Raw genomic sequence first — 55,557 nt, 5'->3', positions numbered from 1 at the left:
AGCAGTCCGGGCCGCGCGTCGACCCCGAGCTGTGGCGCGAGCGCGTGGAAGCGACGATCCGTCACCGCATGGCCGAGTCCGGCGGCCACGACTCCCCGCACCGGGCGGGCGACGACCCCTACCTGGACGACTTCGTCGCCGCGCTGCGCGGCCTCGTCGGCAAGGTCATCCGTTACGAGTCCCGCTTCCGCGCCGACGCGCTGCTGCCGCCCGACGGTCATGTCCGCTCCGTCGCGGCCTGGGACATCGGGCGCGCCTCGAAGATGGCCCGCTGGGGCCGCGGCGCACGGTACGCGACCCATGCGGAGCTGGAGGCGGCGATCGAGCGCACGAGCCACGCGGCCAGGTCGTCGGCGTACGCCTCGTGGGAGGAGTTCTCCGCCGGCTACGTCCTGGGCCGCTGCCTCCACTTCGACGAGGAGCAGTTCGGCGACTGGTACACGACGGTGCTCCAGGCCCATCGCGAACTGGTGTCCGATCCGGACAGCCCGTGGCTGACGGTGCCGTTCGCCTGACCGGCACCGGCCTGAGGGGCGCCGATCCGACCGGCATCTCTCAGCCACCTCATAGGCGCGTGTCAGCCACCCCTCCGGCACCCCTGCCCCCTGTGCTCACCTGAGCACCGCGCATCACAATCTGGTCTCGCTGCCCCTTCAGGGTCTTGCCACACGTCCGTGTAATCGATTCCAATCCTCCGTGTAATCGATTCCACAAGGAGGTGGACCGGCGATGGCGAGCATCAAGGACGTCGCGGCCGAGGCCGGCGTATCCGTCGCCACGGTCTCGCGCGTCCTGAACAGTCACCCCTCGGTCAGCCCGGCCGCCCGCGCCCGCGTCATCGCCGCGGTGGAGAGCCTCGGCTACCGCCCGAACGCCGTCGCCCGCTCCCTGCGCACCGACCAGACCCGCACCCTCGGCCTGGTCATCAGCGACGTGCTGAACCCGTACTTCACGGCCCTGGCCCGTTCCGTCGAGGAGGCGGCCCGCGCGCTCGGCTACAGCGTGATCATCGGCAACGCCGACGAGCGGCCCGAGCTGCAGGACCACCACGTACGCACGCTCCTGGACCGCAGGATCGACGGACTCCTGGTCTCCCCCACCGACGGCGGCTCCCCGCTGATGCTCGACACCGCGCGCTCCAGCACCCCGATGGTCTTCGTGGACCGCTGGATCCCGGGCGTGGACGTCCCCGTCGTCCGCGCCGACGGCCGCGAGGCCGTCCGTGACCTGGTCGCCCATCTGCACGCCATCGGCCACCGCAGGCTCGCGATCATCGCGGGGCCCGCCGCCACCACGACGGGCAGCGAGCGCGTCGAGGCCTTCCGCGAGGCGCTCGGCGCGTACGGGCTTCCGCTGCCCGACGACCACATCGGGCAGGGCGACTTCCAGGCCGACAGCGGGCGCCGGGCCACCGAGCGGTTCCTGGCGCTGCCCGAGCCGCCCCAGGTCATCTTCGCCGCGGACAACCTGATGGCCCTCGGCGCGCTCGACGCGATCCGCGCCCGCGGACTTCGCGTGCCGCACGACATCGCGCTCGCCGCCTTCGACGACATCCCGTGGTTCGTGCACACCGATCCGCCGATCACCGCCATCGCGCAGCCGACCGGAGAGCTGGGCCGCGCCGCGGTGCAGGCCCTGGTCGACCGGATCGAGGGCAGGCACCCGAGGTCCGTGACCCTGCCCGCCCGTCTCGTCGTACGCCGCTCCTGCGGCGCGTCCCCCACCGAGCAGAGGAGCAACACGTGAGCGACACGGACGAGTTGCCGCACCGCGCCGACGGCGGCCCCGGCGAGTTGCTGAGGATCGAAGGGATACGCAAGACCTTCCCCGGCGTCGTCGCGCTCGACTCGGTCGACTTCGACCTGCGCCGCGGCGAGGTGCATGTCCTGCTCGGCGAGAACGGCGCGGGCAAGAGCACGCTCATCAAGATGCTCTCCGGTGCCTACCGCCCCGACAGCGGCCGCATTCTCGTGGACGGCAAGGAAGCCCGCATCCACGGGGCGCAGGACGCCGAGCGGCTCGGCATCGCCACGATCTACCAGGAGTTCAACCTCGTACCCGACCTCACGGTCGCCGAGAACATCTTCCTGGGCCGGCAGCCGCGCCGCTTCGGCATGATCGACCGCAAGGCGATGGAGTCGGCAGCCGAGGAGCTCCTGAAGCGGGTCGGCGTCCAGGTGTCGCCGCGCGCCAAGGTGCGTGAACTGGGCATCGCCCGGCTCCAGATGGTCGAGATCGCCAAGGCGCTCAGCCTGCAGGCCCGGGTGCTGATCATGGATGAGCCGACGGCCGTCCTGACGAGCGAGGAGGTCGACAAACTCTTCGCGATCGTGCGGCAGTTGCGGGCGGACGGCGTCGGCGTCGTCTTCATCACCCACCACCTGGAGGAGATCGCGGCGCTCGGCGACCGCGTGACCGTCCTGCGCGACGGCCGCAGCGTCGACCAGGTGCCCGCCTCGACCCCCGAGGACGAGCTCGTGCGCCTGATGGTGGGGCGCAGCATCGAGCAGCAGTATCCGCGTGAACGCCCGGACACCGGGGGCGCGTTGCTCTCCGTGCGGGGCCTCACCCGCGACGGCGTCTTCCACGACGTGAGCTTCGAGGTGCGGGCCGGTGAGGTCGTCGGCCTCGCGGGGCTCGTCGGCGCGGGACGGACCGAGGTGGCGCGTGCCGTCTTCGGCGCGGATCCGTACGACGCGGGCTCCGTCGACGTACGCGGTGAGCGGCTGCCCCGGCATGACGTGATCGCCGCGATGGGCGCGGGCATCGGCCTCGTACCGGAGGACCGCAAGGGCCAGGGGCTCCTGCTCGACGCCTCCGTGCAGGAGAACCTCGGTCTGGTGACGCTGCGTTCGGCGACCCGTTCCGGGCTCGTGGACCTCAAGGGGCAGCGCGTCGCGGCGGCCCGGATCGCCGAGCAGCTCGGCGTGCGGATGGCCGGGCTCGGCCAGCACGTGCGCACGCTGTCCGGCGGCAACCAGCAGAAGGTCGTCATCGGCAAATGGCTGCTGGCCGACATCAAGGTCCTGATCCTCGACGAGCCGACCCGCGGCATCGACGTGGGCGCGAAGGTCGAGATCTACCAGCTCATCAACGAACTGACGGCCTCCGGGCACGCGGTCCTGATGATCTCCAGCGATCTGCCCGAGGTCCTCGGCATGAGCGACCGCGTGCTCGTCATGGCGCAGGGCCGCATCGCGGGCGAACTCGCGGCGGACGAGGCGACGCAGGACGCGGTGATGGCGCTCGCCGTCAGCACCGCGGCGACAGAAACACCGGCAGGACACACACCGGCAGCAGACGCACCGGCAGCGGACGAGAGCGGAACAACCGAAGGGAAGGCCTCCCGTGGCCACTGAAACGCTGAAGAGCAACGCGGGTGGCGCCACCGGTCTGCGCCGCGTGCTGCTCGACAACGGCGCGCTGAGCGCCCTGGTGGTCCTCCTGGTGGCGATGTCGCTGCTGTCCGGGGACTTCCTCACCACCCAGAACCTGCTCAACGTGGGTGTGCAGGCCGCCGTCACCGCGATCCTCGCGTTCGGCGTCACGTTCGTCATCGTCTCGGCGGGCATCGACCTGTCGGTCGGTTCGGTGGCCGCGCTCTCGGCCACCGTCCTTGCCTGGACGGCGACTTCGCAGGGCCTTCCGGTCTGGCTCGCGATCATTCTCGCCGTCGGGACCGGCATAGCGTGCGGTTTCGTGAACGGCCTGCTCGTCTCGTACGGCAAGCTCCCGCCGTTCATCGCGACGCTGGCGATGCTGTCGGTGGCCCGCGGTCTCTCCCTCGTCATCTCGCAGGGCAGCCCGATCCCGTTCCCCGACTCGGTCTCCAACCTGGGTGACACCATCGGCGGCTGGCTGCCGGTCCCGGTCATCGTGATGATCGCGATGGGGCTGGTCACCGCCCTCATCCTGGGCCGTACGTACATCGGCCGTTCCATGTACGCGATCGGCGGCAACGAAGAAGCGGCCCGCCTCTCCGGGCTTCGCGTGAAGCGGCAGAAGCTCGTCATCTACGGCCTGTCCGGCCTCTTCGCCGCCGTCGCGGGCATCGTCCTCGCCTCGCGTCTGGTGTCCGCGCAGCCGCAGGCCGCGCAGGGTTACGAGCTGGACGCGATCGCCGCGGTCGTCATCGGCGGCGCGAGCCTGGCGGGCGGGGTCGGCAAGGCGTCCGGCACCCTGATCGGCGCGCTGATCCTGGCGGTCCTGCGCAACGGCCTCAACCTCCTCTCCGTGTCCGCCTTCTGGCAGCAGGTCGTGATCGGCGTCGTCATCGCGCTCGCGGTCCTCCTGGACACCCTGCGCCGCAAGGCCGGGGCGACCCCGGGAGCGTCGACGGGTGCGGCGGCCGGCGGCGGGAAGAAGGGGCCGCAGGTGCTGAAGATCGGCATCGCGGCCGTGCTGGTGGCGGCCGTCATCGGCGCCGTCTCCTTCTTCAACAACGGCTCGTCCGGCACGACGACGAAGGTCGGCATGTCGCTCTCCACCCTCAACAACCCCTTCTTCGTCCAGATGAAGGAGGGCGCGCAGGCGGAGGCCAAGAAGGCGGGCATCGACCTGACCGTGACCGACGCGCAGAACGACGCCTCGCAGCAGACCAACCAACTGCAGAACTTCACCGGCGAGGGCATGAAGTCGATCATCGTCAACCCGGTCGACTCCGACGCGGTGGGTCCGGCGGTGCGCGGCGCCAACAAGTCGGACATCCCGGTGATCGCCGCCGACCGCGGGGTGAACAAGGCGAAGGCGGCGACGCTCGTCGCCTCCGACAACGTCGCGGGCGGCAAGCTCGCGGCGAAGACCCTCGCGGAGAAGCTGGGCGGCAAGGGCAAGATCGTCACCCTGCAGGGCGTCGCGGGCACGTCGGCGAGCCGCGAGCGGGGCAAGGGCTTCGCCGAGGGCATCAAGGAGTACCCCGGCATCAAGGTCGTCGCCTCCCAGCCCGCGGACTTCGACCGCACCAAGGGCCTGGACGTCATGACGAACCTCATGCAGTCCAACCCCGGCATCGACGGCGTCTTCGCCGAGAACGACGAGATGGCCCTCGGCGCCGCCAAGGCGCTCGGCAACAAGGCGGGCACGTCGGTCTCGGTGGTCGGCTTCGACGGAACTCCCGACGGTCTCAAGGCCGTTGAGGGCGGCTCGCTGTACGCGTCCGTGGCGCAGCAGCCGAAGGAGCTGGGCAGGATCGCCGTGCGCAACGCGGTGAAGGCGCTGCGCGGCAAGGACGTCGAGTCGACGGTGAAGGTCCCGGTGAAGGTGGTCACGAAGAAGAACGTGGCCGACTTCTCCTGACCGCACCTCCGCACCCCCGTCGCCGTCTCCCCGTACGAGCAGGAGTTGGACCCGCAGATGCACGACCACGATGACGCCACGTACGACCTCCTGGTGGTCGGGTCGGCCAACGCCGACCTGGTGATCGGCGTCGAGCGCCGCCCCGCCCCCGGCGAGACGGTCCTCGGCTCCGACCTCGCCACGCATCCCGGTGGCAAGGGGGCCAACCAGTCGGTCGCGGCGGCCCGCCTCGGCGCGCGCACCGCCCTGCTCGCACGGGTCGGCGACGACGCGCACGGCAGGCTGCTGCTCGACTCGCAGCGCGCGGCGGGCGCGGACACGGTCGGCGTCCTGGTCGGCGGGGCGCCCACGGGCGTCGCGCTGATCACCGTCGACCCGTCCGGCGACAACAGCATCGTGGTCTCGCCGGGCGCCAACGCCCGGCTGACGCCCGAGGACATCCGCGCGGCGGGCAGCCTGCTCGCCGCGTCGCGGGTGGTCTCGACGCAGTTGGAGATCCCCGTCGAGTCGGTGACGGAACTCGTGCGCACCCTGCCGGACGCCGCGCGCTTCGTCCTGAACCCCTCGCCGCCCGCCCCGCTGCCGCCCGAAGTCCTCGCGGCGTGCGATCCGTTGGTGGTGAACGAGCACGAGGCGCGTTACATCCTGGGCGGGACTTCCTCGGACCGTCCCGAGGACTGGGCGCGCGAGCTCCTCGCCCTGGGCCCGCGCTCGGTGGTGATCACCCTGGGTGCGGACGGAGCCCTTGCGGCGGACGGCGGCGGCGCCCCCGTCACGGTGCCGAGCCCGAAGGTGGACGCGGTGGACACGACCGGCGCGGGCGACGCGTTCACGGCGGCGCTGGCCTGGCGCCTCGGCCTGGGCGAAGACCTCCCGACGGCGGCGGCGTACGCGGCGCGTGTGGGGGCCGCCTCGGTCACCCGGCGCGGCGCGCAGGAGTCGTACCCGACGGCGGACGAGGTCGCGGCCCATGATGGGGTCGCGGCCCATGAGGGGAGTGCCTCCGCATGAAGAAGGCCGGCATACTCAACCGCCATCTCTCCGGCGCCCTGGCCGAGTTGGGGCACGGGGACACGGTCCTCATCTGCGACGCGGGCATGCCCGTTCCGCCGGGGCCCCGGGTCGTCGACCTGGCCTTCCGGGCAGGCGTCCCGTCCTTCGCCGAGGTCCTCGACGGGCTGCTCGCCGAGCTGGTGACGGAGGGCGGTACGGCGGCGACCGAGGTCCAGGAGGCGAACCCGGCGACGGCCCGGCTCCTGTCGGCCCGCGTCACGCCCCTCACCCTGGTCCCGCACGAGGAACTGAAGCGCCGCACGGCCACGGCCCGCCTGGTGGTACGCACCGGTGAGGCGACTCCGTACGCGAATGTGCTGCTGCGGTGCGGGGTGTTCTTCTAGCCCACGGGTCGCCGCTCCCTCAGCCGCGCGCCGGCACAGTGCGCCCTCAGCTCCGCACCGCCACAGTGCCCCCCCCTCAGCCCCGCACCGCCACGGACCCGGATTTCGCCCCCGCCCCGCCGGGAAAGCTGAGCGTCCGGTACACCGTCACCCCGCCCGCCAGCTCCGCGCAGGCCTGTGCCGCCGCGCTGACGCGCTGGGTGTAGGAGGGGTCGGCGGTGTCGAGGAGGATGCCGAGGGTGGTGCCGCTGTGCGCGACGGCGACACCCAGGCCGCCGACCTCCCGGCAGATCTCCCGCATAGGCTCCAACGACCATTTGTGCCGCAGGAGTTGATTCATCTGGGCGCTGCGGGTCGCGACCCTGCCGACCTCCGCCAGGTCACGGCGGCGGACGGCGCACGCGAGCCGGTCGAGAAGCCGCGCGTACTCGTGGTGGTCGGCCGAGGTGAACGGCTTGGGGATGCGGTTGAAGTCCACCGTGTCGACCGAGCCGCCCTCGTCGATCCCCACCACGGCCATGACCGGCAGCGAACCGAGGATGCCACGCAGACGCACGGTGCGGTGATGGAAGGCGACGATCGCCGGGTAGAGCACCCCGTCCGTGGGCTCGATGTCCGCGAGCAGCCGCTCGATCCGCGCCGGCGGCATCTCGACGCCCAGCGCCTGTCCGACCGCCCGTGCGGTCGCGACGAGGTCGGCCGATGAGCTCGCCAGGCCCTTGCCCTCGGGGATGACGCTGTTGACGTGGAGGGTTCCCCCGCTCGGCACACCCGTCTGCCGCTCCGCCAACTCGCCGATGGTACGGGCCAGTTGGAGCGCCTTGGTCTTGCCGCCCGGCCGGACCACCACCTCCCCGAAGCCGGGCTCCGGCCGGAACGTGGCCATCGTCCACCGGGCGACGGGCAGCGTCACCAGGAAGTCCCCGTCCTCCTCCGGCAGCACGCCCTGAAGCAGCTCACCGAAGGTCCCGAAGGCGGTACCCACACCGATTCCGGCCGATCTCACACCCGCCGCGCGGGGCCGTGGCCCGACCTCCTGGGACAGCTTCACGGGTCTCCTCTCGTCGTCCGGCATCCCCTGCGGATCCACAGGCTGCCACAGCCCTAACCGTCTTGACAATCATTTTCATCTAGTGTGATGCTCTCGGCTCAGCGACCGAACACAGGGGGCAGAGGGCAGACATGCACGACCACATAGCCGAGGCAGTGAAGAAACCCGATCTCATAGCCCTTGCACCGGACTTGGTCTGTCTGCGGTTCGAGACGATGAAGATCTATTCGGCTCTCGGAGCGGTCCGTCACCTTCTTGATTCCGGTGCCGTGAAACCCGGCGACACCCTCATCGACAGTTCCAGCGGCATCTACGCGCACGCCCTCGCACTCGCCTGCCACCGCTACGGAATGAAATGCCACATCGTGGGTTCCACGACCGTGGACCACACGCTGCGCGTCCAGCTGGACATTCTCGGCGCCACGCTGGAACAGGTGCGGCCGTCGAAGAACCTCCGGCTCGACCAGGAGCTGAGAGTGCGGCGCATCGCCGAGATACTCGAGGCGAACCCCTCGTACCACTGGATGCGGCAATACCACGACAGCATTCATTACCTCGGCTACCGCGACGTCGCCGGGACGATCGACGCCGAGGTGCCCGCGGGGCCGCTCGCCCTGGTGGGCGGGGTCGGTTCGGGAGCCTCCACCGGCGCCATCGCCGGGTATCTGCGGGACGCGGGACGCGACGTGTCGCTGGTGGGCGTGCAGCCTTTCGGCAGCGTCACCTTCGGCTCGGAGCACGTGGCGGACCCCGACATGATCATCGCCGGGATCGGCAGCGCCATCGAATTCGAGAACGTCCGGCACTCGGCGTACGACCGCGTGCACTGGGTGAATTTCGACTGCGCGGTCTCCGGCGCGGTGTCACTTCTCAGGAACAGCGGCATCTTCGCCGGCCTGTCCACCGGGGCCGCCTATCTGACCGCTCTCTGGGAACAGCGTCGCGACGATTCCCGTACGTACGTCTTCATCGCGGCGGACACGGGCCACCGCTATGTCGAGAGCGCCTACGCGAAACACGCGCAGGCGCCGGACATCGACACCTTGAAGCCCCACGAGATCACCTCGCTCGACGAGCTGAGGCACCCGTGGTCGACCACTTCCTGGCCCGACCTTCCCTGACGGCATTCACCACCGCATTCACCAACACGTTCATTGCCGCATCGCCACCACGTTCGCTGCCGCGTTCATCACCACATTCATCGCCCCATTCACCACCACACGGAGAGAACTCCCCATGTCACACCCCGATCCGCGCACGCCGCAGAACGTCGCGGAGCTCATCGATGCCGTCCTGGCGGGCGAGTACGGACCCCACCCCAAGGACCTCTCCGTCACCAGCGCCTTCTGGCTGTACAACACCACCCGCCTCGCGGGCAGCCAAGTGACGTACCACAACCACTACTTGCTGCTCCGGGTCGGCACGGCGTTCGGCGCCTGCTCCTTCGAGGCCGGTGAACTCGCCCCGGACTTCTGCGAGAACGCATCGGGACACAGCCTGGACAAGCTGCTGCGCGCCGAGTCCACGCCCGTCCGCATCGCCGCGCTCGACGCCTACCTCGCACAGGTCAGCCCGCACCGGGACGCCGCCGACGCCGAGCGGGTCATGCTGCCCACCGGCACCCCGGAGGTCCGGGCGAAGGCCCGCGACGCGGCCGTCGCCGGGCTCCTCGACATCGAGCCGGGCGCGAAGGTGGCGCTCATCGGCGTGGTCAATCCGCTGGTCGCGGCGATACGCGAGCGGGGCGGCGTCTGCCTGCCCTGCGATCTCAACCTCCGTACGACCCAGTGGGGCGACCGGATCACCGACGACATGACGGAGGTGCTCAAGGAGGCCGACGCCGTGGTCGCCACCGGCATGACGCTGAGCAACGGCACCTTCGACCTGATCCTCGCGCACTGCCGCGAGCACGGCGTGCCGCTGGTGGTGTACGCGCAGAGCGGCAGCGCCGTGGCCCGCGCCTTCCTGCCCGCCGGGGTCACCGGGCTCTCCGCCGAACCCTTCGCCTTCTCGCAGTTCAGCGCGGACGAGACGCCGCTCTACCGCTACCAGGAGGCGGCGTGAGCGTCGACTCCACGTCCACGGGCTCCGACACGGCTCCCCCGCGCGCCACCGCCGCCGCCGCCGAGGAAGCGCTGCCCGGTGACCTGCGGATGGCCCGCACGCTGTGGCCCGTCCTGGTCGCGTCCGCGGTCGGCCTGCTGCCGTTCACCGTCTTCAGCACGTATCTGGTGCCGATGGCCGAGGACGCCGACAGCAGCGTCGCCACGCTGGGCGGGCTGCGCGGACTCGGCGGCCTCGCGGCCCTGTTGGTGGGTACTGCGCTCGCCCCGCTGATCGACCGGGTGCGCAAGGAGTGGGCGGCGGCGGGCGGCCTCGCCGCGCTCGGCGTGTCCGCCGCCCTCGGCGCGAGCGGGGACTTCATCCTGCTCGCCGTGTTCTGCCTGCTTGTCGGCGCGAGTACGTCGGTACTGAACCCGGCGCTGACCGCGGCCGCCGCCGACCGCTTCGGCTCCGGGAAGGCGGCCGGACGCGCGGCGACGCTGGTGACGGCGACCCAGTCGATGACCGCGATGCTGGCGGCGCCGGTGATCGCGCTGCCCGCGCTGTTCTGGGGCTGGCAGGGCGATCTGTTCGCGGTGACCGGGGTGTCGCTGCTGCTCGCCGCGGTCTTCTTCGTGCGGGGCAGGAACAAGCCGGTGGAGGAGAGGGACGCGACCCAACGCCTGGGATACGTCGCTTCGTTCAAGGCGCTCGGGGCCATCCCCGGGGTCGTGCCGCTGCTACTCATCGCTCTGCTGCGCACCGCCGTCTTCATGGGTTACCTGTCCTACCTGGCGGCCTACTACGACGACCGGTTCCAGCTCGACCCCGGGCTCTTCGCATTCGTGTGGACGCTCAGCGGCGCGTCGTTCTTCGTGAGCAACCTCCTCACGGGGCGGATCACGAACTCCGAGGAGCCGCGGATCGGCACCGAGCGGATGCTGGCCGTCGGCCTGGTCGCCGCGCTCGTCTCGGTCGTGGGCTTCTACTTCACGCACTGGCTGCCGCTCGCCCTCGCCATGACGTCCCTGCACGCCGCGAGCCACGCCGTCGTGGCCGCCTGCGTGGTCAGCCTCCTCGTCCGCCGCTGCGGCACGCAACGCGGAGCGGCCCTGAGCGTGAACGCCGCGGGGATGAGCCTCGGCGTCTTCGTGGGCGCCGGTCTCGGCGGGCTCGGCCTGGGCCTGGCGGGTTACCCGGGCATCGCCGCGGCCTTCGGCGCGCTGGTGGTCGTGGCGTTGGTGGCCGCGGTGCTCGTGCTGAGGGCCGGACCGGTGGACGAGGAGCCCGCCCCCTGACTCAAGGCCGGCCCCCTCTCTCCACCGCGCTCCATCCCGACGCACTTACACGCCTACGCACCCACCTGAAAGGCCCGACCGCCATGCCCCCGCCCGCGCTCTCCCCCACGGCAGCCACTGCCATGGCGTCCGACGCGCCCCCTCCGGACACCCCGGTGAGAGGTGCGCGGAACCGGCTCGCCTCCCGCGCGGGCCTCGCGGTGACCTGCGCCGTGCTCCTGCTCGCCCTTCTCGTCTCCGTCGTCGTGGCCATCGGCCTCGGCTCCGCCGTCGTCCCGCCGGGCGACACCGCCCGGCTGCTGTGGGCGGCGCTGAGCGGCGGGAGCATTGACGCGGGCGAGGTGACGACGTATCAGATCATTTGGCAGATCCGCACACCTCGCGTGCTCCTGGCGGCACTTGTGGGGGCGGGGCTCAGCGCGGTCGGCGTCGCCATCCAGGCGCTGGTGCGCAACGCGCTCGCCGATCCGTTCGTCCTGGGTGTCTCGTCGGGCGCCTCGGTCGGCGCGGTCGGCGTCACGGTGACCGGCGGGCTCGCGGCCCTCGGCATCTACGCGGTGTCGGCGGGGGCGTTCATCGGAGCGCTCGTCGCCTCCCTCCTCGTGTACGTCGCCTCGGCGAGCCGTGGTGGCGGGCTCTCGCCGCTGCGGCTCGTCCTGACGGGCGTGGCCATGGCGCTCGGCTTCCAGGCCGTGATGAGCGTGATCATCTACTTCGCGCCGGACAGCGAGGCGACCAGCATGGTCCTCTACTGGACGATGGGCAGCTTCGGCGCCGCGAGCTGGGGGGCCCTGCCCGTCGTGGCCGCCTGCGTCCTGCTCGGCCTCGCCGTGCTCCACCGGTACAGCAGGGCCCTTGACGTCCTGGCGCTCGGCGACGAGACGGCGACGAGCCTGGGCGTCAGCCCCGACCGGCACCGCAAGGGCCTGCTCCTGCTCGCCTCGCTGATCACCGGGGTGATGGTCGCCGTCAGCGGCGCGATCAGTTTCGTCGGCCTGGTGATGCCCCACCTCGTGCGCATGGTGGTCGGCGCCACCCACGCACGGGTGCTCGCCGTCGCACCGCTGGTCGGGGCGGTGTTCATGGTCTGGGTCGACCTGGTGTCGCGGACGCTCGTGGCGCCGCGCGAGCTGCCGCTCGGGGTCATCACGGCGCTGGTCGGAGTGCCGGTGTTCGTCGCGCTGATGCGGCGCAAGGCCTATATGTTCGGGGGGCGTTGAGATGGAACTCGCACTCGACGGCCTGTCCGTGACGATCGACGGCAAGCTCCTCGTCCGGGATCTGTCCCTGGAGGTGGGCAGCGGCCAGATCGTGGGCCTGGTCGGCCCGAACGGCAGCGGCAAGTCCACCGCGCTCAAGTGCGTCTACCGCGCGCTGCGTCCGAGCTCCGGCGTGGTCCGGGTGGGCTCCGACGACCTCTTGCGCCTCTCGCCGCGCCGGAGCGCGCGGATCGTCGCCGCCATGGCCCAGGACGGCGCGGTGGACCTGGACTTCACGGTGGAGGAGGTCGTCGCCCTGGGGCGCGCGCCCCATCTGCGCGGCAACCAGGCACTCGGCGGGCGCGAACGCGAGCTGTGCGCGCGGACCATGGCCCGGCTCGACCTCACCCGCCTCGCCGACCGCGGCGTCCTCACCCTGTCGGGCGGCGAACGTCAACGCGTGCTCCTTGCGCGGGCGTTGGTGCAGGAGCCGCGGATCCTGGTCCTCGACGAGCCGACCAACCACCTCGACGTGCGCCACCAGATCGAGCTGCTCTCGCTCCTGAAGGGCTCGGGCCTGACCGTCCTCGTGGTCCTGCACGACCTCAACCTCGCGGCGGCCGCGTGCGACCGCATCGGCGTGCTGTCACAAGGTGCGCTGGTCGCCGCGGGAACGCCGGAAGAGGTGCTCACCACGGGCCTCGTCGACGAGGTGTTCGGCGTCAAGGCCAGCGTCATCAGCCACCCCCTGACCGGCGACCCACAGCTTCTCTACGCACTGAGCCCGTCCACTCCTCTCTGAAAGGCGCCACGCCGTCATGCCCAGAACACGTACCCGCACCGCCGCCGGATCCTCGCTCGCGCTCGCCCTGCTGCTCAGTGGCTGCGGCGCGGAGGTCGACTCGGACTCCAAGGCCGCGGGCGAGTCCAAGAAGGTCACCGTCAAGCGCTGCGGTGAGCCGGTCACGTACAAGACTCCGCGGCGCGCGGTGGTCTACGAAGGCGGCAGCGCCGACAAGATGTTCAGTCTCGGCCTGACGAAGCACGTCCACGGCTATGTCATGCCGCCGGCCAACCCGCCGGTGAGCGAGTCCCCTTGGGCTTCCCAGTACGCCAAGGTGAAGATGCTCAGCGACGACCTGCTCAACAAGGAACTCGTCGTGGAGGCCAAGTCGGACTTCGTCGTCGCGGGCTGGAACTCGGGCTTCAGCGACCAGCGCGGCATCACCCCGAAGATCCTGGACAAGCTCGGCATCCAGAGCTTCATGCACACGGAGAGCTGCTTCAACTACCCCGAGTACCCGGAGAAGGTGACCCCGTTCAAGGCCCTGTACTCGGACCTGGACCGTCTGGGCAGGATCTTCGAGGTCGAGCGGAAGGCGGACGAGGTCGTGGATCGCCTCAAGAAGCGCGTGGCCGCCGTCGAGTCCAAGGCCCCCAAGGGCGAACGCACCCCCGTCTTCCTCTACGACTCCGGCACGGACCAGCCCTTCACCGCGGGCAGCCAGGTCCCGCCCAACGACATCATCAAGTCGGCCGGCGCCGAGAACATCTTCGACGGGCTCGACGAGCGCTGGACCCAGGTGAACTGGGAGGCCGTCGCCAAGGCCGAGCCCGAGGTCATCATCATCTTCGACTACGGCGACATGCCCGCCAAGAAGAAGATCGACTTCCTGAAGAAGTCCCCGCACACCAAGGAACTGCCCGCCGTGAAGAAGAACAACTTCTTCGTCCTGGACTACAACGAGGGCATCAGCGGACCGCGCAACATCGACGGCCTGGAGAAGTTCGGGAAGTACGTGCGGGAACTGAAGCGCTGACGCGACCCGCGCCGCACCCCGACCGCCATCAACCGCACCCCCACCCTCACTCTCGCCCAGGCCCTCACCCTCACTGGGCCTGGTCGAGGGAGCCCGTCAGCCGTGCGAGGAGACCCTGGAGGGTGCGGATCTCCTCGACGGTCATCCCGGTCGAGGCGAGGATCCGGCGCGGCACGGGCAGCGCCCGCTCGCGCAGGCCGTCCCCGGACTCCGTGAGCTGAACGGTGACGGAACGCTCGTCGGCGGCGCTGCGCTCGCGCCGCACGAGTCCCGCGGTCTCCAGCCGCTTGAGGAGCGGCGAGAGCGTGCCGGAGTCGAGGCGCAGCCGCTCGCCGATGGCCTTGACGGGCTGCGGTCCGTGTTCCCAGATCACCAGCATGACCAGGTACTGGGGATACGTGAGGCCCAGGTCCTTGAGGGCATCGCGGTAGACGCCGCCGAAGGCGCGCGAGGCGGCGTGCAGCGAGAAGCAGACCTGGTGATCGAGGCGGAGCAGCTCGGCGTCGGGCACGCCGGGCAGCTCGGCCCCGGGCAGCTCTGCACCGACCACGCCGGGCAGCTCGGCATCGGACTCCTCGGGCAGATCGCCTCCGGGCGGGGGCGGTGCGGCGGCGGTCGGCGATGACGTCATGGGTCAAGCGTACCTCGCGCACGCCATTCAGTTGTGCACAACTAAATCGTGTGCAACCATAACGGCAGAGCGAACGAGCCCCGTTCCTCTCGATCCGTTCTCGATCTGTTGTTCGACCAGGGAAGAGGCACCCCATGAACGCGCTGTACACCGCCGTCGCCACCGCGAATGGCCGCGAGGGCCGCGCCGTCAGCTCCGACGGCCAGATCGACCTCGCGCTCGCCATGCCCCCGGCCCTCGGCGGCAACGGACAGGGCACCAACCCCGAGCAGCTCTTCGCCGCCGGGTACGCGGCCTGTTTCGCCAGCGCCATGGGGGCGGTCGCCCGTGAGATGAAGGTCGACACGAAGGACGTCTCGGTGACCGCCGAGGTCTCCATCGGCAAGGACGACGCGGGCTTCGGCCTTGCGGTCGTGATGCGCGTGGAGCTGCCGGACCACCTGGCGGGCGAGACCGGGCAGCAGCTGGTCGAGGCCACGCACGCGTACTGCCCGTACTCCAAGGCCACCCGCGGCAACATCGAGGTCGAGCTCGTCATCGAGTAGGCGTTCAAAGGCGGCGCCCGGCGGCAGGTACCGTAGGAGGACCGATCTCATGGGCCTCCTGGTGGGCTGCGTGAACCCCAGGAGGCCCCAGCATGACGACGAACCGCGGACGCAAGGACGTGATCCGGAACCGGATGACGTCGACCGGCGAGTCGTACAACGTCGCCGCCCGCAACCTCAAGGCCATGAAGGACATGGGCGCCACCCGCGAAGCCGTCGTCACGCAGCGCTGGCAGCCCGCCGAGACCCTGGACGTGCCGTGCCCCTGCGGCGGCACCTGCGAGCCGGGCGAGAAGTGCGACCGCTGCCACGCCCGCCACCGCCACGTGGCCCGCTACCCCGGCAGCCGCACCGAGGTCGAGACCTGGGCGGATCGCTACGACTGCATGGGCTGCGCCTCCTCGTACACCATCCTCGTCGTCCTGCCGGGCCGCCCCTGGGGCATCGCCGAGACGGTGGTCCAGGGCGCGGACGCCGAGCCGGTGATCAAGGCCCGCGTGTTCCCGGGCGTGAAGCATCCGCTGCTGCGTCCGGAGACGCCCGAAGAGGACTGAGCCCGGCGGCCGCGCCGCGGCGGGACGGGGGCCGTCCGATATCCGAAACTGGCTGACCGGCTTCTGACCGGTTTCCCCTCTTGACGCTGCCCCGTCCCACCTTCAACATCAGGCAACGCACCACGCGCCCCACCTCTGCTCAGTACAGCTCCAGCGCCCTGCGGCATCCGCGTCGCAGGGCGTCAGTACGTTCCGTCCCCCTCGCTGTTCGGAATTCGGAGCCCCACATGAAGATCTCCAGACCCGCCATACCCAGCGCCCTGAGACGGGCCACCGCGGGCGTCGCCACGCTCGCCGCCGCCGGACTGCTCGCCGCCACCGCGCCGACGGCACTCGCGGCCCCCTCCCCGACGCTCGCGGCCCCCGACATCCCGCTCGCCAACGTCAAGGCGCACCTCTCCCAGTTCCAGTCCATCGCCACGGCCAACGGCGGCAACCGCGCCCATGGCCGCCCCGGCTACAAGGCCTCCATCGACTACGCGAAGGCCAAGCTGGACGCGGCCGGATTCACCACCACCGTGCAGCAGTTCACGTCGAGCGGAGCCACCGGCTACAACCTCATCGCGGACTGGCCGGGCGGCGACCCGAACAAGGTCCTGATGGCGGGCGCCCACCTCGACAGCGTCAGCTCCGGCCCCGGCATCAACGACAACGGCTCGGGCTCGGCCGGTGTCCTGGAGACCGCGCTCGCCGTCTCGCGCGCGCAGCTCCAGCCGACCAAGCACCTGCGGTTCGCCTGGTGGGGCGCGGAGGAGCTGGGTCTGGTCGGGTCGAAGTACTACGTCAACAACCTTCCCGCCACCGAGCGTTCGAAGGTCTCCGGCTATCTCAACTTCGACATGATCGGCTCTCCGAACCCGGGCTACTTCGTCTACGACGACGACCCGGTCATCGAGAAGACCTTCAAGGACTACTACACGGGCCTGAACGTCCCCACCGAGATAGAGACCGAGGGCGACGGCCGCTCCGACCACGCCAGCTTCAAGAACGTGGGCATCCCGGTCGGCGGCCTCTTCACCGGCGCGAGCCGTACGAAGTCCAGCGCCCAGGCCCAGAAGTGGGGCGGCACGGCGGGCCAGGCCTTCGACCGCTGCTACCACTCGTCGTGCGACACCACGGCGAACATCAACGACACCGCCCTGGACCGCAACAGCGACGCCATCGCCCACGCCGTCTGGACCCTCGGCACGGAGGCCCCCGTCCCGCCGGGCGACTCGTACGAGAACACCGCTGACGTCACCATCCCGGACAACGGCGCGGCCGTGACCTCGACGGTGAACGTGACCGGCCGCACCGGCAACGCCCCGGCCACCCTCAGGGCGGACGTCGACATCCGGCACACCTGGCGCGGCGACGTGGTCGTCGACCTGCTCGCCCCCGACGGCACGGCGTACCGCCTGAAGAACTCCAGCGGCAACGACTCGGCCGACAACGTCATCGCGACGTACACGGTCAACGCGTCGAGCGAGACGGCGAACGGCGCCTGGAAGCTGCGCGTACAGGACGTGGCGGCGCAGGACACCGGCTACATCAACAGCTGGAAGCTGACGTTCTGAGGCGTCTGCGACCGGACACGCGTCGGGGCCCAGCAGCGTTCTTCCGCTGCCGGGCCCCGATGGCGTGAAGCGCCGCTCAGCCCTCCGTGGGCGCCAGCGTCAGCGAGATCGAGTTGATGCAGTACCGCTGGTCCGTCGGCGTCGCGTAGCCCTCGCCCTCGAATACGTGGCCGAGGTGCGAGCCGCAGCGTGCGCAGCGGACCTCCGTGCGGACCATGCCGTGCGAGGAGTCCTGGAGGAGTTCGACCGCGTCCGTGTCCTTGGGGTCGAAGAAGCTCGGCCAGCCGCAGTGCGACTCGAACTTCTCCTCCGAGGTGAACAGCTCCGCGCCGCAGGCGCGACAGGAGTAGACACCCTTGGTCTTGGTGTCGGTGTACTCACCCACGAACGCGGGCTCGGTGCCCGCCTGACGCAGCACCGCGTACTCCGAGGGGCTGAGCTCCGCGCGCCACTGCTCGTCCGGCTTCTCGACGTCGTACGACATGAGACTGAACCCCTTACTTCGAAAGCTCTGCCAAGATCTGCGGGCCGATGTCCGTGACGTCGCCCGCTCCCATGGTGAGAACGAGATCGCCGGGCCTCGTCATTCCCGCGATGACGGCGGCGGCGTCGGCCTTGTCGTGCACGGGCCGCACGTCGGCGCCGGCCTCGACCGCCGCGTCGATGATCAGGGCGCTGGTGATGCCCGGGATCGGGTCCTCGCGCGCGGGGTAGATGTCGAGGACCACGGAGGCGTCCGCGAGGGCGAGGGCCTGGCCCATCTCCTTGCCGAGCTCCTGCGTGCGGGAGAAGAGGTGGGGCTGGAAGAGGACGAGGATGCGCGAGTCGCCCGCGGAGGAGCGCATCGCCTCCAGGTCGGCCGTCATCTCCGTGGGGTGGTGCGCGTACGAGTCGATGACCTGGACGCCCGCGGCCTCGCCCTTGAGCTGCAGACGGCGCTTGACGCCGGTGTACGAGCCGATGGCCGACGCGAGATTGTGCGCCGGGATACCGAGGGCGATGCCCGCGGCGAGGGCGGCCACCGCGTTGTGGGCGTAGTGGCGGCCGGGGACCGAGACCGTGAACGTCAGGAACTTGCCGTTCAGGACGACCGTGACCTCGCTGGTCAGGCCGCGCGGGGTGATCTTGTGGATGCGCAGGTCGGCGCCCTCGGACTCGCCGTACGTGACGACCTTCAGGTCGCCCGCGTCGCGCACGCGCTTCGTCAGCTCCGCCGCGCCCGACTGGTCCGCGGCGATCACCAGGGTGCCGCCGGGGACGATCTTGCCCGCGAAGGTCTCGAAGGACTCGTAGATCTCGTCCATCGACGCGTAGTTGGCGTGGTGGTCGAGCTCCACGTTCAGGACGATGGCGACCTCGGGCGCGTACTTGTGGAAGCTGCGGTCGCTCTCGTCCGCCTCGGCCACGAAGATGTCGCCGTCGCCGTGCAGCGCGTTCGAACCCGGCGCGTCCAGGTCGCCGCCGATCGCGTACGACGGGTCGAGGCCGAGGGTGGAGAGGGTGACGGCGAGCATCGACGTCGTCGTGGTCTTGCCGTGCGTGCCGGCCACCGCGATCGGACGCAGGCCCTCCATGAGGGAGGCGAGCGCGTCCGAGCGGTGGACGACCGGAATGCCCAGCTCCGTGGCGCGGGCCAGCTCGGGGTTGTCGGCTCGGATCGCGGAGGAGACGACCACGCAGGTCGCGTCGGACGCGAGGTGCGCGGCGTCGTGGCCGATGTGGACCGTGGCGCCCAGGGTCCGCAGGGCCTCGGCCGTGGCCGACTCCCGTGCGTCGCTGCCGGCGACCTTGGCGCCGCGCTGGGCCAGGATCTTGGCGATGCCCGACATTCCGGCGCCGCCGATGCCGATGAAGTGCGGTCGGTCCATGGCGGTGGGCAGGCCGGGTGCCATACGTGTGTCTCCCCAAGATCCAAGAGTTACGGCAGCTGAGCTGCTGAGCAGGGCCCAGACTATTGCCTCGGGCGGACACCGGGCACACCTGAGCCCCGCCGGACGCCGCCGGGCTCAGTCCTTCGCGTGCGAGAACAGCTTCAGGACCGGTACGCCCACCTTGTGCCGCGCCCGCGAGGCCCAGTCCCGGTGGAAGAACTCCTCCACGTAGTGCGGGTCGGTCAGCACGATGACCTCGTCCGCGTTCGCCTCGTCGACCAGCTGCTTGAGCGCGTCGAGGGGGTGGTTCTCGATCAGCTGCCCCGATGCCTCACAGCCCGCCGCGCGCAGCGCCGTCAGCGAGACCTCAAGGGCCTTCTGCGCGGGAGCCGTGGCGTCCTGGCCCTCGGGTACGTCGCCTTCCTTCGCCGCCTCGTCGAGCTCCCCCAGAGCCACGTCGTCGATGGCCCGGAGCAGGCGGTCCGCCTGATCGCCGCGGGGCTGGAGCAGCACCCGGAAGCTGACCGTCTCGTCGCCGTGCAAGGTGGTGACGAACTCCACGTCGGCGGACGTCAGGGCCTTCTCGATCATCAATACGCTTGTGAACACGACAGGCGCCCTTCTCATCCGTGGGCTGCCGAGTGTGTGTCTCGACAGCCCCTGCGGAAACCATCCTGCCCCGTGGCCGCACGGGGTCTGCGACTTTTAGTGTGCCCAACGGAAGCGAAACGGAACGGCCGATTCCGCTGATTGTCAGGTTCGACGGTATCGGGTGAAGAGGAACCCGGCCTCCTCCAGTACGGAAGCCAGTGCGAATCGATCCGGCACCGCCAACGCCGACCCCCAGGCGATCCGCTGCGCGTCCCCCGCGGTGAGCATCGGGGAGACCGTCAGACAGAGCTCGTCCAGGGCTCCCGCCGCCACGAACTGGCCGAGCAGCCGGGGCCCGCCCTCCGTGAGCAGCCGGGTCAGTCCCCGCTCGGCCAGTGCGGGCGCGACCCGCTCCGGCTCGACCGCGGAGCCCTCCCCCGCGACCACCACCACGGCGCCCGCCTTCTCGGCCGCGGCGACCCGGTCGGCGGGGGCCGCGGCACCGGTCACCACGAGCGTGGGCACCAGCGGCGAGGTGAAAAGCGGAAGGCTGAAATCCAGGTCGAGGCTCGCGCTGACGACGGCGATCGCGGGCGCCACCGACTGTCCGGCGGCCGCCCTGCGCTCCGCGAAGGCCTCACGCGCGCGTGCCGGGCGGTAACCCTCTTGGCGGACCGTTTCAGCGCCGACGACCACGACATCGGCGACCGCACGCAGAGTGCCGAAGATCCGCATGTCCGTGTCGTTCGAGATGGGGTGCGAGCGGCCGTCGTGCTGGGCCGCCCCGTCCAGCGTGGAGACCATGTTGGCGCGCAGCCAGGAGGTCGCGTCCGGGGGGTAGGCGTACGCGTCGGCCAGCTCCCCCAGCCCCCACTCTCGTACTGATGTTTCGTCTGTCTGGTCGGTCACAGGGAACAGGCGTCGCATGTCCAGCAGTCTTGCACGGCGCTTAGGGTTAGGAACCGTGTCGTCCTCCACCGCCGCCTCCGGGCAGAGCCCCATAGCCGAAGCGGCTCCCCTGTCGCTGTGCGCCCGCGAGCCCCATGTCCCCGCCGACCGCCTGGTCGCCGAGATGGTGCCGCCGCCGCGCTTCGACTCCGTCCGCTTCGATACGTACATCCCGGACCCGAACCAGCCGAGCCAGACCGAGGCCGTGCGGGTCCTGAGCGGCTTCGCCGCCGGGCTCGGCGGCGCGCACGCCTCCGGGGCGGGCAAGAAGCGCTGGTTCGGCCGCGCCAAGCCCGCGGCGCCCACCGGCCCCCGGGGCGTCTATCTCGACGGCGGTTACGGAGTGGGCAAGACCCACCTCCTCGCCTCCCTCTGGCACGCCACGCCCGCGGCGCCCGAGCAGAAGGCGTTCGGCACCTTCGTCGAGCTGACGAACCTGGTCGGTGCGCTCGGCTTCCAGCAGACCGTGCGCACCCTCAGCGGCCACCGGCTGCTCTGCATCGACGAGTTCGAGCTCGACGACCCGGGCGACACGGTGCTCGTCTCCTCGCTGCTCGCGCGGCTCGTCGACGAGGGCGTGGCACTCGCCGCCACCTCGAACACGCTTCCGGGCAAGCTCGGTGAGGGAAGGTTCGCGTCCGCCGACTTCCTGCGCGAGATCCAGGGCCTGGCCACCCACTTCAAGTCGCTGCGCATCGACGGCGAGGACTACCGCCACCGGGGCCTTCCGGAAGCTCCCGCTCCGTACTCGGAGGGGCAGGTCACCCGGGCCGCGTACGCGACCGAGGGCGCGAGCCTCGACGACTTCCCGCTCCTTCTCGACCACCTCGCGCGCGTCCACCCCAGCCGGTACGGGGCGCTCACCGACGACCTCCGGGCCGTCTGCCTCACCGATGTGACGCCCGTCCCCGACCAGTCGACCGCCCTGCGCCTTGTCGTGCTCGCCGACCGCCTGTACGACCGCGAGGTCCCGGTGCTCGCCTCGGGTGTGCCCTTCGACCAGCTGTTCAGCGAGGAGATGCTGAACGGCGGCTACCGGAAGAAGTACTTCCGGGCGATCTCCCGGCTCACGGCACTGGCGCGGGACGCGAAGAGCCTCGTGAAGCCGTAACGACTCACCGCTACGCGCGTGGTTCCCGCACGCCTAGGCGCGTGGTACACACATCCGGTCATGTTCCTGTCCGCCAGCAGGAGGTCGACCTTTTATGTCCACGACACGACGTCAGGTGCTAGCCCGTACCGGTGCGGTGGGTGCGGGAATCGCCTTCACCGGCGCGCTCACGGAACTTTTCGCGGGCAGCGCCGCCGCGCAGGGCAAGGGTGGGTACGGGCCGCTGGTGCCCGACCCCGCCGGGCTGCTCGATCTGCCGAAAGGTTTCCGCTACAAGGTCCTCTCGCGGGAGGGCGGCGACCTGCCCTCCGGTGAGGGCAAGGTGCCGAGCAACTTCGACGGCATGGACGCGTTCCGCGGCAAGCGCGGGGGTGTGCATCTCGTCCGCAACCACGAGAACCGCCACAACGGAAGAACGCCCGTGCCCACGGTCAAGGGCCTCACCTATGACCCGATGGGCAAGGGCGGCTGTACGGCACTCTCGCTCGACCGCCACAACAACGTCCTGAGCGAACGCGTCGCCATCGCCGGCACCGCGGTCAACTGCGCGGGCGGGCCCACCCCTTGGGGAACCTGGCTCACCTGCGAGGAGACCGAGGACAAGGCCGGCACGAACGGCTACACCAAGGACCACGGCTTCATCTTCGAGGTCGACCCCGTCGACCCGCGCCGCACCGGAGCCGTGCCGCTCACCGCGATGGGCCGCTTCCAGCACGAGGCGATCGCCGTCGATCCCCGGCGCGGCGTGGTCTACGAGACCGAGGACGCCTTCCTCAAGCCCTTCGGCCTCTTCTACCGCTTCCTGCCCAAGAAGCCCGAGGGCGGCCGCGGTTCGCTCCGCGCGGGCGGCAAGCTGCAGGCCATGCGCGTCCCCGGCGTGCCCGACCTGTCGGCGATCCAGGAGACGGGCGCGTGCTTCGACGGCATCGAATGGGTCGACGTACCTGACCCGCTCGCCGCCCAGACGCCCATCCGGCTGCAGGACTTCGGACCGAAGGGCATCACGCACGCGCAGAAGCTGGAGGGCTGCTACTGGGGCGGCAGCTCCGTCTACTTCGTGTCGTCCTTCGCGCACAGCGCGGAGGGTTCGGCAGCCGACCACTTCGGGCAGATCTGGCGCTACGAACCGTCGAAGCGCCGCCTCACCCTCGTGATCGTCTTCGGCCCGAGCACCGACATCCAGCTGCCCGGTGAATCCCCCGACAACATCTGCCTCGCGCCCAGCGGCGGCCTGATGGTGGCGGAGGACGGCGGTGGCGCACAGCACGTGTACGGCCTGACGCGCCGGGGCGAGGTCTACGAGATGGCCCGCGGCCGGCAGAACATCGGCACCCCCGAGGAGCCCGAGTGGGGCGAGTTCGCGGGCGTCTCGTTCTCGCCGGACCACGACACGATGTACGTCAACTGCTACAACCCCGGCACCACGTTCGCCGTGACGGGGCCCTGGCACCGGACCTGATCTGACCTGCCGGTGATCGGACGGGGTGCGCGGCGGTCGTCGCGCACCCCGCCCGTGGCACCCGCTAGGAGCCGATCAGCGGGTAGTGGTCGGACAGGTTGGTGTAGGTGTACCGCTTGCCCCAACTGGACACCGTCCAGGGCGCGCTCTGCTCCTTGACCACTTCGTTGTGCCAGGTGGCGGGGCGTGCGTGCCCCTTGCGGTGCAGGACGTGGTCGAGGTCCTCGCGCGGGTCGTCCGGGTACCGCTCGGCCGCGATGGAGTTGTCCTGGGTGTCGAAGGAATACGGGTGGCCGCTGCGGCCGTCGGCGGGGGCGAAGTTGCCGTCGGCGAGCATCGAGGCGTACTCGTCGCTGCGCGAGTCGACGTTCAAGTCACCTGCCACGATGACCTGTTCGCCCGCCGGGATGTTCTTGGCGGCGAGGAAGGCGTCCATCTCCTTGAACTGCAGGGCGCGCGTCGCGGCCGCCTCGCCGGAGCCGCAGCCCGGGTCGGTGGACTGGGCGTGGGTGCCGACGACGTGCACCTTCGTGCCGTCGACGTTCAACTGGGCATAGACGAAGCCCTTGTTGGAGTACGAGTCGGAGCCGCAGGCGTCCTTGTAGACGTACTGCTCCTTGCGCAGGATCGGCCACTTGCTCAGGACGGTCACACCGCCGTCCTCGGGGGTCACCGCCGAGTACGCGCCACCGGTGGCGTCCCAGCCGTCCTTGCCGCGGCCCATGACAGGGGTCTGGTGCGGGTAGCGGTTCGCCGCGTTGGCCTTCAACGCGTCCGACGAAGAGTTGTCGAATGCCTCCTGGAGGACGACCACGTCCTTGCCCTGGAAGAAGTCCGCGGCCGGTATGGCCTTGGCCCGGTGGTCCTGGCCCCAGTTCGGGTAAAGGCTCTTGCTGAACAGGAACGCGTTGTACGAGAGCACCTTGAGTGCGGGCGTGTCGACGGAGGCGGCAGGCGTGCCGGCGGCGGTCGCGGTCGGCGCGACGGCGGTGAGCGTGGCCGCGGCGAGCACGGTGGTGATCGCGGCGGCGTGAGTCCTGCGCAGCGCTGGGTGCGGCACTGAATCTCCTGAGAACGGCGGGGGTGGGCGTCGCAAATCCAATCAGCCGCGATTACTTTCTGGGGATACTTCACATGAACAAAGATCCCCCGGCGAGGAAGCGCCGATTCTGTGCGACCCGGCAGGATTCAAGTGCCGGGCACACGGGCGGTGTTGGGGGCGACGACGTCAGGGCAGCCGCAGCGATCACAGATCGGCGAGCGTGCTCTCCACCGTGTCGAGCAGCGCCTGCCGGTCGTCCTGGACGCGGGCGAGGACGCGCAGGCCGTAGTACGTGCTCTGCACCCGGCGGGCGACGGTCCGCGCGTCGGCCGTCGATCGCAGCTCACCCGTGCGCCGGCCGGTCGCCACGACCACGCGCAGTTCCTCCTCCACCCGGTCGAAGTTGCACCGCACCGCGTCCCTGATCTCCGGGTCGAGCCCGCCGATCTCGACGGCCGCGTTGATCGCGAAGCAGCCGCGCCCGTTCTCCGCGTCGAGATCGGCGTCCAAGGCGTGGACCATCATGTCCCGCAGCCGCTCCTTGGCCGTGCCGTCGCCCCGCAGGATCGCGACCTGCTCGGCGGTGCTCGTCTCGTGGTAGCGCCGCAGTGCGCGCAGATAGAGCTGGCGCTTGCCGCCGAAGGTGTTGTAGAGGCTGGAGGGGCCGAGGCCGGTGCTGTCGCAGAGCGCTCGCGTCGAGGTGCCCTCGTAGCCGTGGCGCCAGAAGGTGTCCATGGCCGCGGTGATGACGCGGTCCTCGTCGAACTCTCGTGGCCTGGCCATGGACCCCACAGTACGGGTTTTGGAATACACGTACAAAATATGGCGGTCGCCGCTCCCGTTGCCCGCTACGGCTGGTCATCGGGGCTGCGTCACACGGACCCGCGTACGTTCCAGGGGCGCCGCCTCCCCGGCCCGCTCCTTCCGCTGGAGCCGCCGGGCCCAGAGCACCGCCACCGTCCCTGCGGCGGCGAGCGCGGCGCCGACCCAGGCCACGGAGGCGTAGCCGAACCCGGCGTCGATGGTCAGGCCGCCGAGGAGCGGGGCCACGGTGTTGCCGACATTGAACGCGGCCGTGTTGGTGGCGCCGGCCAGCGTCGGCGCGGCCGGGGCGAGGGTGAACACCCGTGACTGGAGGGCGGGGTTGGTGACGTACCCGACGAGGCCGAGGAGGAACACCAGCGCGATCACGGTGACCAAGGAACCGGCGGTCAGCGCGAGCAGCGCGGAGAACACGGCGAGCGCCCCGAGGCCCAGGCCGAGGGTCCGCAACGGGCGGGCCTCGGCCGTGCGTCCGCCGATGGCCAGGCCCACCATCCCGCCGACGCCGAACAGGGCGAGGACCGCGGGCACCCACCCCTCGGGCACTCCGCTCACGTCGGTCAGCAGCGGGGCCAGATAGCTGAAGGTGACGATGACCGCGCCGAAGGCGAAGGCCGTGACGGCGTACGAGAGCCAGAGCTGGGGCCGCGCCATGCCGCGCAGCTCCGCCCGTGCCGATGTACGCCCCGCCACGGACCGCCCACCGGGGACGACGAGCAGCGTGCAGACGAGGCTCACCAGGGTGGCGGCGGCCACCGCCCAGAACGCGGCACGCCAGCTGGAGTACTGGCTCAGCAGGGTGCCGGCCGGCACGCCGACGACCGTGGCCAGCGTCAGGCCGCCCGCCACCACGGCGACCGCCTTGCCCTTGGCGGCGGACGGCACGAGGGCGACCGCGGTGGCCACGGCCACGCCCCAGTACCCCGCGTACGCGAGGGCGCTGACCACACGCGTGACGAAGAGGACCCCGTAGCCGGGAGCGAGGGCGCCGATCACGTGGGCGACGACGAAGGCCGCCTGGAGGGAGACCAGGGCGGTTCGCCGGGGCCAGCTCAGGGTGGCCACCGCGAGCAGCGGTGCGCCGACGACCATGCCGATCGCGAAGGCCGAGATCAGCAGCCCCGCGTCCGGGATCGACACCCCGAGGTCGGCGGCCATGCCGGGCAGGAGGCCCGACAGCATGAACTCCGAGGTCCCCTGGGTGAAGATACCCAGCCCCACCACGTACACCGCAGGCGGCATTACTGCTCCTCCTGATCGCGATCCATTTTTTGGAGCACTCGCTCCAAAATCGACGCTCAGGACGCTAGCACATTCTGAAGCGATCGCTTCAGAATGCGTGTGGCCTGACGCCCGGCTCAGTGGGAGGCAGAGGCGGCATCCCGGTCACAGCCGCTCGCCTCGCCCGCGGCGCGCTCCGCCGCGCTGCGCAGCACGCAGAACTCGTTGCCCTCGGGGTCGGTGAAGACGACCCAGCCGGTGCCGTCGGCGTGACGACGGTCCGAGGCCACCGTCGCGCCCATCGCCAGGAGCCGTTCCACTTCCGCGTCGCGGGGGCTGTCGGGCTGGAGGCAGAGGTGGACGCGGTTCTTGTGGGTCTTGGGCTCGGCGACCTGGGCGAAGTAGAGGTGGAGGCCGGTGGGCAGGGCGATGGACGCCGTCGATTCACCGGGCTTGTCCTCGCCGTCGAGCGGGTGGCCCACCACCTTGCTCCAGAACTGGGCGAGTTCGTACGGGTCGGCACAGTCGAAGGCGACGTTGAAAAGGGTCGAGCGCATGGTGGGGCCCTTCGTTCATGGCAGGCGGTGCGGTGGCCCCGGGCAGGGTGGGGCCACCGGAGCTGTGACCTCTGTTGCCCGTACACACTTCCGGTTACGGGCGTCGCCGCCAAGGGAATTGAGGCGCGGCGGCACGTTCGGAGAGCGCCCTGCACCGCGGTGACCAGGGCCCACTCGGGCGGGTCCGGTGGTTCGGCCGTCCGGGGCGGCGCGGGACGGCACGGGCCGCACCTCACCATTTCATCCTTTTTATGTCGATACGTTCGCCGGATGATCGCCCCGACACGAACACTGACCGCGCGGAGACCGGCCACACAGGGACGGCGGGCACGGAGGCTCACCGCCGGCTGCGTCCTGAGCGCCCTCACCCTCACCGCGCTCGCAGCCTGCGGCACCGACCCCGCGCCGGGCAGCCGCGACCGGGCCGAGCGCCCCACGCCGAGTGCGTCGCCCCGCCCCGCGACCCTCGCCCCCGGCCCCGCCGGCCTCACCCCCGTCTTCAAGAACGCCCCCCGCACCCCGGCGGGCGCCTCCCCCACCGTCGCCCTGACCTTCGACGCCGACATGACGGCCGACCAGGGGCCACGTGCCGCGGCGGGCGAGCGGTTCGACAATCCGGCACTGGTGTCGACGCTGCGGCGACTGAAGGTGCCCGCGACGTTCTTCATGACGGGGCGGTGGGCCGAGGAGTACCCGGCGCAGGCCAAGGACATCGGCCGGGATCCGCTCTTCGAGGTCGCCAACCACTCGTACAGCCATCACGCCTTCACCGACCGCTGCTACGGGCTGCCGACCGTGCCCGCCTCGCGTATGCGCGACGACGTGGAGCGCGCCTTCGCCGCCTTCCGCAAGGCGGGCGTCGAGCATCAGGTGCCGTACTTCCGCTTCCCCGGCGGCTGCTACGACAAGCGGGCGCTGCGGGCGATCGCCCCCGGCGGTGTCACGGCCGTGCAGTGGGACGTGGTGAGCGGCGACGCCTTCGCGACGGACGCCGACGCCGTGGCCCGGCAGGTGCTCGACGGGGTGCGACCCGGCTCGGTGGTCGTCATGCACTGCACGCGCAGCGCGGCGCCCACGACTGAGCGCGCCCTGCGCACGATCGTCCCGAAGCTGCGCGAGCGGGGCTTCCGGTTCGTGCGGGTGTCGGAGCAGATCAGAGCGGCGGGCGCGCGCGGCTAGGGGGCTTCCCCCCGGGGAGATCCGGCGGAAGGGCCTCAGCGCTCTAGTCTGGCGGGCATGGACGACAACGCCGGACCTGCCGCGATCGGCGACACCGCCGAACCCGCCGCCACCAGCGATTCCGCCGATGCCACCGAACCCGCCGCGGGACCCTTCGCCGAGTGCGTGCTGTGCCGGGAGCTCACCGAGTATCCGGAGACGCACAAGGGCGTGACGCTGTGCCCCGTGTGCGAGTGGCACGAGGCTCAGCGCACGGCCTGCTCGGGCTGAGCCCCCTCTCCGGCACCCTGGCGCGCGCTCAGCCCCTGCGCGAGGCCAGCCCGCAGGCCGCTCCCACGGCGGCCGCCGCGAGCGCCGCCGCCCCCGCGACCGGCAGCATCGGCACCGGCACCACGCCGTCCCGCGACCCGGAGACGAGCCCGGTCATGACCGCCTTCGCCGGGGAGCCCGTGGTCACCAGGGAGAGCAGCGAGGCAAGCAGCATCACCGGGATCGCACGGCCCGGCGAGCACATCAGCGGCCAACTCGTGACGGCCCCGACGGCGGTGCCCACGAGCGCGCTCACGAGCATCGCGAGCAGCCCCGCACCACTTGCCGCAAGGCGGTTCACGGCTGTCCGGTGATCGGTGCTCGCCGGGTCGCTGATCACCGCCACGACGAGGTTGGCGACGGCGCCGAGCACGGCCGTGGCGAGGAACGCGGAGAGCAGACAGGCCAGCCGGGCCCGCCAGGGTCCGACCGCCGCGGCCGAACAACTGCGGGCGGCGGGCGGCTCGTTGGTGGTGCATATCCGTACCAGCCAGGCGGCGACGGGCAGCAGCGCGGCGGCCGCGTACGCGAGGGAGTCGAGGATCGGCTGCCCGTTCTGCACACCGACGGCGAGGAACGCGGCGTACAGGATGACGGGCGCGAGCCAGCGCTGGGAACGCAGGAGGAGGGCGGACTGATAACTGAGCAGGGCGTTCATCGGTCGCTCACCTCGCTCGCCGCGGAGACGGCGGAGAGTGCGACGGTGGACGCGGCGCATGCCTGCCCCGGCACCGGGCCCGATCCGTCCCCCCGCACCGACACCACGTGCCACGGCGGGCGTGCCGTCAGCAGTGCGCGCAGCGCGAGGTCCGAGTGGGTCGACGCCACCGTCAGTCGCAGTGTCCCTTCGGGGGTGTGCCCGGTGACGGTGCCGGGCAGGGAGGGCGGTGCGGCACCCGGTGGGCCCTGCGCCTCGATCACGGTCGCGGGGGTTCCCTCGGCGGCCGCTTCGGATGAAGTGCCCGCAGAGGTACGGGCTTTCACCGACGAGCCGATCACCGTGTACGTCACGTCGACCGCCCCCGACAGACGCCGCGGGTCGTGATCCACGAAGACCACGGCGCCGCCCTGCGCGACCCGCTCGGCGACGGCCCGGTCGAGTTCGTCGCGGGCCGCCGCGTCCAGACCCGTCCAGGCCTCGTCGAGGACGAGCAGCTCCGGCCCCGCGAGGAGCGCCTGGGCCACGGCGACCTTCTGGCTGCTGCCCTTGGACAGCTCCGACAGGGGCGTACGGGCGTAACTCCCGGCCCCGAAGCGCTCCAGCCATTCCTCCGCGCCCCGCGCGGCCGCTCCCCTCGCCAAGCCGTGGATGCGGCCCATATGCGTGAGGTAGCCGACGGCCGTGAACGGCAGCGCAGCGGGGAAGCGTTCGGGGACGTACGCCGTGCGCGGCCGCCCGGCGACGCGGCCCTCCGTCGGGGCGTCGATCCCGGCGAGCAGCCGCAGCAGGGTGGATTTGCCGGTGCCGTTCGCCCCCTCGATCCGCACCAGCGTGCCCGCGCCGACGCCCAGGCCGACATCCCTCAGCACCCAAGGCCCGCCCATGGCATAGCGCCGCCCCACCCCGTCGAGCCGCAGCACGGCCCCCGCAAGATCACTGTCCATGCGGTCATCCTCGCGCAGGGGTCCCGCCGCGGGGCAAGTCTGCGGGGCAGGAGCAGAGGCCAGGGGCCGAGAGCGGGAGCCGCGGCCAAGGAGCGGTGGGCGCGGGAGCCGTGGGCGAAGCCCCCGACAGGTCCGATCTTCCGCCTGGCAGACTGGGCGCGTGAGCAGCGACCAGACCGCAGGACACTCCCAGCCGCAGGACACCCCGGACCCCCGGGACAGCCCCTTCCGCGTGGAGAAGACGACACGCGACGAGGCACCTCAGTACGTACTGCCGCTGGTGGCCCGCATCGAGCGCGCCGAGCCTCCGCACCGTACGGACGCCCTGGAGACCGCGGCCCGCGCGGTACTCGTCATGCTCGGCGACGAGCGGTCCCTCGGCGACGGTGAGTGGGCGCAGGCCATGCGTGACTGGCAGGACGCCAGGATCCGCAAGGTGGTCCGGCGGGCCCGCGGCGCCGAGTGGCGGCGGGCCGAGGCGCTGCCCGGCATCACGGTCACGGGCAAGTCGGCGGAGGTCCGCGTCTTTCCCCCGGTGCCGCTGGACGGCTGGCCCAAGGACCTGGCCCGGCTCCAGGTCTCGGGCACGGACCTGGACGACCCGGAGGCGGTGCCGCCCGCGGACCCGACCGCGCCGGTCCTGTGGATGAGCCCCGACGTCGACATGTCGGCGGGCAAGGCGATGGCGCAGGCGGGGCACGGCGCCCAACTCGCCTGGTGGGAGCTGTCGGACGAGGAGCGCGGGGCCTGGCGGGACGCCGGTTACCCGCTCTCCGTCCGCACTCCGGACGCCGCGCGCTGGAGCGAACTCGTGGCGACCGGCCTGCCGGTGGTACGGGACGCGGGCTTCACGGAGATCGCCCCCGGCTCCTGCACCGTGGTCGCCGACCACCCGGCCTTGCGTTGAGCGGGCCGCGCCTCCCTGTGCTCAGGTGCTGATGGTGGCCACGGCGTCGAGGCCGTAGGTGCGGGCGTAGCCGTTCTCGGTGCCGACGAGAAGGTCGACGATCTCGAAGTAGCGGTCCCAGAACGGGGTTTCGCGCAGGGCGTCGATGAGCAGCTGGTAGGCCTCGTGGTCGTCGGCCTCCCAGACCCATACGTCGGTGACGCGGGTGGAGTAGAACTCCGTGTCGTAGAAGCGTGACCGGACGCCGGTGGTCTTGGCCTTGATCGCGGGGATGACCTGGGTGCTGAAAGCGTCCACCCGTTCCTGAACGGTCATGGCGAGCCACTCAGGTGTGGTCTTGATGAGCATGAACGCGGTGACCGGCGGGGCGGTGTTCTCGGTGGGCATGTCGGGCGCCTCCTGGGCGTCGGTGTGTGGTGGGTGTGCGGCGGACGGCCGGGGTGCGGTGACCGTCAGGAGAGGACGGCGGGCTTGAGCGTCCGGGCGCACCACTCTTCGAAGGTGGTGGGCGATGCGGTGTCCGGAGTGCGGGCGACACCGGCGTCCAGGCCCTCGTCCTTGGCCCGCTTCATGTCGACGACGCCCTGGGCGAACGCTTCGTTGAGGCGGTAGCCGACGAGGGTGCTGTAGAGCTCGTCGAGCGACTGGCGTTCGTAGCGGACGGGACGGCCCAGCTGCTCGGTCATGATGCGGGCCAGGTCGTTGGGGGACAGATCCTGCGGCCCGAGGACCGGAACACTGTCGCTCCCCGTCCATGTGCGCTTGAGCAGCAGGCGCGCCGCGACGGCCGCGATGTCGGCGACGGCGACGAGAGGCGCCCTGCGATCGGCGTCCACCGCATCGGTGAAGACGCCCTTCTCACGGATCGATTCGGCCTCCTCCAGGAGGTTCTCGAAGAAGGACGGGTTGGCCAGGGCCCGGTAGGCGACGCCGGTGCCCGCGATGAGGTCGTCCGTGGCGAGGGAAGCGGAGACGAGACCCGCGCGGTCGGCGACCTGGGTGCCACGGCCGAGGGCGGAGACGCCGACGACATGGCCGACGCCGTGCGCGACGAGGGCCTTAACGGCGGGGCGGGTGAAGCCGCGGTAGGCGTCATCCGGGGCCAGGGAGGCGTCCGGGGGGACGAGCCAGAACACGGCGTCCGCTCCCTCGAAGGCGCGGTCGAGGACCTCGGGGTCGCCGTGCGAGCCGGTGATCACCTCGACGCGTTCGCGCACCGCGTCGGTGAGCCGGGCGGGATCGCGCACGATCACGCGCAGTTCCTCGCCGCGGGCGGGGGCGGAGTCCAGGAGCAGGGGCAGCAGCCGGCGGCCGATGTTCCCGGTGGGAGCAGTGATGACGATCATGGAAACCTCGTGGGTCGTGCCGGATCGGTACGTCCCTCATCCTGCGGAGGACCACGGTGTTGCCACAATGGGAACTTCAGCAAGGGATCATTGCCTGAAGTGGAATGACCCGGAAGGGAACGACGACCCGCCCATGAGCAGCAGTCCGGAGCCTTCGGAACCCGTCATCGACGCCCATCTCGCCGTCGCGCTCGACGCTCTGCTGGCCGAGCAGAGCGTCACCCGCGCCGCCGCGCGCCTGCACACGTCCCCCGCCGCCATGAGCCGCACGCTCGCCCGCCTCCGGCGCGTCCTCCAGGACCCGCTCCTGGTCCGGGCCGGGCAGACGATGGTCCCCACTCCGCGCGCCCAAGCGCTGCGTGAGGAGGCCGCCACGGTGGTGCGCAGGCTCGGGGCGCTGCTCGCCCCCGACGGCAAGGCCGACCCCGCCACCCTGCGCGGCACCTTCACCCTTCAGGCCGCCGACCTGATCGGCGCGGCCCTGGCCCCCGGGCTGCTTCGGCTTGCCCAACAGGAGGCACCCGGCGTCTCGTTGCGGTTCCGAGCCGAGGACCTGGAGGCCGGGCCCGCCCTGCGTGACGGCCGGATCGACCTGGAGGTCGGCTCCATCGACCACGTCGACCCCGAGACCCGGGTCGAAGAACTGGTCACCCTGCGGATGGCGGCGGCCGTCCGGCCCGAACACCCCCTCACCGAAGGGACGTTGACCCCGGAGCGGCTCGCCGCCGCCGAACACGTCGTGGTGAGCCGCCGCGGCCGGTTCAAGGGGCCGCTGGACGCCGCCCTGGCCGAGCGGGACCTCCAGCGGCGGGTCGTCGTCGTCCTGCCCAGCCATTTGGCCGCGATGGCTCTCGCCGCCGACAGCGATGTCGTCTGCCTCGTCCCCACCGCCCTCCCCGGCGCCGCCCCCTCCCCTCTCACCGACCCGGCCGCCGCCCTCGGCCTGCGCCTCCTCGACATCCCGCTGCCTCTGCCGCCCCTGTCCGTCGGCATGGCATGGCATCCCCGCCAGGCGGCCGACGGAGGCCACCACTGGCTCCGCGACACCGTCCGCCGGACGCTGCTCGCACCCGGAAACCCGGGAGCCCGTGAACCCAGGAGCCGGGTCATCTGACGTGCGCGCCCACGAGCATGGCGCCACGAGAGAGGATGTCCCCGGGAGACGCACGATGGACTGGGCAACCAGACAAAGCACGACGGAACGGCGCTGAGGAGACCGGCATGGCGAGCGAGCTCGGCGTGAGCGAGGACGCGGGAGCGGGCGCGGGCCCGGGCACTGGCGCGGACCCGGGCGCGCGCACGCGTGCCGGCACGGCGGGTGCCAAGCTCGACGGGCGCGTCGAGCGCGGCAACCAGACCCGGCGTCTCGTCCTGCGCCGTACGGTCGACATCGCCTCGGTCGAGGGCCTGGACGCGCTCTCCGTCGGTCGTCTCGCCACCGAGCTGAAGCTCAGCAAGAGCGGGGTCTTCGCGCTCTTCGGCTCCAAGGAGGAACTGCAGCTCGCGACCGTACGCGCGGCGGGCCGCATCTTCCTGGACGCCGTGGTGGAACCGGCCGGGCAGTCGCCGCCCGGCCTCGACCGCGTACGGCAGCTGTGCGCGCACTGGCTCGACTACTCGGAGCAGCGGGTCTTTCCCGGTGGCTGCTTCTTCTACGGGGTGATCGCCGAGTTCGACGCCCGCGAGGGCGCCGTGCACGACGCGCTGGTCCGCGCCAACCGTGACTGGACCGGCCAGGTGGAGCGCTGCGTCGCCGAGGCGCGCGACACCGGCGAACTGCTCCCGGACACCGACGTCCCCCAGCTCGCCTTCGAGCTCATCGCCCCGATGGAGACGGCGAACGCGCACTCGGTCCTGCACGACGAGCCGGACGCCTACCGCAGGGCGGGCGTCGCCATCACGGCGCGGCTGCGCGCGGCGGCGACGGATCCCTCGCGGGTGTCCCCACTCCGCTGAGTACTCCGCTGAGTTTCCGAGGCCCCTGCCGCAACTTCCCTGTCCACCCGCCGGGGTGATCCGGAACAAGGCGACTGCGCAAAACAAGTAGCACGACCGTTCGTTTAGATTTAGGCTCGTGGCATGCCTTCACTGATTCCGCGATCGATCTCCCGTTCGCCCTGGCAACCGGGCCCCGACGCGCTCACGCCGGGCCCGGTCCTGGCGAGCGTCACGGAGTTCACCGCCCGCCGTCACTCCCAGACCCTCCCGATCGCCCTGTCGGGCCTGCGGCTGCGCCGGAGCTGGCCTCGCACGCCCGGCGCCGTCGGCATGTGGCTCTGGGCCGACCCGCGGCGCAAGCGCTCGGGTTCCGTCTCGGTCTGGACCGACGAGCGGTCGCTGTACGCGTTCGTCGGGCGCCCCGACCACGTACGGATCGTCCGCGCTCACAGGGGCCGGGGCGAGATGCGCGCCACCGCCTGGACGGTGGACCGGTTCGATCCGTACGGCGTCTGGGCCACCGCGATCTCCCTGATCACCGGCCCGGACCCCATCGGCTCAACTCCCCCGCCACCCGGCGCCGTTCACGCCACGGAAAGTGAGTGACATCCCCATGACGGACCTCATCGCACTCGACCGCGCCGCCCTCCAGGAATCCCTCCGCGTCCTGCGCACGGCCCGCGCCGCCGACTGGGAGCGCCCCTCCCCCTGCGCCGGCTGGACCTTGCGCGACCTGGTGGCGCACATGACCGCTCAGCACCACGGGTTCGCGGCGGCGGCTCGCGGTTCGGGCGCCGACCGCACGTACTGGATCGCGCCGGATCCCGGACGCGACCCGTTCAAGGTCTACGACGAGTCGGTGCGCCACGTCCTGGCCGCGTTCGCCGAAGAGGGCGTCATGGAAAGGGGGTTCACGCTTCCCGAGATCGGCGGGACGTTCACCGGACGGATCGCCGTCGGCTTCCATCTCCTGGATCACGTGGTGCACTCCTGGGACGTGGCGACGACCCTCGGCGCCGATCTCGATCTCCCCCGGCCGGTCGTGGACACCGCGCTGGACATCGCCCGCCGGGTGCCGAAGGATCCCGAACTCCGGGGTCCCGGCGCGGCGTTCGCACCGGCCCTGCCCACGCCCGAGGACGCCTCGCCGCTGGAGGAGATGCTGGCCCTCCTGGGGAGGTCGCCCACGTCACACGTCGGTCGGGCAAAGCGTTGAACATCACGCACGCCTCTTCCGTATCCCCTGGTACCAGGAAGTAGCTTGCCTCACGGCAGGTTGACGGGCAGGTCGACGGGCAGGAAGGCACGGCACATTGCGGCGCATCAACGGCACGGCTCTGATCATCGCGGCACTCGTGGTCACACTGGGCGCGCTCGCGTTCCCCATGTGGTCCTACGCCGACCGTTCGGGCACGGGGCCCGCAAATCTGGCCGCCGGGTCCGTGGCCACCCAGTGGGGCCCGCTCTCGGCGGCCGACCGCGATCTGCTGGTGAAGGTGCGGCTGGCCGGGCTGTGGGAGCTGCCCGCCGGCCAGCAGGCCGTCGAGCGGGCGCCGACCGAGGCGATCAAAGAGGCCGGTGACCATCTGATCGTCGGCCACACGGACCTCGACAAGCGGGCCCGTGCGGTCGCGGCGCAGCTCGGCGTGGAGCTGCCGAACCAGCCCACCGCCCAACAACAGGGCTGGCTGCAGGAGTTGACCGAGGCCGAAGGCATGGAGTACCAGCGGAAGTTCGCGAATCTGCTGCGCGTCGCGCACGGCAAGGTGTTCAGCGTGATCGCGCAGGTGCGGGACAGCACCCGCAACACGCTGATACGGCAGCTGGCCAGCGACTCCAACCAGACGGTCCTCGACCACATCACGATGCTGGAGGCGACCGGTCTCGTCGACTTCGACGACATCGCGAACGGCGGCGCCGCCACCGCCACGGCCAGCCCCACCGGGCCTCCGCCGCCCTCCGGCGTCACTCCCCCCGAGCCCCCGCCGGCCGGCCCGACCGGTGATGTGTCCACGACGTCGCGGCCCTCGCCCGCACCTCCCGGGGAGGTCAACACGAACCGGCCGGAACCTCAAATGTAGCTCTGAACGTCCCCCCTCAGGGGTTCGGCCGCTTCGGCCGGGGCCATGACTCCTGCACACGTTCACAAGACACGGGCGCGACGCGGGGTCTTGGCGGAGGAGGGGGATCATGAAACATCTGGGGACCGGAATCGGGTGGCGCCCGGAGATCGCGGACGCCGTGGAACGGATGCCCGGCATCGACTGGGTCGAGGCAGTCGCGGAGAACCTGTGCCCCGGGCACCTTCCCGATTCCCTCCTGCGGCTGCGGGAACGCGGGATCACGGTGGTGCCGCACGGCGTCTCGCTCGGTCTCGGCGGCGCCGACCGCCCCGACGAGACGCGCCTCGCCGCGCTCGCCGAGCGCGCGCAGGCGCTCGGCTCGCCGTTGGTCACCGAGCACATCGCGTTCGTACGCGCCGGGGGCCCGCTGACGGCCTCACAGCCCTTGGAGGCGGGCCATCTGCTGCCCGTGCCGCGCACCCGCGACGCCCTCGACGTGCTGTGCGAGAACGTGCGCATCGCGCAGGACGCGCTGCCGGTGCCGCTCGCCGTGGAGAACATCGCGGCGCTGATCTCCTGGCCCGGCGAGGAGATGACGGAAGGGCAGTTCCTGTACGAGCTCGTCGAGCGCACCGGCGTACGTCTCCTCATCGACGTCGCCAACCTCCACACGAATCATGTCAACCGCGGCGAGGACCCGTCGAAGGCCCTGGACGAACTGCCGGTCGAGGCCATCGCGTACGTCCATGTCGCCGGCGGCTTCGAGCGGGACGGCGTCTGGCACGACAGTCACGCCCACCCGGTGCCCGAGCCGGTCCTGGCGATCCTGTCGGACCTGGCGGCCCGGGTGAGCCCGCCGGGTGTCCTGCTGGAACGGGACGAGAACTTTCCGGCGCCGCGGGAACTGGAGCGGGAGCTGGAGGCGATACGGGAGAGGGTGCGGACGAAGGCGCCCGCATCCGGTGAGTGCGCCGTCGGCACGGCGCGAGACGCCGGTGAGCCCGCCGCGGACACGACGTCCGCCGCGGCGCCCGCCGCCTCCCGTCAGCGGCTCGCCCTCGCACAGACCGCGCTCCTTTCCGCCCTGGTGGCCAGGACGCCCGCACCCGAGGGGTTCGACCGGGCCCGTCTTGCCGTGCAGAGCCGGGCGTTGACCGGCAAGCGGGCGGACGTCGTGGCGAAGGTGGCGCCCGAGCTGGCGGAGATCCTCGGCGCGCTCTATCGCGCGGAGTTCTTCGCGTACGCGCAGTCGCGGCCGATGTCCGGCGGCTACCGCCGTGACGCGCTGGACTTCGCCGAGCGGCTGCTGCTCGCCGGGCTGCCCGAGGACGCGGAGGCGCGGGGCAGGCTGACCCGCTGGTGGCTCGACCGGTCCGGGCCCGCGCCGGTGGACGCGCGACCGGTCACCCGGTGGCTGCGCGCGGCACGGTTCGCGCTGCGCAGGGGCTAGGGGAGGCGGCAGCCATGGAGGTCCTGTCCCTCTGTTTCGCCTTGCTGGTCGCGGCCTCGTCGGCCGCTCTCCTCGTCGGCGCCTCCCGCATCCGGCAGGCCGCGCCGACGCAGTCCGACGCCCGGCACGGCGCGGTGTTCGACCCCTTGGAGGCCGCCTTCCTCGGCGGTGGCCCCGGCCGGGTCGCGGACGCCACGATCGCGGCCATGCACGAGGACGGGCGTCTGGTGGTCGCGTTCCCCGGCGTCGTCGCACTCCGGTCGGCCGAGGTCCGCAACCCCGTGGAAGGTGCGGTGCTCCAGGCGCACGAGGCCGCGCCGAGCGGCGCCCTGCACTGGCTGCGCATCGGCGTGATGCGCAGCCCCGCCGTGCAGGCGATCGGCGACACGCTGGCCCGGCGCGGGCTGATGGTGCGCCCCGAGGCCCTTGACCGCCTGCGGCGCCGCAGGATCCGGCACCACGCCCTGAGCTTCGCCGGGTTCTTCCTCGTCATCGGCGTCATCGCCGTCAAGGACGGCGACGGCCCCTCATGGGATCCCGTGAGCGGGGCGACGATCCTGCTGATCGTGGCCTGGGTGCTCGGCGTCCTGGTCGGTCTGCTCTGCGGCCGCGCCACCCGCACGCGGGTGAGCGCCACGGGCCGGACCGCGCTCGCGGAGTACCGCGCCGCGGGCGCGCTCTCTCCGGGCGCGGCGTACCGCGTGGCCGTCGAAGGTCTTGTCGGCGTCCTCGACCCCGACCTGCGCGCACAGCTCCAGGCCGCGCACCGCGTCCGGCCGGGCCGCACCGCGGCGACATCCTCGACGTACGCAAGCTCCGGCTCGGGCACCATCGCCTGGTGCGGGGGCACGGAAAGCGGCTCGGCGTGCGGCGGCGCGAGCTGCGGAGGCTCCGGCGGCGGCTGCGGGGGCGGCTCCTCGTCCTGCGGCGGAGGAGGGGGCGGCGGCTGCGGGGGTGGCGGAGGCGGAGGCGGCAGCTCCTAGGCGGCTGCCCGGCGTGCGGGCGCCCGGCAGGCCCCGCCCGTGGTGCAGAGGCGGCGGCGAGGGCGGATCTGCGTCCCCCGCCGCTCCCCCGGCGCCCGCCCCGCATCCGATGCCCCTTACCCGTACGGCAGTTGACGTACTCCGCGCCGTATGGTGCCGGTCGCTCTCCGTGGCGCACTAACGTGCGGTGCCGCAACAGGAGGCGTCATGCGATCCATCAACGGCACCGGCCTGATCGTGGCGGGGCTCGTCGCGACGCTGGCCGCGCTGCTCTTTCCCGTCTGGTCGTACGAGGACAGGTCGGGCACCGGCCAGGACATACTCGACGCGGAGACCGTGTCGACGGAGTTCGGCCCGCTCTCCGCGCTCGACAGGGACTTCATCACCAAGGTGCGGCTCGCGGGGCTCTGGGAGCTCCCCGCCGGACAGCAGGCCGAGGCGCGCGGCACCACCAAGGCGGTGCAGACGGCGGGCGAGCACCTCGTCGAGGGCCATACGTTCCTCGACGCGCGCGTACGCGAGGTGGCGACGCGGCTCAACATGGAGCTGCCCAACCAGCCGACCCCGCAGCAGCGGGGCTGGCTCGACGAGATGAGCGACGCGCACGGCGGCGCGTACGACGAGAAGTTCGCCAACATCCTGCGCGCAGCCCACGGCAAGGTCTTCTCGGTGGTCGCCGAGGTCCGCGCGACCACCCGCAACTCGCTGGTGCGCGCGCTCGCGGACGACGCGAACACGACGGTCCTCGACCACATCACGGTCCTCGAAGGCACGGGCCTGGTCGACTTCGACGATCTGGCGCGTGACGCGGCGTCGGCGGGCCCCGTCCCGGTGACCCGTTCCCCCGCCCCACCCGGCCCGACCGAGTCCCCGGCTCCGGCGACCCCGGTCTCCCCCTCACCCACGTTCTCGCTGCCCCCACCCGCCTCACGCCCCAAGCCGACGGAGGACAGCGGGCCGAGGGAGGACACGAAGCCGAAGGAAGACACGGAACCGAAGGAGGACAAGGGCACGAAGGAGGACAAGGGGCGCGGCAAGGACAAGTAGAAGCCCCGCAGCAAAGCGGAACGTTACGTACCCGCGCCCTCACGTCCGCATGCTGAATAACCCATGGCGCTGCGCCGCTCCCTCGCATAGAACACCGGCATGTTCTGGCTTCCGCTCCTTCTCGTGGCCTGGGTCGCCACGGGCCTGTCCTGCGCCCGGCTCTGCCTCACCGCGTACCGCGCCGCCCGGCACGACGCGGCCCCGGGGCAACGCCATGAACTGACGCTCTACGAGGCCGCGTTCCTCTCCGGCGGCCCCGCCCGCGTCACCGACCTCACCCTGGTGTCGATGGCCCGCGCCCGGCGCCTGCTGCTCGCGCACACCGGCTGGGCGACGGTCGTCGACCCGGTGGGCAGCGACGACATGGAGCGTTCCGTGCTCGGCGCGATAGGGCCGGGCGGGCAGTCACCGATAGCGCCGGTACGCCGTGCGGCGGCCGGCACCGACGCGATGCGCGCCCTGGCCGACCGTCTCGTGGCGGCGGGACTCGCCCTGCCGGAAGGCACCTGGTCGGGGGTCGCGGGAGCGGTCCGGCAGGTGCGGGCGGCCGCGGTGGCGGTGATCGCCCTCGGCGCCGTCGCGCTGCTCATGCCGGCCCAGGAGCCGCGGGAAGAGGTACCCGTCGCGCTCTGGTTCGCGCTGGCCCTCGCCCTGAACGCGAGCTGCCTGGCCGTCGCCCGCTTCGAGATCCACCCCTATCCGCGCTGGGCCTCGCCCGCGGGCCAGCTCCTGCTGAGCGCGCTGCCCGCGCGCGGCGGCTCCGACCTCACCGCGGTGGCCGTACGCGGCACCCGTGCCCTCGCCGACCCGGAACTCCGAGCGGCCTTCGCACACCGGGACACGGCGCATCGGGGTCATTGAGCCCGACACGCCCGACACCGGCGGGGCGGTCCTTTACTTCACCCATTACCAAACGAATCATCCCTTTTGTTCGAGCAACGCACGGCTGAATGAAGGGATGGAGAGCGATGAGAGCAGCAGCCGCCCTCTACGGAACCGCCGGATCCTTGGTCCTGACCGCACTCGTCGCCGCCCCCACGGGAAGCGCGTCCGCGGCCGACACCACCCCGTACCCGGAAACGCGAGGCACCCAGATCGCGGCCCAGCGGGCGCAGGCGGCCGGCCTGCGCTTCGGCGCCTGCCCGAAGGTCGAGGGCCTGCCTCCCTCGGTCAAGTGCGCCACGGTCCTGGTGCCGCTGGACTACGCGGACCCGAGCGGCAAGCAGATCAGACTGACCGTCAGCCGCACCAAGGCCACGGAGCGGGCCGAACCGCGCCGCGGCAAGTCCGTCAAACGGCAGGGCGCCCTCGTGTTCAACCCGGGCGGCCCCGGCGGCTCCGGCATGTACTTCCCGATGGTCGGCATGCTCCCCGAGTGGAAGCGCATCGCGGCGGCGTACGACCTCGTGGGCTACGCCCCGCGCGGTGTCGGCCGCTCGGCGCCGATCTCCTGCCAGGACCCGAAGGAGTTCGCCAAGGCCCCGACCCAGTCACCGACCCACCCCGACACCGCGTACAAACTGGAGCGCGTCAAGCAGGCGAAGGCGTACGCGGAGGGCTGCGTCAAGCGTTCCGGCAAGGCGGTGCGGCACTACACGACCCTGAACAACGCCCGGGACCTGGACGTGCTCAGGGCGGCGCTCGGCGAGAAGAAGCTGACCTTCATGGGCGCCTCGTACGGCACCTACTTCGGCGCGGTGTACGCCTCGCTCTTCCCCTCGCACGTGCGCCGCATGGTCTTCGACTCGGCGGTCAACCCCGACCCCGCGCAGATCTGGTACCGCAACAACCTCGACCAGTCCGCGGCCTTCGAGCGGCGCTGGGCCGACTTCCGCGCCTGGGTGGCCAAGCACGACAAGACCTACCACCTGGGCAAGACGCCCGATGCGGTGCAGCACAGCTACGAGAAGGTGCGCGACAAGCTGGCGGCCAAGCCCGCAGGCGGCAAGGTCGGTCCCGGCCAGCTGCAGTCGGCGTACCTCCAGGCCGGGTACTACGACGACTACTGGCCGGCGCGCGCATCGGCGCTCTCGGCGTATGTGAAGGGCGATCCGAAGCCGCTGATCGAGCAGGCGGCGCCCGAGCCGAAGGCGGCCAAGGAGCAGGAGAACGGCAACGCGGTCTACACCGCGGTCGAGTGCAACGACGCGCCCTGGCCGACGGACTTCAAGACCTGGAACCGTGACAACTCGATGCTCGCGCGGGTGGCACCCTTCGAGACCTGGGACAACGCCTGGATGAACCTGCCGTGCGCCTACTGGACCGAGCCCCGTCGCCAGCCCCTGGACGTCCGCGCCACTGAGGGCGAGCTTCCGCCGACGCTGATCCTCGCCGCCGAGCGGGACGCGGCGACCCCGTACGAGGGCGCCCAGGAGCTGAACCGCAGGCTGGGCGGTTCGGTCCTGGTGACCGAGCGGGACGCGGGCACCCATGGCATCGGCGCCGGGCCCAACAAGTGCGTCAACGGCCACATGGAGGCGTACCTCCTCGAGGGCAGGCTCCCCGTGGAGCGCGCGGCGTGCGCACCCCACAAGGAGCCCGCGCCGCTGTCCGGCGCGCGGGCGGCGGCTCTCCCCGAGAAGCACTAGCTACAAGGCGCCGAGACGCTCCAGCGGGAACGGCGGCTGGGCCAGCGGACGCACCGCGAGCCGGGTCAGCGGCAGGGCGTTGTCATCGCCCGCCGTGCGGTTGGCGTGCAGGACACCGCAGTGCGTACAGCGATGGACGAGCACCCACTCGCCGTCTCCTCGGACGGAGATGGCGAGGGGTTCCATCCGGGCGCCGCAGTCCGCGTCCCGGTCGCCCGGGGTGTCATCGAGGTGACGGCTCCACAGGCAGTTGGGGCAGTGGTTGCGGTGGTCGGTGCCGGGGGCGGTCATCGAGACGTCGAGACCGCACTGCAGGCAGCGGAAGGACTGGGCGCGCGCTTCAGTGCGGGCCCGCCGAGAGGTGTTGCGGGACATGGTGAGGATGACTCCTGAGCGTTGCGGAAGGGGATGACTCCGAGCTGTTCCGCAGGGCCCTGGGCATACATTCACCGTCTCTCTGTCCTTGGCTTCGACCTCTCGATGAAACCCGCACCGGACGGACGCGGCAACCGAATTAACTAGGCGAGGCCCGCCACGAGGTCCGCCACGGACTTGCGGCGGCCGGTGTAGAACGGCACCTCTTCGCGGACGTGCATGCGGGCCTCGGAGGCGCGCAGGTGCCGCATGAGGTCGACGATGCGGTACAGCTCGTCCGCCTCGAAGGCGAGCAGCCACTCGTAGTCGCCGAGGGAGAACGAGGCGACCGTGTTGGCGCGCACGTCGGGGTAACCGCGGGCCATCATGCCGTGGTCCTTGAGCATGCGGCGACGGTCCTCGTCGGGCAGCAGGTACCAGTCGTAGGAGCGCACGAAGGGGTAGACGCTGATGTAGTCGCGCGGCGTCTCGTCGGCCAGGAAGGCCGGGATGTGCGACTTGTTGAACTCGGCGGGGCGGTGCAGCGCCATGTTCGACCAGACCGGCTCCAGGGCGCGGCCCAGCTTGGTGCGCCGGAAGAGGTTGTAGGCCTCCTGCAGCTCGTCGGAGGTCTCGGCGTGCCACCAGATCATGACGTCGGCGTCGGCGCGCAGGCCCGACACGTCGTACGTGCCGCGGACGGTGATGTCCTTGGCGGCGAGCTGGTCGAACAGCTCCTGTACCTCGTCGGCGTAGCCGGCGCGGTCCTCGGGGAGCACGTCCTTCAGCTTGAAGACGGACCACAACGTGTAGCGGATGACCTCGTTGAGGTCCTTGGCCTTCTTGCCCGCGTTCGGGCTCTTGGCGGGGGCGTCGTCACTCATGGCCCTATTCTCCTCCGCCGCCGTGCAGGCTCTGCACCGGGTTGCGGGTGAGCTCCTGCACACCCGCCAGGTCACCGCCCAGCTGGTCGACGGCCGCGTAGGCGCTCGCGATGCACGCGGGGATGCCCACGCCGTCGTACGCCGCTCCGCACACCGCGAGTCCGGGCAGCTTGCTCACGTGCTCGCGGACGCGGGCCACGCGCGCGTGGTGGCCGACGGGGTACTGCGGCAGACCGTCGTGCCAGCGGGTGACGCGGGCGGCGACGGGCTCGGCGTCCAGGCCGGTGGCCGCGCGCAGGTCGTGCCGGGAGAGCTCGATCAGCTCGGCGTCCTCGCGCCGCAGGATCTCCGTCTCGCCGTAGCGCCCCACCGACGTACGCAGCACAAGGAGGTCGGGGTCCTCCTCGGCGATCCAGCCCCACTTGCGTGACGCGAAGGTGGACGCCTTGATGGTGTGCCCGTCGACGGGCGGCACGAGAAAACCGCTGCCTTCGGGCAGGTCGGTCTCGCTGCGGCGGTAGGCGAGGGTCATCAGGGCCATGGAGGCGTACTCGACGCCTGCCAGCTCGGCCGCCGCGGCGGGCGCCTCGACGCCGAGCAGCGCGGCGGCGGCGTAGGCGGGCACGGCGACGACGACGGCGTCCGCGTCGATGACCTGCTCCTCGGTGCCGACCTGCCAGCCCTCCGACGTACGCCGCAGCTCGGTGACCGGCGTCCCGGTGCGGATCTCGCCGCCCCGCGCGCGCACCGAATCGGCGACAGCGAGCGGCAGTTGGCCGACGCCCCCCTCGATGCCCATGAAGACGGGCCCGGTCTGCTGGTTCCGCGCGGCCCTGGCCTGGATGGCGCGTACGCCCTCGGTGAGGGAGTCGTGGGCGCGGGCGGCCTCGAAGAGCTGCGGCACGGCCGAGCGCATCGAGATGCGGTACGCGTCCCCCGCGTACACCCCGCCGAGCAGCGGCTCCACGAGGCGGTCGACGACCTCGCGGCCGAGGCGCGCGGCCACGTACGCGCCGACCGCCACGTCGTCGCCGACCTCGGTGGGCGGCAGGTCACGGTCCTGCTCGATGCGCCGCAGCCCCTCGTCGGACAGCACTCCGGAGAGGGCCGACGCGTCGCCGGGTACGCCCATGACGTGGCCCTTGGGCATCGGCCGCAGCGCACCGCGGGTCCAGATCGCCGCGGTCGCCGTGGCGGGCGGCTGCAGCCGGTCGGCGAGGCCCACCTCGCGGGCGAGGGTGACGGCCTCGGGGCGGCGGGCCAGCATCGACTCGGCGCCGAGGTCGACACGGACGCCCTCGATCTCGCCGGGGAGCAGCTTGCCGCCGAGCCGGTCGGAGGCCTCCAGGACGGTCACGCGGGCGCCGGTGTCGAGCAATCGGTGGGCGGCGGCCAGTCCGGCGATCCCGCCGCCGATGACTACGACATGGCCCGTACGTGTGTCCGTTTCGCGCATGCCTCCACTCTACGAGTCGTGCTCCACGCGTCGCGCGAGTCCCGACCGTGACCCCATCGGAACCGGTCGGCAACCATCGTTCTGCCCCTCCCCGGCGTCAAAGGAGCATCAGTCACCACGACCCTCGGGGGGTACGTCGAGATGCACGCGTCCGGCACATCAAGGCACCGCACCGTCCAGGCACTCCCGGCCCTGCTGCTCGCCGTGGCCCTCGCGCTCACCGGGTGCAGCGCGGGCGGCGACTCCGGCGGTGACAGCGACAAGGCGGCGGGCAGCGCCGCCCGGGAGGACGCCTACGCACCGGGCAATGAGGACTCCGAGGGGGTGGGCGGCGGCCGGGCGGACAAGTCCGGCAAGAAGAAGCCGCCCGAGCTCACCGGCACGCACATCATCCGCACCGCCACCCTGACCGTCCGCGTCAAGGACGTGCCGAAGGCCCTGGACGAGGCCCGCGCGGCGGCCGTCGACGCGGGCGGCGTCGTCGGCGACGAGACCACGGACCGCGACGGCCGCGGCCACGAGCGCTCCCGCATCGTGCTGCGCGTCCCGCAGGACCGGTACGACGAGGTCCTGACGTCGCTCGAAGGAACCGGCAAGCTGATCGAGCGCAAGGCCAAGGCACAGGACGTGACCGACCAGGTCGTCGACGTCGAGAGCCGGATCAAGTCGCAGCGGGCGAGCGTGGCCCGGGTGCGGGAGCTGATGGACAAGGCGACGAAGCTGAGCGATGTGGTCACGCTGGAAGGGGAGCTGAGCTCCCGTCAGTCGGAGCTGGAGGCGCTGCTCGCCCGGCAGTCCTCGCTCAAGGACCGTACGAGCATGTCCACGATCACGCTCTCGCTCAGCGAGACGGCGGTGAAGAAGGCGGACGCCGAGGACGACGACCCCACGTTCGTGGACGCGCTGTCCGGCGGCTGGAGCGCCTTCGTGACGATGCTGCGGTGGGTCGCGGTCGCCCTCGGCGCGATCCTGCCGTTCGTGGCGGTGGCGGCCCTGCTGTTCCTCCTGTGGCAGCGCCTGGTGCGTCCGAGGCTGGTCCGGCGGCCCGCTGTGGCAACGGCTCCCGCGGCACCGGAGCGGGAGGGCGACGACGGCTAGCGGCCCGTCAACTGCCGCCGAGTCGTAGCGTGTCCGTATGAGGAGCGCGAAAGAACGACTGGTGATCATCGGGGGCGACGCGGCGGGCATGTCCGCCGCGTCGCAGGCACGCAGGCTCAAGGGCCCCGACGAGCTGGAGATCGTCGCGTTCGAGCGCGGCCACTTCACCTCGTACTCGGCCTGCGGCATCCCCTACTGGGTCGGCGGCGACGTCCCCTCGCGGGACGAGCTGATCGCGCGTACGCCCGAGGAGCACCGGGCCCGCGACATCGACCTGCGGATGCGTACGGAGGTCACGCAGATCGACGTGGAGGGCGGCCGGGTCCGCACCCGGGACCTGGAGTCGGGCGTCGAGGACTGGACGGCGTACGACAAGCTCGTGATCGGCACCGGAGCCCGCCCGATCCGCCCGTCCCTGCCCGGCATCGACGCCCCGGGCGTGCACGGCGTGCAGACCCTGGACGACGGCCAGGCGCTCCTGGACACGCTGGCCCGCACGCCGGGCCGCAGGGCCGTCGTCATCGGCGCCGGCTACATCGGCGTCGAGATGGCCGAGGCCCTGATCCAGCGCCGGTACCAGGTCACGGTCGTCAACCGCGGCTCGGAACCGATGTCGACGCTCGACCCGGACATGGGCCGCCTCGTCCATGACGCGATGTCCGGCATGGGGATCGAGATGGTGAACGGCGCCGAGGTCACCAAGATCCTGACCGGTGACGACGGCCGGGTCAGGGCGGTGGCCACCGAGGACGCCGAGTATCCGGCGGACGTGGTGGTGCTCGGCATCGGCGTGCGCCCCGAGACGGAACTCGCCCGCGCGGCGGGCCTTCCGCTCGGTGAGTACGGCGGGCTGCTCACGGACCTCGCCATGCGGGTGCGGGGCCACGAGAACATCTGGGCGGGCGGCGACTGCGTCGAGGTCCTCGACCTGGTCTCGGGCCGCGAGCGCCACATCGCGCTCGGCACGCACGCCAACAAGCACGGCCAGGTCATCGGCTCGAACGTGGGCGGGAGCTACGCGACGTTCCCCGGTGTCGTCGGCACGGCCGTCAGCAAGGTCTGCGACCTGGAGATCGCCCGCACGGGTCTGCGCGAGAAGGAGGCGCGGGCGGCGGGACTGCAGTACGTGACGGTGACGATCGAGTCGACGAGCCGCGCGGGCTACTACCCCGGGGCGGCCGTGATGACGGTGAAGATGCTCGCCGAGCGCCTCTCGGGACGACTGCTCGGCGTCCAGATCGTCGGCCGCGAGGGCGCGGGCAAGCGCGTGGACATCGCCGCCGTGGCCCTGACGGCCCGGATGACGGTGGACCAGATGACGGCGCTCGACCTCGGCTACGCGCCGCCGTTCTCGCCGGTGTGGGATCCGGTCCTGGTGGCGGCGCGCAAGGCGGTCGCGGCGGTGCGGAAGGCCGCGCCGGCGTCGCGCTGACGGCCCGCGGAGGGGAGGAGGGACCGGGCGCGCCGTTCAACACGCCCCGTTTCCCTCCTCACCCGTCACATTCAGGCGAGATTTTCAGCCAACTACGAAACGACTTCGTCAGCGTGCGGTCCGCGTGTGGACATGCTCCACGAGCCGCGTCAGGGCGTCGGGGTCCGTGGTCGGCAGGACGCCGTGGCCGAGGTTGAAGATGTGCCCCTCAAGGCCCGACGCGGCGTCCAGCACCTCGTCCGTCTTGGCCTCGACCGCCTCCCGCGTGGAGAAGAGGACCGCCGGGTCGAGGTTGCCCTGCAACGCCTTGCCGGGACCGACCCGGCGTACCGCCTCGTCCATCGGGACGCGCCAGTCGACGCCCATCACGTCGGCGCCGGCCTCGCCCATCAGACCGAGCAGTTCGCCCGTGCCGACACCGAAGTGAATGCGCGGGACGCCGTACGGGGCCACGGCGTCGAAGACCTTCTGCGATGCGGGCATCACGGAGCGGCGGTAGTCGGCGGGGGCCAGCGCGCCCACCCACGAGTCGAAGAGCTGCACGGCGCTCGCGCCCGCCTCGATCTGCACCTTGAGGAAGGCGCCGGTGATCTCCGCGAGCCGGTCGAGCAGGTCGGCCCACAGCAGCGGGTCGCCGTACATGAGCGCCTTGGTGTTCTCGTGGTTACGGCTCGGGCCGCCCTCGACCAGGTAGCTCGCGAGAGTGAAAGGCGCTCCGGCGAATCCGATGAGCGGGGTGGACCCCAGCTCGGCCGTCAGCATGCCCATCGCCTCGGTCACGTAACTCACGTCGTCCGGCGTCAGATCCCGCAGCTGGGCGAGGTCGGCGCGGGAGCGGATGGGGTTCGCGACGACCGGGCCGACGCCCGGCTTGATGTCCAGGTCGATGCCGATGGCCTTGAGGGGGACGACGATGTCGCTGAAGTAGATCGCGGCGTCGACCTTGTGGCGGCGCACCGGCTGCAGCGTGATCTCCGTGACCAGCTCCGGCATCATGCAGGACTCCAGCATGGCCGTGCCCTCGCGCACCTTGCGGTACTCGGGAAGTGAGCGCCCCGCCTGCCGCATGAACCAGACCGGCGTGTGCGGCACGGGCTCGCGCCTGCAGGCCTTCATGAAAGCGGAGTCGTACGTCGCTGCGTTCTGCTGGCCCGCGGGGCTCTGACTGTTGTTGGCACTCACGCGGAAAGTCTCGCACGGGCCCGCGCGCCCCCCTGCCCCGAGGGACACCCTGCCTTGACCGGGGCCCCTCTCACGGGTGTCTCTCCCTGCGCGAAGCCGCCGTTCCCCTTAATCTTCCCCGCATGGCTGCGGCTCAAGGACAACGGTCGGACGGCGCTGGCGAGATGGAAAGTACGGAGGGGAAGGTGGCGGAATCGGCTCCGCTGCCCTTTCGCGCGGCGGTCGACGCGCTGCGGGGGGCACGGCTTCGGCCCGAGATCGAGATCGACCCGACGCGGCCGCCACAGCGCCTCGCCCCGCACGCCTACGCCCTGGAGGCGGCGGTGGTCGAAGGCGACGAGGATCTGGCGGACGGACGGCTTGTCCTGCTGCACGATCCGGCGGGACATGACGCCTGGCAGGGCACCTTCCGCCTCGTCACGCTCGTCCGCGCGGAGCTGGAACCGGAGATGGCGGCGGATCCGCTGCTCCCCGAGGTCTGCTGGTCCTGGCTGACGGGCGCACTGCAGGCGCGAGGTCTGGCCTGCGGAGAGCCGAGCGGCACCGTCACGCGTGCGGGTTCGCACTACTTCGGCGGGCTCGCCGAGCGGCCGCCCGCGTCGCAGATCGAGATCCGGGCGTCGTGGACGCCGCGCGAGGGCCACGGCGGAGTGCCGGACACGGCGGCGCATCTCGCGGCGTGGTGCGATCTGCTCTGCCAGATCGCGGGGCTGCCGCCGGTGAACCAGGGGCACGGCGGCGACGGCTCGGTGGTGTCGCTGCCCCAGCGGCGGGGGCCGCAGACGCCGTGACGGGTGGCGGGGCGCTCCCGCACAGCCCCGGCCGGCCCGGAGCGGCTCCGCCCAGCACCGAACGGCCCCGAACAGGCACCGGACGGACACTGGACGATCACGCGGATGAGCGATTCTGAACGACTGCGATTCGGGTTGATCTTCGGATGATCGATCGCATGTCCGAATCGCCCGAATTGTTACTCACCAAATCGTGATCATTCTCTAAAGGCGGACGGGTTTGATGCCGAAGAGGTTGGTGACCTTGAAAGCACGGTTCGTCCCGGCTTCATCCCCGAGCCGGTTCAGTCCCGCACCCCAGGAGGCCTGGTGTCCGTTCTCCTCGAGCAGCCCGCAAGCCTGGTCGCCTACCGCCCGAACAAGCCGACCGCCATGGTCGTCGTGGCCGACCCGCGCGTCCGCTCCACCGTCACCCGCCACCTGTGGGCCCTCGGTGTACGCGACGTGATCGAGGCCTCGTCGATCGCGGAGGCTCGTCCCCGCATCGGCAACCCCCGTGACATCTGCGTCGCAGACGTCCACCTCCCCGACGGCTCCGGCCTGACGCTCCTATCGGAAACCCGCGCGGCGGGCTGGCCGAACGGCCTCGCCCTCTCCGCCGCCGATGACATCGGTGCCGTACGCAACGCCCTCGCGGGCGGCGTCAAGGGCTACGTCGTCACCGGCACCCGTAACAACGTCGGTCTCCCCACCCGCCCCGGCGCCGCGCCCATCGGCTCGGCCGCCGCCCGAATGCACCGCCGCCCGCCGGGCGCACCCAGCCACCCCGGTGGCTACCGTGAGCTGTCCGGCCGTGAGGTGGAGGTTCTCCGCCTCGTCGCGGAGGGTCAGTCGAACAAGGCCATCGGTGTCTCGATGGGGCTCTCCGCCCTGACCGTGAAGAGCCACCTCGCCCGCATCGCGCGCAAGCTCGGCACGGGTGACCGCGCCGGGATGGTGGCGGTGGCCCTGCGCACCGGAATCATCCACTGACTCATTTACACCCCTCGCGCGCCCGTCGACGGAACGTTCCGTCGACGGGCGCTGTGCATACACAGATACCCTTGACAGGTGACCGACGCCCAAGAGACCGCAGCAGACAGCTCACTGCGAACCACCGGAGGCGGCCCTCCGGACGACGTCGAAACGGCGCCGATTCCCCTGGACGAGCCGCGCGATGGCATCCCCCCGGTGGTCGCCGACGAGACCGCCCTCGCAGAGGTGATCGCCGCTTTCGCGGCAGGCAGTGGCCCCGTGGCCGTGGACGCCGAACGCGCGTCCGGCTATCGGTACGGCCAGCGTGCGTACCTCGTGCAGCTGCGCCGTGAAGGCGCGGGCAGCACCCTCATCGACCCCGTCGCCTGCCCCGACCTCTCCGGGCTCGGCGAGGCGATCTCCGGCGCGGAGTGGGTGCTGCACGCGGCCACGCAGGACCTGCCGTGCCTGCGCGAAATAGGCATGATCCCCACCAGCATCTTCGACACGGAGCTCGCGGGGCGCCTCGCGGGATTCCCCCGGGTCGGCCTCGGCGCGATGGTCGAGGGCGTGCTCGGCTTCGTCCTGGAGAAGGGGCACTCGGCGGTCGACTGGTCGACGCGGCCGCTGCCCGACCCCTGGCTGCGGTATGCGGCGCTCGACGTCGAGCTCCTCGTGGACCTGCGGGACGCGCTGGAGAAGGAGCTCGACCGGCAGGGCAAGCTGGAGTGGGCCCGCGAGGAGTTCGACGCGATCTCCTCCGCGCCGCCGGCGCCGCCGCGGGTCGATCCCTGGCGCCGTACGTCCGGCATGCACAAGGTGCGGCGCCGCCGTCAGATGGCGGTCGTACGTGAGCTGTGGACCGCTCGCGACAAGGTGGCGCAGCGGCGTGACGTGTCGCCCGGCAAGGTGCTCAGTGACGGCGCGATCGTGGAGGCGGCACTGAGCCTTCCGCCCAACGTGCACGCCCTCTCCGGGCTCACCGGCTTCGGGCACCGCATGGGCCGCCGTCAGCTGGAGCAGTGGCAGGCCGCGGTGGACCGGGCCAGGGCGCTGCCCGACTCCGAGCTCCCGCAGCCCGGGCAGGCCGTCTCCGGGCCGCCGCCGCCCCGCTCCTGGGCGGACCGTGACCCGGCCGCCGCGGCTCGCCTCTCCGCGGCACGGGCGGCCGTCTCGGCGCTTGCCGAGGAGCTGAACATGCCTCAGGAGAACTTGATCACTCCGGACACGGTCCGCCGGGTCTGCTGGGAGCCTCCGGCTCAGGTGGACGCGGACACCGTGGCGGCGGCTCTCGCCTCGCACGGTGCGCGGCAGTGGCAGATCTCCCAGGTGACGCCGGCTCTGGTCACCGCCCTCGCCCAGGCCGCTCCCGCCCAGTGACGCCCTCCGCCTGACGAAAGCGCCGCCCCGGATCCGCGGGGCGGCGCTTTCGTCTTCGGCGGGGCGGCCCCGCTCCGGGCGCCCCCGCCCGGCAATGTGACCTTCGCCTCCCCGAGCCGGGACTGGGCAGCCTAGTTACCGGCAAGTAGCATGGGGTACGGAAGCGCGCCGGCAGGCGCACCCGCACCCTGGAGGAGAGCCATCGTGCCTCGTACCGTCAGGGACGTCGTCTTCGTTGATGGCGTCCGCACCCCGTTCGGCAAGGCGGGCCCGAAGGGCATCTACCACGAGACCCGTGCGGATGACCTCATCGTGAAGGCCATCCGGGAGCTTCTTCGCCGCAACCCGGCCCTCGACCCCGCCAAGATCGACGAGGTCGCCATCGCCGCGACCACGCAGATCGGCGACCAGGGTCTGACGCTGGGCCGCACCGCCGGCATCCTGGCCGGGCTTCCGCAGTCCGTGCCGGGTTACTCCATCGACCGCATGTGTGCGGGCGCCCTGACCGCCGTGACGGCGACCGCGGGCTCCATCGCGTTCGGCGCGTACGACGCCGTCATCGCCGGTGGCGTCGAGCACATGGGCCGCCACCCCATGGGCGAGGGCGTCGACCCGAACCCGCGGTTCGTGAGCGAGAAGCTCGTCGACGAGTCCGCCCTCTTCATGGGCATGACCGCCGAGAACCTGCACGACCGCTACCCGAGCATCACCAAGCAGCGCGCGGACGAGTACGCGGTGCGCTCGCAGGAAAAGGCCGCCAAGGCGTACGCCAACGGCAAGATCCAGCAGGACCTGGTGCCCGTCTCCGTACGCCGGACGAACGCGGAGGCCGGTGAGACCGGCTGGGGCCTCGCCACCGCCGACGAGCCGATGCGGCCCGGCACCACCCTGGAGAACCTCTCCGGTCTGAAGACGCCGTTCCGTACGCACGGCCGCGTCACCGCGGGCAACGCCGCGGGTCTGAACGACGGCGCCACGGCGTCGATCATCGCCTCCGAGGACTTCGCCCGCGAGAACAACCTGCCGGTCAAGATGCGGCTCGTGTCGTACTCCTTCGCCGGTGTCGAGCCCGAGGTCATGGGCTACGGCCCCATCCCGGCCACGGAGAAGGCGCTCGCCCAGGCGGGCCTGTCCATCTCCGACATCGGTCTCTTCGAGATCAATGAGGCCTTCGCCGTGCAGGTGCTCGCCTTCCTGGAGCACTACGGCATCGCGGACGACGACGCGCGCGTGAACCAGTACGGCGGCGCCATCGCGTACGGCCACCCCCTCGCCTCCTCCGGCGTGCGTCTGATGACGCAGCTGGCGCGGCAGTTCGAGGAGCAGCCGGACGTCCGCTACGGCCTGACGACGATGTGCGTCGGCTTCGGCATGGGCGCCACCGTCATCTGGGAGAACCCGAACCACAAGGACGCCGGAGGCGACAAGTGAGCAGCTCCACCACTGAGCTTCTGAAGGGCGCGGCCGAGCTGTTCCCGGACGAGGTCGTCACGCAGGCGCACGTGCGCCACCTCGACCTGCCCGCGGGCGCCGGGCGCTTCGCGCTCATCACGCTCGACAACGGCTTCGACCACACCAAGCCGACCACCTTCGGCCCGGGCTCCCTCGCGAACCTGAACGCCGCGATCGACCAGGTCGAGAAGGAGGCGGCCGAGGGCACGATCGTCGGCGTCGGTGTCACCGGCAAGCCGTTCATCTTCGCCGTCGGCGCGGACCTCAAGGGCGTGGAGATCCTCAAGCGCCACGAGGACGCGCTCGCCATCGGCAAGGGCGGCCACGAGGTCTTCAAGCGGCTCTCCGGGCTCGCCGTGCCGACCTTCGCGTACTACAACGGCGCCGCGATGGGCGGCGGTGTCGAGGTCGGTCTGCACTGCTCGTACCGCACCGTCTCCAAGGCGCTGCCCGCCTTCTCGCTGCCCGAGGTCTTCCTCGGTCTCGTACCGGGCTGGGGCGGCTGCGCGCTGCTCCCGAACCTGATCGGCGCGGACCGCGCGGTCTCGGTCATCATCGAGAACTCGCTGAACCAGAACCGCCAGCTCAAGGGCAAGCAGGTCTTCGAGCTCGGCATCGCCGACGCGCTCTTCGAGGGTGCGGACTTCCTGGAGCAGTCGCTGATCTGGACGGCCTCCGTCCTCAACGGCTCGCTCACGGTGGAGCGCCCCGAGATCGACCGCGGCGAGGCCTGGGACGCCGCTGTGGCCCGTGGCCGCGGCATCGCGGACTCCAAGGTGCACGGCGCCGCCCCGGCCGCCTACCGCGCCCTGGAGATCATCGAGGCCGCCAAGGACGGTGACCTGCAGAAGGGCTTCGACGCCGAGGACAAGGCGCTCGCCGACCTCATCATGGGCGGCGAACTGCGCAGCGGCATCTACGCGTTCAACCTCGTCCAGAAGCGCGCCAAGCGCCCGGCGGGTGCCCCGGACAAGAACCTGGCGCGCCCGGTCACCAAGGTCGGCGTCGTCGGCGCCGGTCTGATGGCCTCGCAGCTCGCGCTGCTGTTCCTGCGCCGCCTCGAGGTGCCGGTCGTCCTGACCGACATCGACCAGGCGCGCGTCGACAAGGGTGTGGGCTACGTCCACGAGGAGATCGACAAGCTCCTCCTCAAGGGCCGCGTCAACCAGGACAAGGCCAACCGCCTCAAGGGCCTGGTCTCCGGTGTCCTGGACAAGGCCGAGGGCTTCTCCGACGCCGACTTCATCATCGAGGCCGTCTTCGAGGAGATCGGCGTCAAGCAGCAGGTGTTCGCGGAGGTCGAGGCGGTCGCCCCGGCGCACGCGATCCTCGCCACCAACACCTCCTCGCTCTCGGTCTCCGAGATGGCGTCGAAGCTGAAGCACCCCGAGCGGGTCGTCGGCTTCCACTTCTTCAACCCCGTCGCGATCCTGCCGCTCCTGGAGATCGTGCGCGGCGAGCAGACGGACGACGCCTCCCTGGCCACGGCCTTCGGTGTCGCCAAGAAGCTGAAGAAGACCGCGGTCCTGGTGAAGGACGCCCCGGCGTTCGTCGTGAACCGCATCCTCACCCGCTTCATGGGCGAGATCCAGAACGTCATCGACGAGGGCACCCCGGTCGCCGTCGCCGAGAAGGCCGTCGAGCCGCTCGGCCTGCCGATGTCGCCGCTGGTCCTGCTCGAACTGGTCGGTCCGGCCATCGGTCTGCACGTCTCCGAGACCCTGAACCGCGCCTTCCCGGAGCGCTTCACGGTGTCGCCGAACCTCGCCGCCGTCGTCAAGGCCGGCAAGCGCGGCTTCTACGTCTACGACTCCGGCAAGCCGGAGCTGGACCCCGAGGTCGCCGCGCTCCTCAAGCAGGGCGACACCGTCCTGACCGAGGAGCAGACCCGCGACCGCGTCCTTGACGCCGTGGCGCAGGAGATCGGCCTGATGCTCGACGAGGGCGTCGTCGCCGAGGCGCAGGACATCGACCTGTGCCTGATCACCGGTGCGGGCTGGCCCTTCCACCTGGGCGGCATCACGCCGTACCTGGACCGTGAGGGTGTCAGCGAGCGCGTCACCGGCAAGCGGTTCCTGGCGCCGGGCGTGGCCAGCGTTCCCGCGTAGCACCTCCGCGTACGGGCGATGCCCGGCCGTCCTCAGGGAC

At 71.4% G+C, this 55,557-nt stretch carries 55 protein-coding genes (1 of these 55 only partly in view); 37 read left to right on the top strand and 18 right to left on the bottom strand.

Annotation, left to right across the window (positions count from 1 at the left end; genetic code table 11):
- From ACWGIH_RS34820 to rbsD, 6 genes are all read left to right on the top strand, one after another.
- Positions 1-515, top strand: partial view of a DUF1266 domain-containing protein gene (locus ACWGIH_RS34820; protein WP_453449266.1) — the final stretch only. 763 nt of this gene lie to the left of the window's left edge; the window shows 515 of its 1,278 coding nt (coding positions 764-1,278); its start codon lies beyond the left edge, outside the window; its stop codon occupies positions 513-515.
- Between the two features lie 214 nt (positions 516-729).
- The gene (locus ACWGIH_RS34815) at positions 730-1,746 is read left to right on the top strand and encodes a LacI family DNA-binding transcriptional regulator (protein ID WP_453449265.1); all 1,017 of its coding nucleotides are present in this window, start codon (positions 730-732) and stop codon (positions 1,744-1,746) included.
- Positions 1,743-3,359 (top strand): sugar ABC transporter ATP-binding protein, encoded by a 1,617-nt coding sequence (locus tag ACWGIH_RS34810; protein WP_453449264.1) that lies wholly within the window; start codon positions 1,743-1,745, stop codon positions 3,357-3,359. The genes ACWGIH_RS34815 and ACWGIH_RS34810 overlap by 4 nt, the downstream gene beginning before the upstream one ends.
- Positions 3,349-5,295 (top strand): ABC transporter permease/substrate-binding protein, encoded by a 1,947-nt coding sequence (locus ACWGIH_RS34805; protein WP_453449263.1) that lies wholly within the window; start codon positions 3,349-3,351, stop codon positions 5,293-5,295. Before ACWGIH_RS34810 ends, ACWGIH_RS34805 begins: the two co-directional genes overlap by 11 nt.
- 57 nt (positions 5,296-5,352) lie before the next feature.
- On the top strand, positions 5,353-6,306 hold the full coding sequence (locus ACWGIH_RS34800; protein ID WP_453449262.1) for a ribokinase: 954 nt from the start codon (positions 5,353-5,355) through the stop codon (positions 6,304-6,306).
- Positions 6,303-6,692 (top strand): D-ribose pyranase, encoded by a 390-nt coding sequence (gene rbsD / locus ACWGIH_RS34795; RefSeq protein ID WP_453449261.1) that lies wholly within the window; start codon positions 6,303-6,305, stop codon positions 6,690-6,692. Before ACWGIH_RS34800 ends, rbsD begins: the two co-directional genes overlap by 4 nt.
- 76 nt (positions 6,693-6,768) lie before the next feature.
- On the opposite strand, the gene ACWGIH_RS34790 is transcribed toward rbsD, so the two are convergent.
- The gene (locus ACWGIH_RS34790) at positions 6,769-7,737 is read right to left on the bottom strand and encodes a GHMP family kinase ATP-binding protein (protein WP_453449292.1); all 969 of its coding nucleotides are present in this window, start codon (positions 7,735-7,737) and stop codon (positions 6,769-6,771) included.
- 137 nt (positions 7,738-7,874) lie between these two features.
- On the opposite strand from ACWGIH_RS34790, the gene ACWGIH_RS34785 reads away from it, so the two are divergent.
- From ACWGIH_RS34785 to ACWGIH_RS34760, 6 genes are all read left to right on the top strand, one after another.
- Positions 7,875-8,864, top strand: a complete 990-nt coding sequence (locus ACWGIH_RS34785; RefSeq protein ID WP_453449260.1) for a pyridoxal-phosphate dependent enzyme — start codon at positions 7,875-7,877, stop codon at positions 8,862-8,864.
- Positions 8,865-8,979: 115 nt separating this feature from the next.
- Complete coding sequence (locus tag ACWGIH_RS34780; protein WP_453449259.1) at positions 8,980-9,807, top strand: Rossmann-like domain-containing protein; 828 nt, start codon at positions 8,980-8,982, stop codon at positions 9,805-9,807.
- Positions 9,804-11,084, top strand: coding sequence for an MFS transporter (locus ACWGIH_RS34775; RefSeq protein ID WP_453449258.1), 1,281 nt, complete (start codon positions 9,804-9,806; stop codon positions 11,082-11,084). Before ACWGIH_RS34780 ends, ACWGIH_RS34775 begins: the two co-directional genes overlap by 4 nt.
- Before the next feature lie 83 nt (positions 11,085-11,167).
- Positions 11,168-12,304, top strand: a complete 1,137-nt coding sequence (locus tag ACWGIH_RS34770) for a FecCD family ABC transporter permease (RefSeq protein WP_453449257.1) — start codon at positions 11,168-11,170, stop codon at positions 12,302-12,304.
- Between the two features lies 1 nt (position 12,305).
- On the top strand, positions 12,306-13,085 hold the full coding sequence (locus ACWGIH_RS34765) for an ABC transporter ATP-binding protein (protein ID WP_453449256.1): 780 nt from the start codon (positions 12,306-12,308) through the stop codon (positions 13,083-13,085).
- Between the two features lie 16 nt (positions 13,086-13,101).
- Positions 13,102-14,103, top strand: a complete 1,002-nt coding sequence (locus tag ACWGIH_RS34760) for an ABC transporter substrate-binding protein (RefSeq protein ID WP_453449255.1) — start codon at positions 13,102-13,104, stop codon at positions 14,101-14,103.
- 70 nt (positions 14,104-14,173) lie between these two features.
- Here ACWGIH_RS34760 and ACWGIH_RS34755 read toward each other — a convergent pair whose 3' ends face one another.
- The gene (locus tag ACWGIH_RS34755) at positions 14,174-14,734 is read right to left on the bottom strand and encodes a MarR family winged helix-turn-helix transcriptional regulator (protein WP_453449254.1); all 561 of its coding nucleotides are present in this window, start codon (positions 14,732-14,734) and stop codon (positions 14,174-14,176) included.
- Between the two features lie 134 nt (positions 14,735-14,868).
- On the opposite strand from ACWGIH_RS34755, the gene ACWGIH_RS34750 reads away from it, so the two are divergent.
- From ACWGIH_RS34750 to ACWGIH_RS34740, 3 genes are all read left to right on the top strand, one after another.
- Positions 14,869-15,279, top strand: a complete 411-nt coding sequence (locus ACWGIH_RS34750) for an organic hydroperoxide resistance protein (RefSeq protein ID WP_363309942.1) — start codon at positions 14,869-14,871, stop codon at positions 15,277-15,279.
- Positions 15,280-15,371: 92 nt separating this feature from the next.
- Positions 15,372-15,833 (top strand): hypothetical protein, encoded by a 462-nt coding sequence (locus ACWGIH_RS34745; protein ID WP_453449253.1) that lies wholly within the window; start codon positions 15,372-15,374, stop codon positions 15,831-15,833.
- Between the two features lie 227 nt (positions 15,834-16,060).
- The gene (locus ACWGIH_RS34740; RefSeq protein ID WP_453449252.1) at positions 16,061-17,389 is read left to right on the top strand and encodes a M28 family metallopeptidase; all 1,329 of its coding nucleotides are present in this window, start codon (positions 16,061-16,063) and stop codon (positions 17,387-17,389) included.
- A gap of 76 nt (positions 17,390-17,465) precedes the next feature.
- On the opposite strand, the gene msrB is transcribed toward ACWGIH_RS34740, so the two are convergent.
- From msrB to ACWGIH_RS34720, 4 genes are all read right to left on the bottom strand, one after another.
- Positions 17,466-17,873, bottom strand: coding sequence for a peptide-methionine (R)-S-oxide reductase MsrB (msrB, locus tag ACWGIH_RS34735; RefSeq protein ID WP_361194822.1), 408 nt, complete (start codon positions 17,871-17,873; stop codon positions 17,466-17,468).
- A gap of 13 nt (positions 17,874-17,886) precedes the next feature.
- Positions 17,887-19,281, bottom strand: coding sequence for a UDP-N-acetylmuramate--L-alanine ligase (gene murC, locus ACWGIH_RS34730; protein ID WP_453449251.1), 1,395 nt, complete (start codon positions 19,279-19,281; stop codon positions 17,887-17,889).
- Positions 19,282-19,395: 114 nt separating this feature from the next.
- Positions 19,396-19,851, bottom strand: a complete 456-nt coding sequence (locus tag ACWGIH_RS34725; RefSeq protein ID WP_453449291.1) for an indole-3-glycerol phosphate synthase — start codon at positions 19,849-19,851, stop codon at positions 19,396-19,398.
- Between the two features lie 162 nt (positions 19,852-20,013).
- Positions 20,014-20,778 carry a pyrimidine reductase family protein gene (locus ACWGIH_RS34720; protein ID WP_453449250.1) on the bottom strand — a complete coding sequence of 255 codons (765 nt, stop codon included), beginning with the start codon at positions 20,776-20,778 and terminating at the stop codon, positions 20,014-20,016.
- 37 nt (positions 20,779-20,815) lie between these two features.
- Here ACWGIH_RS34720 and zapE point away from each other — a divergent pair, with 37 nt between their 5' ends.
- Positions 20,816-21,910 carry a cell division protein ZapE gene (gene zapE, locus ACWGIH_RS34715; protein WP_453449249.1) on the top strand — a complete coding sequence of 365 codons (1,095 nt, stop codon included), beginning with the start codon at positions 20,816-20,818 and terminating at the stop codon, positions 21,908-21,910.
- 94 nt (positions 21,911-22,004) lie between these two features.
- Positions 22,005-23,369, top strand: coding sequence for an alkaline phosphatase PhoX (locus tag ACWGIH_RS34710; RefSeq protein ID WP_453449248.1), 1,365 nt, complete (start codon positions 22,005-22,007; stop codon positions 23,367-23,369).
- A gap of 64 nt (positions 23,370-23,433) precedes the next feature.
- On the opposite strand, the gene sph is transcribed toward ACWGIH_RS34710, so the two are convergent.
- The 4 genes from sph to ACWGIH_RS34690 form a co-directional block, all read right to left on the bottom strand.
- Positions 23,434-24,429 (bottom strand): sphingomyelin phosphodiesterase, encoded by a 996-nt coding sequence (gene sph, locus ACWGIH_RS34705; RefSeq protein WP_453449247.1) that lies wholly within the window; start codon positions 24,427-24,429, stop codon positions 23,434-23,436.
- A 186-nt stretch (positions 24,430-24,615) separates the two neighbouring features.
- Positions 24,616-25,194 carry a TetR/AcrR family transcriptional regulator gene (locus ACWGIH_RS34700; RefSeq protein ID WP_453449246.1) on the bottom strand — a complete coding sequence of 193 codons (579 nt, stop codon included), beginning with the start codon at positions 25,192-25,194 and terminating at the stop codon, positions 24,616-24,618.
- A 75-nt stretch (positions 25,195-25,269) separates the two neighbouring features.
- The gene (locus tag ACWGIH_RS34695) at positions 25,270-26,475 is read right to left on the bottom strand and encodes a Cmx/CmrA family chloramphenicol efflux MFS transporter (RefSeq protein WP_453449245.1); all 1,206 of its coding nucleotides are present in this window, start codon (positions 26,473-26,475) and stop codon (positions 25,270-25,272) included.
- Between the two features lie 116 nt (positions 26,476-26,591).
- Complete coding sequence (locus ACWGIH_RS34690) at positions 26,592-27,011, bottom strand: VOC family protein (RefSeq protein WP_453449244.1); 420 nt, start codon at positions 27,009-27,011, stop codon at positions 26,592-26,594.
- Between the two features lie 270 nt (positions 27,012-27,281).
- Here ACWGIH_RS34690 and ACWGIH_RS34685 point away from each other — a divergent pair, with 270 nt between their 5' ends.
- Both ACWGIH_RS34685 and ACWGIH_RS34680 read left to right on the top strand, forming a co-directional pair.
- Entirely contained in the window at positions 27,282-28,190 is a 909-nt protein-coding gene (locus tag ACWGIH_RS34685) for a polysaccharide deacetylase family protein (protein WP_453449243.1), read from the top strand.
- Positions 28,191-28,247: 57 nt separating this feature from the next.
- Positions 28,248-28,460, top strand: a complete 213-nt coding sequence (locus ACWGIH_RS34680) for a hypothetical protein (RefSeq protein ID WP_453449242.1) — start codon at positions 28,248-28,250, stop codon at positions 28,458-28,460.
- A 28-nt stretch (positions 28,461-28,488) separates the two neighbouring features.
- On the opposite strand, the gene ACWGIH_RS34675 is transcribed toward ACWGIH_RS34680, so the two are convergent.
- Positions 28,489-29,157 (bottom strand): ABC transporter, encoded by a 669-nt coding sequence (locus tag ACWGIH_RS34675; protein ID WP_453449241.1) that lies wholly within the window; start codon positions 29,155-29,157, stop codon positions 28,489-28,491.
- Positions 29,154-30,104, bottom strand: coding sequence for an ABC transporter ATP-binding protein (locus ACWGIH_RS34670; RefSeq protein ID WP_453449240.1), 951 nt, complete (start codon positions 30,102-30,104; stop codon positions 29,154-29,156). The genes ACWGIH_RS34675 and ACWGIH_RS34670 overlap by 4 nt, the downstream gene beginning before the upstream one ends.
- A gap of 160 nt (positions 30,105-30,264) precedes the next feature.
- On the opposite strand from ACWGIH_RS34670, the gene ACWGIH_RS34665 reads away from it, so the two are divergent.
- Positions 30,265-31,011: a peptidyl-tRNA hydrolase gene (locus ACWGIH_RS34665; RefSeq protein WP_453449239.1), complete on the top strand. Its 747-nt coding sequence runs from the start codon at positions 30,265-30,267 to the stop codon at positions 31,009-31,011.
- A gap of 21 nt (positions 31,012-31,032) precedes the next feature.
- On the opposite strand, the gene ACWGIH_RS34660 is transcribed toward ACWGIH_RS34665, so the two are convergent.
- Complete coding sequence (locus ACWGIH_RS34660) at positions 31,033-31,398, bottom strand: darcynin family protein (RefSeq protein WP_453449238.1); 366 nt, start codon at positions 31,396-31,398, stop codon at positions 31,033-31,035.
- A 65-nt stretch (positions 31,399-31,463) separates the two neighbouring features.
- Positions 31,464-32,357 carry an NAD(P)H-binding protein gene (locus ACWGIH_RS34655; protein WP_453449237.1) on the bottom strand — a complete coding sequence of 298 codons (894 nt, stop codon included), beginning with the start codon at positions 32,355-32,357 and terminating at the stop codon, positions 31,464-31,466.
- Between the two features lie 133 nt (positions 32,358-32,490).
- Between ACWGIH_RS34655 and ACWGIH_RS34650 the strand changes: the two genes are divergently transcribed.
- The 10 genes from ACWGIH_RS34650 to ACWGIH_RS34605 all read left to right on the top strand — a co-directional run bounded on the left by ACWGIH_RS34650 (position 32,491) and on the right by ACWGIH_RS34605 (position 42,426).
- Complete coding sequence (locus ACWGIH_RS34650) at positions 32,491-33,471, top strand: LysR family transcriptional regulator (RefSeq protein ID WP_453449236.1); 981 nt, start codon at positions 32,491-32,493, stop codon at positions 33,469-33,471.
- A 107-nt stretch (positions 33,472-33,578) separates the two neighbouring features.
- Entirely contained in the window at positions 33,579-34,313 is a 735-nt protein-coding gene (locus ACWGIH_RS34645; protein ID WP_453449235.1) for a TetR/AcrR family transcriptional regulator, read from the top strand.
- Positions 34,314-34,436: 123 nt separating this feature from the next.
- On the top strand, positions 34,437-34,901 hold the full coding sequence (locus ACWGIH_RS34640) for a hypothetical protein (protein ID WP_453449234.1): 465 nt from the start codon (positions 34,437-34,439) through the stop codon (positions 34,899-34,901).
- Positions 34,894-35,511 carry a TIGR03086 family metal-binding protein gene (locus ACWGIH_RS34635; protein ID WP_453449233.1) on the top strand — a complete coding sequence of 206 codons (618 nt, stop codon included), beginning with the start codon at positions 34,894-34,896 and terminating at the stop codon, positions 35,509-35,511. The genes ACWGIH_RS34640 and ACWGIH_RS34635 overlap by 8 nt, the downstream gene beginning before the upstream one ends.
- Positions 35,512-35,608: 97 nt before the next feature.
- Positions 35,609-36,376 carry a DUF4142 domain-containing protein gene (locus tag ACWGIH_RS34630; protein WP_453449231.1) on the top strand — a complete coding sequence of 256 codons (768 nt, stop codon included), beginning with the start codon at positions 35,609-35,611 and terminating at the stop codon, positions 36,374-36,376.
- Positions 36,377-36,485: 109 nt separating this feature from the next.
- Complete coding sequence (locus ACWGIH_RS34625) at positions 36,486-37,808, top strand: DUF692 domain-containing protein (protein ID WP_453449230.1); 1,323 nt, start codon at positions 36,486-36,488, stop codon at positions 37,806-37,808.
- A gap of 14 nt (positions 37,809-37,822) precedes the next feature.
- Entirely contained in the window at positions 37,823-38,791 is a 969-nt protein-coding gene (locus ACWGIH_RS34620) for a TIGR04222 domain-containing membrane protein (RefSeq protein WP_453449229.1), read from the top strand.
- A gap of 207 nt (positions 38,792-38,998) precedes the next feature.
- Positions 38,999-39,838, top strand: coding sequence for a DUF4142 domain-containing protein (locus ACWGIH_RS34615; protein ID WP_453449228.1), 840 nt, complete (start codon positions 38,999-39,001; stop codon positions 39,836-39,838).
- Positions 39,839-39,937: 99 nt separating this feature from the next.
- A complete protein-coding gene (locus tag ACWGIH_RS34610) occupies positions 39,938-40,699 on the top strand; it encodes a TIGR04222 domain-containing membrane protein (protein ID WP_453449227.1) in 762 nt (253 codons plus the stop codon).
- A 107-nt stretch (positions 40,700-40,806) separates the two neighbouring features.
- Positions 40,807-42,426 carry an alpha/beta hydrolase gene (locus tag ACWGIH_RS34605; RefSeq protein ID WP_453449226.1) on the top strand — a complete coding sequence of 540 codons (1,620 nt, stop codon included), beginning with the start codon at positions 40,807-40,809 and terminating at the stop codon, positions 42,424-42,426.
- On the opposite strand, the gene ACWGIH_RS34600 is transcribed toward ACWGIH_RS34605, so the two are convergent.
- From ACWGIH_RS34600 to hemG, 3 genes are all read right to left on the bottom strand, one after another.
- A complete protein-coding gene (locus tag ACWGIH_RS34600) occupies positions 42,427-42,801 on the bottom strand; it encodes an RNHCP domain-containing protein (protein WP_150215590.1) in 375 nt (124 codons plus the stop codon).
- Positions 42,802-42,944: 143 nt separating this feature from the next.
- On the bottom strand, positions 42,945-43,664 hold the full coding sequence (gene hemQ / locus ACWGIH_RS34595) for a hydrogen peroxide-dependent heme synthase (RefSeq protein ID WP_453449225.1): 720 nt from the start codon (positions 43,662-43,664) through the stop codon (positions 42,945-42,947).
- Between the two features lie 4 nt (positions 43,665-43,668).
- Positions 43,669-45,120: a protoporphyrinogen oxidase gene (gene hemG, locus ACWGIH_RS34590; protein WP_453449224.1), complete on the bottom strand. Its 1,452-nt coding sequence runs from the start codon at positions 45,118-45,120 to the stop codon at positions 43,669-43,671.
- 141 nt (positions 45,121-45,261) lie between these two features.
- Here hemG and ACWGIH_RS34585 point away from each other — a divergent pair, with 141 nt between their 5' ends.
- Together ACWGIH_RS34585 and ACWGIH_RS34580 are read left to right on the top strand one after the other, a co-directional pair.
- Positions 45,262-46,218 (top strand): DUF4349 domain-containing protein, encoded by a 957-nt coding sequence (locus ACWGIH_RS34585; protein WP_453449223.1) that lies wholly within the window; start codon positions 45,262-45,264, stop codon positions 46,216-46,218.
- 37 nt (positions 46,219-46,255) lie between these two features.
- A complete protein-coding gene (locus ACWGIH_RS34580; RefSeq protein ID WP_453449222.1) occupies positions 46,256-47,650 on the top strand; it encodes an FAD-dependent oxidoreductase in 1,395 nt (464 codons plus the stop codon).
- Positions 47,651-47,758: 108 nt separating this feature from the next.
- On the opposite strand, the gene hemE is transcribed toward ACWGIH_RS34580, so the two are convergent.
- Positions 47,759-48,832, bottom strand: a complete 1,074-nt coding sequence (gene hemE / locus ACWGIH_RS34575) for a uroporphyrinogen decarboxylase (RefSeq protein WP_453449221.1) — start codon at positions 48,830-48,832, stop codon at positions 47,759-47,761.
- 122 nt (positions 48,833-48,954) lie between these two features.
- On the opposite strand from hemE, the gene ACWGIH_RS34570 reads away from it, so the two are divergent.
- From ACWGIH_RS34570 to ACWGIH_RS34550, 5 genes are all read left to right on the top strand, one after another.
- Positions 48,955-49,623 (top strand): DUF3000 domain-containing protein, encoded by a 669-nt coding sequence (locus tag ACWGIH_RS34570; RefSeq protein ID WP_453449220.1) that lies wholly within the window; start codon positions 48,955-48,957, stop codon positions 49,621-49,623.
- 309 nt (positions 49,624-49,932) lie between these two features.
- Positions 49,933-50,595, top strand: a complete 663-nt coding sequence (locus ACWGIH_RS34565) for a response regulator transcription factor (protein WP_160507754.1) — start codon at positions 49,933-49,935, stop codon at positions 50,593-50,595.
- A 78-nt stretch (positions 50,596-50,673) separates the two neighbouring features.
- Complete coding sequence (locus ACWGIH_RS34560) at positions 50,674-51,957, top strand: HRDC domain-containing protein (RefSeq protein WP_453449219.1); 1,284 nt, start codon at positions 50,674-50,676, stop codon at positions 51,955-51,957.
- A 204-nt stretch (positions 51,958-52,161) separates the two neighbouring features.
- Complete coding sequence (locus ACWGIH_RS34555) at positions 52,162-53,388, top strand: thiolase family protein (RefSeq protein ID WP_453449218.1); 1,227 nt, start codon at positions 52,162-52,164, stop codon at positions 53,386-53,388.
- Positions 53,385-55,517, top strand: coding sequence for a 3-hydroxyacyl-CoA dehydrogenase NAD-binding domain-containing protein (locus tag ACWGIH_RS34550; RefSeq protein ID WP_453449217.1), 2,133 nt, complete (start codon positions 53,385-53,387; stop codon positions 55,515-55,517). Before ACWGIH_RS34555 ends, ACWGIH_RS34550 begins: the two co-directional genes overlap by 4 nt.
- Positions 55,518-55,557 lie beyond the last annotated feature (40 nt).

Source organism: Streptomyces sp. NPDC054872, assembly GCF_053610705.1.
The sequence above is the reverse complement of the archived record's forward strand: the minus strand, read 5'-3'. Positions and strand labels throughout refer to the sequence as shown.

What these genes read in the sequence shown, in the direction of transcription:
- ACWGIH_RS34645 (WP_453449235.1), top strand. Translation starts at nt 33,579, where the DNA reads ATGGCGAGCGAGCTCGGCGTGAGCGAGGACGCGGGAGCGGGCGCGGGC.
- ACWGIH_RS34800 (WP_453449262.1), top strand. Translation starts at nt 5,353, where the DNA reads ATGCACGACCACGATGACGCCACGTACGACCTCCTGGTGGTCGGGTCG.
- ACWGIH_RS34720 (WP_453449250.1), bottom strand. Translation starts at nt 20,778, where the DNA reads ATGCGACGCCTGTTCCCTGTGACCGACCAGACAGACGAAACATCAGTA.
- ACWGIH_RS34710 (WP_453449248.1), top strand. Translation starts at nt 22,005, where the DNA reads ATGTCCACGACACGACGTCAGGTGCTAGCCCGTACCGGTGCGGTGGGT.
- ACWGIH_RS34765 (WP_453449256.1), top strand. Translation starts at nt 12,306, where the DNA reads ATGGAACTCGCACTCGACGGCCTGTCCGTGACGATCGACGGCAAGCTC.
- ACWGIH_RS34650 (WP_453449236.1), top strand. Translation starts at nt 32,491, where the DNA reads ATGAGCAGCAGTCCGGAGCCTTCGGAACCCGTCATCGACGCCCATCTC.
- ACWGIH_RS34570 (WP_453449220.1), top strand. Translation starts at nt 48,955, where the DNA reads ATGGCTGCGGCTCAAGGACAACGGTCGGACGGCGCTGGCGAGATGGAA.
- ACWGIH_RS34785 (WP_453449260.1), top strand. Translation starts at nt 7,875, where the DNA reads ATGCACGACCACATAGCCGAGGCAGTGAAGAAACCCGATCTCATAGCC.
- ACWGIH_RS34700 (WP_453449246.1), bottom strand. Translation starts at nt 25,194, where the DNA reads ATGGCCAGGCCACGAGAGTTCGACGAGGACCGCGTCATCACCGCGGCC.
- ACWGIH_RS34580 (WP_453449222.1), top strand. Translation starts at nt 46,256, where the DNA reads ATGAGGAGCGCGAAAGAACGACTGGTGATCATCGGGGGCGACGCGGCG.
- ACWGIH_RS34655 (WP_453449237.1), bottom strand. Translation starts at nt 32,357, where the DNA reads ATGATCGTCATCACTGCTCCCACCGGGAACATCGGCCGCCGGCTGCTG.
- msrB (WP_361194822.1), bottom strand. Translation starts at nt 17,873, where the DNA reads ATGTCGTACGACGTCGAGAAGCCGGACGAGCAGTGGCGCGCGGAGCTC.
- ACWGIH_RS34675 (WP_453449241.1), bottom strand. Translation starts at nt 29,157, where the DNA reads ATGAACGCCCTGCTCAGTTATCAGTCCGCCCTCCTCCTGCGTTCCCAG.
- ACWGIH_RS34690 (WP_453449244.1), bottom strand. Translation starts at nt 27,011, where the DNA reads ATGCGCTCGACCCTTTTCAACGTCGCCTTCGACTGTGCCGACCCGTAC.
- ACWGIH_RS34600 (WP_150215590.1), bottom strand. Translation starts at nt 42,801, where the DNA reads ATGTCCCGCAACACCTCTCGGCGGGCCCGCACTGAAGCGCGCGCCCAG.
- ACWGIH_RS34585 (WP_453449223.1), top strand. Translation starts at nt 45,262, where the DNA reads ATGCACGCGTCCGGCACATCAAGGCACCGCACCGTCCAGGCACTCCCG.
- ACWGIH_RS34620 (WP_453449229.1), top strand. Translation starts at nt 37,823, where the DNA reads ATGGAGGTCCTGTCCCTCTGTTTCGCCTTGCTGGTCGCGGCCTCGTCG.
- rbsD (WP_453449261.1), top strand. Translation starts at nt 6,303, where the DNA reads ATGAAGAAGGCCGGCATACTCAACCGCCATCTCTCCGGCGCCCTGGCC.
- ACWGIH_RS34640 (WP_453449234.1), top strand. Translation starts at nt 34,437, where the DNA reads ATGCCTTCACTGATTCCGCGATCGATCTCCCGTTCGCCCTGGCAACCG.
- ACWGIH_RS34685 (WP_453449243.1), top strand. Translation starts at nt 27,282, where the DNA reads ATGATCGCCCCGACACGAACACTGACCGCGCGGAGACCGGCCACACAG.
- hemG (WP_453449224.1), bottom strand. Translation starts at nt 45,120, where the DNA reads ATGCGCGAAACGGACACACGTACGGGCCATGTCGTAGTCATCGGCGGC.
- murC (WP_453449251.1), bottom strand. Translation starts at nt 19,281, where the DNA reads ATGGCACCCGGCCTGCCCACCGCCATGGACCGACCGCACTTCATCGGC.
- ACWGIH_RS34670 (WP_453449240.1), bottom strand. Translation starts at nt 30,104, where the DNA reads ATGGACAGTGATCTTGCGGGGGCCGTGCTGCGGCTCGACGGGGTGGGG.
- ACWGIH_RS34625 (WP_453449230.1), top strand. Translation starts at nt 36,486, where the DNA reads ATGAAACATCTGGGGACCGGAATCGGGTGGCGCCCGGAGATCGCGGAC.
- ACWGIH_RS34660 (WP_453449238.1), bottom strand. Translation starts at nt 31,398, where the DNA reads ATGCCCACCGAGAACACCGCCCCGCCGGTCACCGCGTTCATGCTCATC.
- ACWGIH_RS34605 (WP_453449226.1), top strand. Translation starts at nt 40,807, where the DNA reads ATGAGAGCAGCAGCCGCCCTCTACGGAACCGCCGGATCCTTGGTCCTG.
- ACWGIH_RS34770 (WP_453449257.1), top strand. Translation starts at nt 11,168, where the DNA reads ATGCCCCCGCCCGCGCTCTCCCCCACGGCAGCCACTGCCATGGCGTCC.
- ACWGIH_RS34695 (WP_453449245.1), bottom strand. Translation starts at nt 26,475, where the DNA reads ATGCCGCCTGCGGTGTACGTGGTGGGGCTGGGTATCTTCACCCAGGGG.
- ACWGIH_RS34750 (WP_363309942.1), top strand. Translation starts at nt 14,869, where the DNA reads ATGAACGCGCTGTACACCGCCGTCGCCACCGCGAATGGCCGCGAGGGC.
- ACWGIH_RS34780 (WP_453449259.1), top strand. Translation starts at nt 8,980, where the DNA reads ATGTCACACCCCGATCCGCGCACGCCGCAGAACGTCGCGGAGCTCATC.
- ACWGIH_RS34745 (WP_453449253.1), top strand. Translation starts at nt 15,372, where the DNA reads ATGACGACGAACCGCGGACGCAAGGACGTGATCCGGAACCGGATGACG.
- ACWGIH_RS34815 (WP_453449265.1), top strand. Translation starts at nt 730, where the DNA reads ATGGCGAGCATCAAGGACGTCGCGGCCGAGGCCGGCGTATCCGTCGCC.
- ACWGIH_RS34725 (WP_453449291.1), bottom strand. Translation starts at nt 19,851, where the DNA reads ATGATCGAGAAGGCCCTGACGTCCGCCGACGTGGAGTTCGTCACCACC.
- hemQ (WP_453449225.1), bottom strand. Translation starts at nt 43,664, where the DNA reads ATGAGTGACGACGCCCCCGCCAAGAGCCCGAACGCGGGCAAGAAGGCC.
- ACWGIH_RS34680 (WP_453449242.1), top strand. Translation starts at nt 28,248, where the DNA reads ATGGACGACAACGCCGGACCTGCCGCGATCGGCGACACCGCCGAACCC.
- ACWGIH_RS34740 (WP_453449252.1), top strand. Translation starts at nt 16,061, where the DNA reads ATGAAGATCTCCAGACCCGCCATACCCAGCGCCCTGAGACGGGCCACC.
- ACWGIH_RS34615 (WP_453449228.1), top strand. Translation starts at nt 38,999, where the DNA reads ATGCGATCCATCAACGGCACCGGCCTGATCGTGGCGGGGCTCGTCGCG.
- ACWGIH_RS34755 (WP_453449254.1), bottom strand. Translation starts at nt 14,734, where the DNA reads ATGACGTCATCGCCGACCGCCGCCGCACCGCCCCCGCCCGGAGGCGAT.
- ACWGIH_RS34610 (WP_453449227.1), top strand. Translation starts at nt 39,938, where the DNA reads ATGTTCTGGCTTCCGCTCCTTCTCGTGGCCTGGGTCGCCACGGGCCTG.
- ACWGIH_RS34760 (WP_453449255.1), top strand. Translation starts at nt 13,102, where the DNA reads ATGCCCAGAACACGTACCCGCACCGCCGCCGGATCCTCGCTCGCGCTC.